The 52490-nt window shown below is 69.4% G+C and carries 52 protein-coding genes (1 of these 52 running past the window's edge); 6 read left to right on the forward strand and 46 right to left on the reverse strand.

Going from position 1 to position 52490, the window contains the following annotated elements:
* The 4 genes in view from nuoD to VFW66_01985 are tightly spaced (each overlapping or abutting the next) and all read right to left on the reverse strand, a layout consistent with a single transcriptional unit that may run on beyond the window.
* Positions 1-302, reverse strand: the start of a protein-coding gene (gene nuoD / locus VFW66_01970) for an NADH dehydrogenase (quinone) subunit D (GenBank protein HEX5385446.1). The gene continues 1018 nt to the left of window position 1, outside the view; the window shows 302 of its 1320 coding nt (coding positions 1-302); the start codon lies at positions 300-302; the stop codon falls past the left edge of the window.
* Entirely contained in the window at positions 299-931 is a 633-nt protein-coding gene (locus VFW66_01975; protein ID HEX5385447.1) for an NADH-quinone oxidoreductase subunit C, read from the reverse strand. The genes nuoD and VFW66_01975 overlap by 4 nt, the downstream gene beginning before the upstream one ends.
* Positions 928-1575: an NADH-quinone oxidoreductase subunit NuoB gene (nuoB, locus tag VFW66_01980; protein HEX5385448.1), complete on the reverse strand. Its 648-nt coding sequence runs from the start codon at positions 1573-1575 to the stop codon at positions 928-930. The genes VFW66_01975 and nuoB overlap by 4 nt, the downstream gene beginning before the upstream one ends.
* On the reverse strand, positions 1566-1946 hold the full coding sequence (locus tag VFW66_01985) for an NADH-quinone oxidoreductase subunit A (protein ID HEX5385449.1): 381 nt from the start codon (positions 1944-1946) through the stop codon (positions 1566-1568). The genes nuoB and VFW66_01985 overlap by 10 nt, the downstream gene beginning before the upstream one ends.
* A gap of 150 nt (positions 1947-2096) precedes the next feature.
* Between VFW66_01985 and dcd the strand changes: the two genes are divergently transcribed.
* The 5 genes from dcd (at position 2097) to VFW66_02010 (ending at position 8065) form a co-directional block, all read left to right on the forward strand.
* Positions 2097-2675: a dCTP deaminase gene (gene dcd, locus VFW66_01990; GenBank protein HEX5385450.1), complete on the forward strand. Its 579-nt coding sequence runs from the start codon at positions 2097-2099 to the stop codon at positions 2673-2675.
* A gap of 25 nt (positions 2676-2700) precedes the next feature.
* Positions 2701-4728, forward strand: coding sequence for a M1 family metallopeptidase (locus tag VFW66_01995; protein HEX5385451.1), 2028 nt, complete (start codon positions 2701-2703; stop codon positions 4726-4728).
* Positions 4729-4816: 88 nt separating this feature from the next.
* Positions 4817-7003 (forward strand): hypothetical protein, encoded by a 2187-nt coding sequence (locus tag VFW66_02000; protein HEX5385452.1) that lies wholly within the window; start codon positions 4817-4819, stop codon positions 7001-7003.
* Positions 7003-7533 (forward strand): hypothetical protein, encoded by a 531-nt coding sequence (locus VFW66_02005; protein ID HEX5385453.1) that lies wholly within the window; start codon positions 7003-7005, stop codon positions 7531-7533. Before VFW66_02000 ends, VFW66_02005 begins: the two co-directional genes overlap by 1 nt.
* Before the next feature lie 58 nt (positions 7534-7591).
* Positions 7592-8065: a hypothetical protein gene (locus VFW66_02010; protein HEX5385454.1), complete on the forward strand. Its 474-nt coding sequence runs from the start codon at positions 7592-7594 to the stop codon at positions 8063-8065.
* A 10-nt stretch (positions 8066-8075) separates the two neighbouring features.
* Here VFW66_02010 and VFW66_02015 read toward each other — a convergent pair whose 3' ends face one another.
* The 8 genes from VFW66_02015 to VFW66_02050 form a co-directional block, all read right to left on the reverse strand.
* On the reverse strand, positions 8076-8846 hold the full coding sequence (locus VFW66_02015) for a succinate dehydrogenase/fumarate reductase iron-sulfur subunit (protein ID HEX5385455.1): 771 nt from the start codon (positions 8844-8846) through the stop codon (positions 8076-8078).
* The gene (locus VFW66_02020; GenBank protein ID HEX5385456.1) at positions 8843-10756 is read right to left on the reverse strand and encodes a fumarate reductase/succinate dehydrogenase flavoprotein subunit; all 1914 of its coding nucleotides are present in this window, start codon (positions 10754-10756) and stop codon (positions 8843-8845) included. The genes VFW66_02015 and VFW66_02020 overlap by 4 nt, the downstream gene beginning before the upstream one ends.
* Positions 10757-10773: 17 nt before the next feature.
* Positions 10774-11484: a succinate dehydrogenase cytochrome b subunit gene (locus VFW66_02025; GenBank protein ID HEX5385457.1), complete on the reverse strand. Its 711-nt coding sequence runs from the start codon at positions 11482-11484 to the stop codon at positions 10774-10776.
* Positions 11481-12413: a malate dehydrogenase gene (gene mdh / locus VFW66_02030; GenBank protein ID HEX5385458.1), complete on the reverse strand. Its 933-nt coding sequence runs from the start codon at positions 12411-12413 to the stop codon at positions 11481-11483. The genes VFW66_02025 and mdh overlap by 4 nt, the downstream gene beginning before the upstream one ends.
* Before the next feature lie 96 nt (positions 12414-12509).
* On the reverse strand, positions 12510-13466 hold the full coding sequence (locus tag VFW66_02035; protein ID HEX5385459.1) for a formylglycine-generating enzyme family protein: 957 nt from the start codon (positions 13464-13466) through the stop codon (positions 12510-12512).
* Positions 13467-13476: 10 nt separating this feature from the next.
* Positions 13477-14475, reverse strand: coding sequence for a PQQ-binding-like beta-propeller repeat protein (locus tag VFW66_02040; GenBank protein HEX5385460.1), 999 nt, complete (start codon positions 14473-14475; stop codon positions 13477-13479).
* A 2-nt stretch (positions 14476-14477) separates the two neighbouring features.
* Positions 14478-15407, reverse strand: a complete 930-nt coding sequence (locus VFW66_02045) for a cysteine synthase family protein (protein HEX5385461.1) — start codon at positions 15405-15407, stop codon at positions 14478-14480.
* A gap of 34 nt (positions 15408-15441) precedes the next feature.
* Positions 15442-15927, reverse strand: coding sequence for a DinB family protein (locus VFW66_02050; protein ID HEX5385462.1), 486 nt, complete (start codon positions 15925-15927; stop codon positions 15442-15444).
* A gap of 128 nt (positions 15928-16055) precedes the next feature.
* Here VFW66_02050 and VFW66_02055 point away from each other — a divergent pair, with 128 nt between their 5' ends.
* On the forward strand, positions 16056-16703 hold the full coding sequence (locus VFW66_02055) for a hypothetical protein (protein HEX5385463.1): 648 nt from the start codon (positions 16056-16058) through the stop codon (positions 16701-16703).
* Positions 16704-16734: 31 nt separating this feature from the next.
* Here the strand turns inward: VFW66_02055 and VFW66_02060 are convergent, their stop codons facing one another.
* From VFW66_02060 to VFW66_02225, 34 genes are all read right to left on the reverse strand, one after another.
* Positions 16735-18195: an amidohydrolase family protein gene (locus VFW66_02060; protein HEX5385464.1), complete on the reverse strand. Its 1461-nt coding sequence runs from the start codon at positions 18193-18195 to the stop codon at positions 16735-16737.
* A gap of 74 nt (positions 18196-18269) precedes the next feature.
* The gene (locus VFW66_02065) at positions 18270-19514 is read right to left on the reverse strand and encodes an epoxide hydrolase (protein ID HEX5385465.1); all 1245 of its coding nucleotides are present in this window, start codon (positions 19512-19514) and stop codon (positions 18270-18272) included.
* Complete coding sequence (locus tag VFW66_02070; GenBank protein ID HEX5385466.1) at positions 19463-19846, reverse strand: nuclear transport factor 2 family protein; 384 nt, start codon at positions 19844-19846, stop codon at positions 19463-19465. The genes VFW66_02065 and VFW66_02070 overlap by 52 nt, the downstream gene beginning before the upstream one ends.
* 14 nt (positions 19847-19860) lie before the next feature.
* Positions 19861-20298 carry a PPC domain-containing DNA-binding protein gene (locus VFW66_02075; GenBank protein HEX5385467.1) on the reverse strand — a complete coding sequence of 146 codons (438 nt, stop codon included), beginning with the start codon at positions 20296-20298 and terminating at the stop codon, positions 19861-19863.
* Between the two features lie 15 nt (positions 20299-20313).
* Positions 20314-20679 carry a tautomerase family protein gene (locus tag VFW66_02080; GenBank protein HEX5385468.1) on the reverse strand — a complete coding sequence of 122 codons (366 nt, stop codon included), beginning with the start codon at positions 20677-20679 and terminating at the stop codon, positions 20314-20316.
* A gap of 38 nt (positions 20680-20717) precedes the next feature.
* Positions 20718-21197 (reverse strand): tRNA (cytidine(34)-2'-O)-methyltransferase, encoded by a 480-nt coding sequence (locus VFW66_02085; protein HEX5385469.1) that lies wholly within the window; start codon positions 21195-21197, stop codon positions 20718-20720.
* A gap of 9 nt (positions 21198-21206) precedes the next feature.
* The gene (moaA, locus tag VFW66_02090; protein ID HEX5385470.1) at positions 21207-22190 is read right to left on the reverse strand and encodes a GTP 3',8-cyclase MoaA; all 984 of its coding nucleotides are present in this window, start codon (positions 22188-22190) and stop codon (positions 21207-21209) included.
* A 31-nt stretch (positions 22191-22221) separates the two neighbouring features.
* The gene (locus VFW66_02095) at positions 22222-22641 is read right to left on the reverse strand and encodes a molybdenum cofactor biosynthesis protein MoaE (GenBank protein HEX5385471.1); all 420 of its coding nucleotides are present in this window, start codon (positions 22639-22641) and stop codon (positions 22222-22224) included.
* Between the two features lies 1 nt (position 22642).
* Positions 22643-22933: a MoaD/ThiS family protein gene (locus VFW66_02100; GenBank protein HEX5385472.1), complete on the reverse strand. Its 291-nt coding sequence runs from the start codon at positions 22931-22933 to the stop codon at positions 22643-22645.
* Between the two features lie 88 nt (positions 22934-23021).
* Positions 23022-23360, reverse strand: a complete 339-nt coding sequence (locus tag VFW66_02105; GenBank protein HEX5385473.1) for an HU family DNA-binding protein — start codon at positions 23358-23360, stop codon at positions 23022-23024.
* Positions 23361-23440: 80 nt separating this feature from the next.
* Positions 23441-24556: a glutamine-hydrolyzing carbamoyl-phosphate synthase small subunit gene (gene carA, locus VFW66_02110; protein HEX5385474.1), complete on the reverse strand. Its 1116-nt coding sequence runs from the start codon at positions 24554-24556 to the stop codon at positions 23441-23443.
* Positions 24557-24599: 43 nt separating this feature from the next.
* Entirely contained in the window at positions 24600-25157 is a 558-nt protein-coding gene (gene secG / locus VFW66_02115) for a preprotein translocase subunit SecG (GenBank protein ID HEX5385475.1), read from the reverse strand.
* A gap of 33 nt (positions 25158-25190) precedes the next feature.
* Positions 25191-25928 carry a triose-phosphate isomerase gene (tpiA, locus tag VFW66_02120; GenBank protein HEX5385476.1) on the reverse strand — a complete coding sequence of 246 codons (738 nt, stop codon included), beginning with the start codon at positions 25926-25928 and terminating at the stop codon, positions 25191-25193.
* Positions 25928-27118: a phosphoglycerate kinase gene (locus tag VFW66_02125; protein HEX5385477.1), complete on the reverse strand. Its 1191-nt coding sequence runs from the start codon at positions 27116-27118 to the stop codon at positions 25928-25930. The genes tpiA and VFW66_02125 overlap by 1 nt, the downstream gene beginning before the upstream one ends.
* On the reverse strand, positions 27115-28128 hold the full coding sequence (gene gap, locus VFW66_02130) for a type I glyceraldehyde-3-phosphate dehydrogenase (protein ID HEX5385478.1): 1014 nt from the start codon (positions 28126-28128) through the stop codon (positions 27115-27117). The genes VFW66_02125 and gap overlap by 4 nt, the downstream gene beginning before the upstream one ends.
* 24 nt (positions 28129-28152) lie before the next feature.
* Positions 28153-28872, reverse strand: a complete 720-nt coding sequence (locus VFW66_02135; GenBank protein HEX5385479.1) for a double zinc ribbon domain-containing protein — start codon at positions 28870-28872, stop codon at positions 28153-28155.
* Positions 28873-28882: 10 nt separating this feature from the next.
* On the reverse strand, positions 28883-29686 hold the full coding sequence (locus VFW66_02140) for a shikimate dehydrogenase (protein HEX5385480.1): 804 nt from the start codon (positions 29684-29686) through the stop codon (positions 28883-28885).
* A complete protein-coding gene (locus VFW66_02145; GenBank protein HEX5385481.1) occupies positions 29673-30146 on the reverse strand; it encodes a low molecular weight protein arginine phosphatase in 474 nt (157 codons plus the stop codon). Before VFW66_02145 ends, VFW66_02140 begins: the two co-directional genes overlap by 14 nt.
* A 50-nt stretch (positions 30147-30196) precedes the next feature.
* A complete protein-coding gene (locus VFW66_02150; GenBank protein HEX5385482.1) occupies positions 30197-30841 on the reverse strand; it encodes an L-threonylcarbamoyladenylate synthase in 645 nt (214 codons plus the stop codon).
* Positions 30838-31620, reverse strand: a complete 783-nt coding sequence (ispD, locus tag VFW66_02155; GenBank protein HEX5385483.1) for a 2-C-methyl-D-erythritol 4-phosphate cytidylyltransferase — start codon at positions 31618-31620, stop codon at positions 30838-30840. The genes VFW66_02150 and ispD overlap by 4 nt, the downstream gene beginning before the upstream one ends.
* Positions 31610-32977 carry a DNA repair protein RadA gene (radA, locus tag VFW66_02160; GenBank protein HEX5385484.1) on the reverse strand — a complete coding sequence of 456 codons (1368 nt, stop codon included), beginning with the start codon at positions 32975-32977 and terminating at the stop codon, positions 31610-31612. Before radA ends, ispD begins: the two co-directional genes overlap by 11 nt.
* 1 nt (position 32978) lies before the next feature.
* The gene (gene dnaB, locus VFW66_02165; protein ID HEX5385485.1) at positions 32979-34355 is read right to left on the reverse strand and encodes a replicative DNA helicase; all 1377 of its coding nucleotides are present in this window, start codon (positions 34353-34355) and stop codon (positions 32979-32981) included.
* Complete coding sequence (locus VFW66_02170; GenBank protein HEX5385486.1) at positions 34318-35124, reverse strand: uracil-DNA glycosylase; 807 nt, start codon at positions 35122-35124, stop codon at positions 34318-34320. Before VFW66_02170 ends, dnaB begins: the two co-directional genes overlap by 38 nt.
* The gene (coaBC, locus tag VFW66_02175; GenBank protein HEX5385487.1) at positions 35121-36371 is read right to left on the reverse strand and encodes a bifunctional phosphopantothenoylcysteine decarboxylase/phosphopantothenate--cysteine ligase CoaBC; all 1251 of its coding nucleotides are present in this window, start codon (positions 36369-36371) and stop codon (positions 35121-35123) included. Before coaBC ends, VFW66_02170 begins: the two co-directional genes overlap by 4 nt.
* Before the next feature lie 2 nt (positions 36372-36373).
* Positions 36374-36586 carry a hypothetical protein gene (locus VFW66_02180; protein ID HEX5385488.1) on the reverse strand — a complete coding sequence of 71 codons (213 nt, stop codon included), beginning with the start codon at positions 36584-36586 and terminating at the stop codon, positions 36374-36376.
* Between the two features lie 57 nt (positions 36587-36643).
* On the reverse strand, positions 36644-37288 hold the full coding sequence (gene gmk, locus VFW66_02185) for a guanylate kinase (GenBank protein HEX5385489.1): 645 nt from the start codon (positions 37286-37288) through the stop codon (positions 36644-36646).
* 13 nt (positions 37289-37301) lie between these two features.
* On the reverse strand, positions 37302-38180 hold the full coding sequence (locus tag VFW66_02190) for a YicC/YloC family endoribonuclease (GenBank protein HEX5385490.1): 879 nt from the start codon (positions 38178-38180) through the stop codon (positions 37302-37304).
* A 1249-nt stretch (positions 38181-39429) separates the two neighbouring features.
* Positions 39430-39627, reverse strand: coding sequence for a hypothetical protein (locus VFW66_02195; GenBank protein HEX5385491.1), 198 nt, complete (start codon positions 39625-39627; stop codon positions 39430-39432).
* Positions 39628-41718: 2091 nt separating this feature from the next.
* The gene (locus VFW66_02200) at positions 41719-43611 is read right to left on the reverse strand and encodes a TonB-dependent receptor (GenBank protein ID HEX5385492.1); all 1893 of its coding nucleotides are present in this window, start codon (positions 43609-43611) and stop codon (positions 41719-41721) included.
* A gap of 24 nt (positions 43612-43635) precedes the next feature.
* Entirely contained in the window at positions 43636-45129 is a 1494-nt protein-coding gene (locus tag VFW66_02205; GenBank protein ID HEX5385493.1) for a leucyl aminopeptidase, read from the reverse strand.
* Between the two features lie 88 nt (positions 45130-45217).
* Positions 45218-46378 carry a citrate/2-methylcitrate synthase gene (locus VFW66_02210; GenBank protein HEX5385494.1) on the reverse strand — a complete coding sequence of 387 codons (1161 nt, stop codon included), beginning with the start codon at positions 46376-46378 and terminating at the stop codon, positions 45218-45220.
* Between the two features lie 46 nt (positions 46379-46424).
* On the reverse strand, positions 46425-49613 hold the full coding sequence (locus VFW66_02215) for an efflux RND transporter permease subunit (protein HEX5385495.1): 3189 nt from the start codon (positions 49611-49613) through the stop codon (positions 46425-46427).
* Positions 49613-50755 (reverse strand): efflux RND transporter periplasmic adaptor subunit, encoded by a 1143-nt coding sequence (locus VFW66_02220; protein HEX5385496.1) that lies wholly within the window; start codon positions 50753-50755, stop codon positions 49613-49615. Before VFW66_02220 ends, VFW66_02215 begins: the two co-directional genes overlap by 1 nt.
* Positions 50752-52490 (reverse strand): TolC family protein (locus VFW66_02225; protein HEX5385497.1); only part of this gene is annotated, 1739 nt, incomplete at its 5' end. The genes VFW66_02225 and VFW66_02220, both read right to left, overlap by 4 nt.

The following is a 52490-nucleotide window of genomic DNA, read 5'->3' on the forward strand; positions in this document are numbered from 1 at the left end:
TGCCGGTACTCCCCGAGCTTCTCGAAGCCCGAGTGGAGATAGCCGATGTGCGGAATGACCCGCAGCACCGTCTCGCCCTCGAGCTCGATCACGAGCCGCAGCACGCCGTGGGTCGCCGGGTGCTGCGGCCCGATGTTCACCAGCATGTGCTCGGCGCCGAAGTTCTCGTCGAAGTGCCCCGGCGCGCGATGCTCGTTCGTCTTTCGGCCACCCACGCCCAGGGGGAGCTGCACGGTGCGGCCGTCGGCGTCGAGGCCGGGGGTGCTGAGCGCGTACTCGACGGTGCGGAGGCGGTTGCTCATCGCAGATACCCCCGCTCACCGCGTTGCAGGCGCTCGCGCATGTCGCGCGGCAGCTCGTGGAACGCCTCGGCGATCGACAGCTCCTCGAGCGAATAGTGGGCCTCGGGATTCGAGGCGAGCGCCTGTCGGGTCTGCTCGGCGCGGCTCATGTGGCCCCGCAGCGGAAAATCCTTCCGGAGCGGGTAGCCCTCAGCGTAGGTCTCCCACATGAGGATGCGGCGGAGATCGGGGTGGCCCGCAAAGACGACCCCGAACATGTCGTACACTTCGCGCTCCAGCCAATCCGCTCCGCGCCAGAGATCGTAGACCGAGCGGACCTCGAGCGGCGCGCGCTTGTCGAGCGCCACCTTCACTCGGAGGTCCGCGCGGCGCTCGAGCGCACGGAGCTGGTACACCACCTCGAGCGGGCGCTCGGGGTCGCGATAGTCCACGGCGGTCACGTCGGTGAGGTAGTCGAAGCGCTGGCCCGGCGTGTCGCGGAGCCACGCGAGAATGTCGTGCGCACGCTCGCGCGAGACGTACACGATCGTGTCGCCGCAGGAGACGAGCGCCCGCTCGACCGCATCGCCGAACGCCTCGTGCAGCGCGGGGACGCTCGGCTGGAGGGTGCCGGACGCGACCGCGCTCACCCGCCCGACCTCGTCTGCTGCACCGAGTTGCCGAATGGCTCCGACAGCTCGTCCACCCGCTCGGGCGGCAGGAAAAGTCCCGATGGACCCACCAGCCGCTCCTCGCGCAGCGTGTCGTCGGTGAAGCTCTCGCCTCTGATCTTCTTCTGCAGGAGCGTGATCCCGTAAATGAGCCCCTCGGGGCGCGGCGGACAGCCGGGCACGTACACGTCCACCGGGATGATGGTGTCGATCCCCTGCACCATCGCGTAATTATCGAAGATGCCTCCCGACGACGCGCAGGCGCCCATCGAGATCGACCACTTGGGCTGGGGCATCTGGTCCCAGACCCGGCGAATCACCGGCGCCAGCTTGAACGGCAGCCGCCCCGCGCAGATCAGCACGTCGGCCTGGCGGGGCGAGAAGCTCATCCGCTCCATTCCGAAGCGCGCGATGTCGAAGCGGGCCGCGGCCGTGGCCATGAACTCGATGGCGCAGCAGGCGGTGCCGAACGGCATCGGCCATAGGGAATTCGAGCGGGCCCAGTTGCTGAGAAAGTCGAGCGTCGTCGTCACGTAGTTGGGCGAGACGGCGGAGAGCTCGGCCTGGCCGTTCGGCGCGTGACCGCCTGGCGCCACGCCGCCCGGCGGGACGGTCAGTCCCACTGGAGTGCCCCCCGCTTCCAGATGTAGACGTAGCCCACCGCGAGGATCGCCATGAAGACGAGCATATCGACGATCACGATGCCCGGGTCGAGCCCGAACCCGCCGTGGCTCGCGCCGAAGAACGCCACGGCCCAGGGCACCAGGAAGATGACCTCGATGTCGAAGATGATGAACAGCATCGCGATGAGGTAGAACTTCACCGAAAAGCGCTCGCGCGCGTCGCCCAGCGGCGGCATGCCCGATTCGTAAGGAGCGATCTTCGTGGGAGTACGCCGGTAGGTGGAGAGGACGTGCGAGACCGCCAGCATCATGATCGCGTTGCCGACGACGAAGGCGATCAGGAGCAAAATCGGAATGTAGGGGAGCAGCATAGGCAGCTCGTGAAAGTTTTCACGTGACGGTAAAGGAAAAGGTAAGCGGGCCGCTGGTGCACTTCAACCCTGGGTGGGAGGGTGATAATATTGGCGGCACGCGGGGTTAGGCAGCGCCCTTACCGCCTCCTCTATACGCCGATCATCTCCATGTCCATCAAGTCCGATAAGTGGATCCGCCGGATGGCAGTTGAACACGGGATGATCGAGCCTTTCGTCCAAGGTCAGGTTCGCCAGTGTGACGAACAAGGCAGAAAAGTCATCTCTTACGGCGTCTCCTCCTACGGCTACGACATGCGGGTGGCGCCGGAGTTCAAGATCTTCACCAACGTCCTGTCCGCCGTCGTTGACCCCAAGGCGTTCGACTCGCGCAGCTTCGTCGAGTTCGAGGGCGACGTGTGCATCGTGCCGCCCAACAGCTTCGCCCTCGCCCGCTCGGTCGAATATTTCCGGATTCCGCGCAACGTGCTCACCATCTGCGTGGGCAAGTCCACCTACGCGCGCTGCGGCATCATCACCAACGTCACGCCGTTCGAGCCCGAGTGGGAGGGCTATGTCACCCTCGAGATCAGCAACACGACGCCGCTACCCGCGCGCGTCTACGCCAACGAGGGCATTTGCCAGGTGCTCTTCTTCGAGGCGGACGACGACGACATCTGCGAGCGCAGCTACCGCGACAAGCAGGGTAAGTACCAGGGACAGATCGGCGTCACGCTGCCCAAGCTCTGACCACCCCACTCACCGGCTGTGTGACATGATCCGCCTGCACCTCGCGCCGCTCCTCCTCGGCGCCGTTCTCCTGGCCGCCTCGGGGGCGCCGAGCGAAGCGCAGCAGCCGGCGCCCGGCATCCGCGCTCCCGTCGCCGACACCGGCATCTTCAGCCCTCTCGATCTCCCGGCCGGCAACGAGTTCCGCACCGCGTCGGGGCTTCCCGGCCCCCGATACTGGCAGCAACGCGCCGATTACACCATCCGCGCCACGCTCGATACGGCGGCCAAGCGCATCACCGGCAGCGAGCGCATCCGCTACACCAACAACTCGCCCGATACGCTCCGCTTCGTCTGGATGCAGCTCGACCAGAACCTCTTCCGCCCCGGCAGCACCGGCTCGCTCCTCTTTCCGCCCGACACTCGCTTCAGCGCCCGGAACTTCCCCGGCGGGTTCGATCTGACACGGGTGGCGCAGGTTTCCAGGGGCACGATCAAGGCGGCGCGGCGCGGCGCCGCCCGCCCGGCCGACTCCGCCGGCGCCGAGCTCTCCACCCGGGTGGACGGCACCATGATGTACATGGCGCTCGCGGCGCCGCTCCCGCCCAAGGGCGTCACCACCTTTGCGATCGACTACGCCTTCAACGTCCCCGAGCACGGGGCCGACCGGATGGGCCGGGACGGCAGCCTCTACGAGATTGCGCAGTGGTATCCGCGGATGGCCGTGTACGACGACGTGCACGGCTGGAACACCCTGCCCTACCTCGGCCAGGGCGAGTTCTACCTCGAGTACGGCGACTTCGACTACTGGGTGACGCTGCCCGCCGGCTACATCATGGCCGGCACCGGCACGCTGCAGAACGCGGCCCAGGTGCTGACGCCGGCCGAACGCCGGCGCCTGACGCTCGCCGCGGGGTCTGACACGACGCTGCACATCGTCACCGAAGACGAGATCAGATCCGGCGCTGCGCGGCCGACCCGGAGCGGCACCCAGACCTGGCACTTCCACGCGGGAAGCGTGCGCGACGTCGCGTGGGCCGCGTCACCCGAATATCTCTGGGACGCGTCCGGGTGGGACGGCATCGTGACGCAGGCGTACTATCGCCCCTCGGCGCGCGCCACCTGGTTCGAGGCGGCCCGGATGACGCGGTTCTCCATCCGGGAGTACAGCACCCGGTGGTTCCACTATCCCTACCCGCAGATGACCTCCGTCGAGGGACCGGTCACCGGCATGGAGTACCCGATGCTGGCAATGGACGAAGCGGGCGACACGCGCGAGGAGCTCTACTCGGTGGCCACCCACGAAATCGGCCACATGTGGTACCCGATGGTGGTGGGCTCCGACGAGCGGCGCTATGCGTGGATGGACGAGGGGTTCAACACGTTCATCAATACGTTTTCCGAAGAGGACTACTTCCAGCGGAACGACGCCGAGCGAAGGCGGGCGGAAACCGCACGGGTGCTGGAGCTCGACCAGGGCGCCACGCCGCAGCCCATCATGACGGCCGCCAACCGGTACCTCAACAACGACAATCTCGGCAGCCTCGCGTACATAAAGCCGTCGATCGTGCTCCTGGCGCTCCGGAACCAGGTGCTGGGCCCAACGCCGTTCGACGCGGCGTTCCGCGAGTACACCCGCCGGTGGGCGTTCAAGCATCCGCAGCCCGCCGATTTCTTCAATACAATAGAGAACGTGTCGGGCGAGAACCTCGCTTGGTTCTGGCGTAGTTGGTTCTATACCACCGACGCGCTGGACCAGGCGGTGACCAACGTGGTGCAACGCGCCGACTCGGACGGCGGCACCGTGGCGCGCATCACGCTCAGCAATAACGGCGCGGCGGTCATGCCGGTGGACTTGCAGCTCACGCTCGCCGACAGCAGCACCGAGCTCGTCAAGCTGCCGGTCGAGATCTGGTTCGAGGGGGATACATACCTCGCCACGGTAGAGACGCCAAAGCCGATCGTCGCCGCGCGCGTCAACGCCGACGGCCGCATGCCCGACGTGGCGCCGGCCAACGACGAATGGCATGCGCCCGTGGTCGCAGGTCCGACGCCCGCGCCGCCAGCCCGATAGTGTTTGACCCCCGCCATGCATCAGTCCGTTCGGATGGCTGGGGACCCGGCGGGCGCTTCCACAACCAACGCTCAACGGTGAGACAGCCATGGCTCTGCGCATCCCGCGGCACCTGATCTTCCTCGCGGTCGGCGTGATGCTCGCCTCGTGTGGCGGCAGCGATTCGGGGCCCACGGGACCGGCCACGGCCAGCATCTCGCTGGCGCCGGCGACCGTTGCATTCGGCGCCGTCCAGGGCGGTGCGGCGCCGGCCGCGCAGACGGTTGCGGTGACGAACGGCGGCACCGGGTCGCTCGAGGGGCTCTCGGTCGGTGCAATCACGTATAGTGCCGGTGCCTCGGGCTGGCTCGGGGCGAGCCTCAGCAGCGCGAGCGGCCCCGCCACCCTCACTCTCGCCGCCAAGCCTGCCGGTCTCGCGAGCGGCAGCTACACCGCCTCGGTCCCGCTCTCGTCATCCCGCGCCACCAATAGCCCGCAGAAGATTTCGGTCTCGCTGCTCGTGCTCCCCGACAACAAGGCGACCTCGCTCGCGGCGGGGCAGTCGGCCGTGTTCCTCGGCTCACCGGCCTTCAGCACGCAGCTCGCGGTGCCGGCCGGGTCGCGGTATCTGGTCGCCGTGGTAAACACCGATCCGTCGAGCTCCGCCACCGCCGACTTTACCCTCCAAGGCGCGCTTACCGGCGGCTCCGCCGGCACCACCACGCGCGTGACGGCGCTGGCGCGCGGTGCCGCGCCCGCTCCGAGCGCCGCGGCGCCGCGCGGTGCGGCACCCGGCTATGCGATGAGCGCGGGTGACGCGCGCGCGATCGCGTACCTGCGGCGCCTCGCGCCGGCCCACGACGCAATGCTCGCGCGCAATCGGCAGATCTACGCCCGCTGGGGCGGTGCGCGCGGCGCGAGGCGGGCAGCCGAGGCGCGGAGCGCGCGGCTGTCACCGGTCGCCGCGTCGATCGCGCAAACGGTCGGCACCGTGAACAAGGTCTACGTGGCAAAATCACTCAGTGAAGGGTGCGCGGATGTGGATTCGATCGGGGCCAGGACCGTGGCGGTGGGCCAGCACGTCATCGTGCTTGCCGACACCAACCGGACCACGTGGCCGGATACCGAACGCCCCGATTCGGCCTTTTACCAGACATTCGCCGACGAATATGACCAGATCACCTGGCCGCATCTCCTCACCTACATCGGCGATCCGCTGGCGGACGACGGCAATCTGTCGGGCGTCGGGAAGGTGACGGTGACGCTGACACCCGTCCTCAACAACTTGGGCGGCGGTGTCTTGGCGTTCGTGAGCTCGTGCGACTTCTTCCCCACAGAAGTGAGCGCCCAAGACACCAACTTCAGCAACTTCACCGAGATGTTCTACTCGCTGGTGCCGGCGTCCAACGGCCTGAGCGTCACGACCTGGGAAAAGGCGCTGCGGAGCACGGCGGCGCACGAGAGCAAGCACATCGTCTCGTTCGCCGACCGGATCATCAACAACAGCCCGGTGCTCGAGGAGATCTGGCTGGAGGAAGGCCTGGCCCAGATCTCATCGGAGATCTGGATGCGGAACTTCAATCAGGCGAAGTGGAAGGCTCACGCCAATTTCGACCAGACGGTCGTCTGCGAGCTCAACTTCGGCATCGGCGCCCCGTGCAACTCGCAGAATACCAATCCGCTCACGCTGATGATCGCGCATCTGCCGTTCACCTTCGAGTACCTGAACACCGAGAGCACCAAGCATACCGAAGGGCTGGGTGTGGACACGCCCTCGAACTACGGCGCCGGCTGGGCCTTTGCCCGCTGGGTCATCGACCAGTACGCGGGCGACGAGCCCACGCTGATCAAGGGACTCATCAACGAGCCATCGCTGAGCGGCCTGCCCAACCTGAGCAGCCACACCGGACAGCCTGCGCCGTTGCTGCTCATGTACTGGAATCTCGCGAGTGCCATCTTCGAAAAGCCTGCGTTCACCGCAGCGGATCCGCGGGTCACGATTCCGAGCTTCGATTTTGCCAATATCTACGAGACGGGGCAGACCGGTGTGACGTGCAATGGCCAGCCGTGCGGACTCTTCACCCAATCCGGTACGCCGACATTTCCGGTGCAGCCGATTGCCATCTCGCCCGGTGCGATCAGCCAGCAGGTGACCGGCGTTCCCGGCACGTCCGCCGCGTACTTCCTGCTCTCCGCGACTGCCGACGGGACCGAGGCGCTGCAGCTCGCGAGCGGCGCCGGTGACGCTATCTCGCCACAGAGTGCGTTCCGCGTCGGCATCCTGAGGGTAGAGTGATGCGCCCCGTTGCGGTGGTGGGCCGCGCGCTGGCCGCCGCGGCGTTCGGGCTGGGCGGGGCCATCCTGGTCGCGGCGGCCTGTCATCGCACCGGCGGCAATTCGCCCGGCGCGCAGCCCGATGCGGCGGCGGCCGACACCATCACCGGTCAGGTGCGGCTGGTCGGCGTCAGCGGCAAGCCGCGGGTGACGCTCGTGCCCGACAGCGGCGGCTCGGCCATGACACTGACCGGTGCGCCCGCGCTCGAGCGTGTGAACGGCCTCAGCGTGGCGGCGGTGGGCCGCGCGGTGCCCGGCGCGGAGCCGCGCAAGTTCCAGGTGCGTGAGTTCACCGTCGTCGCCGCCAACGGACTCGCCGCGACCGATGGCCGCCTGGCCGCCGGCGGCGACACGCTCTACCTCGTCACGGCGGACGGCACGCGCCACCCGCTGGTGAACCCCTCGCCCAACCTCTGGGCGCACGTCGGGAGCCGGGTTTGGGTGTCCGGGCCGATCAATCAGGAGCCCGTGGCCTACGGGATCATCGAATAGCCGGCGATGCGATCTGCCTCACAGCGCGCCGAGGGCCGCCGCAAGACCTTCGCCATCCATGGGCACCGATAACCCGCTGGCCAGCTATCTGAACGACCACCTGGCAGGCTCCGTGGCGGCCATCGAGCTGCTCGAGCACCTGACCAAGCATGCCGGGGGCCCGACGGAGCGGGACTTCTTTGCCGGTCTCCGCGCCGACATTGCGAGCGACCAGGAGGTGCTGAAGGAGATCCTGAACCGGGTGGGCGGCTCGGAGAGTGAGTTGCGGAAGGCCGGGGCCTGGATCTCCGAAAAGGCCAGCCGGTTGAAGCTGCGCCTCGAGGACGGCGCCGGACTCTCACGCCTCGAGGCGCTGGAGACGCTCGCGCTCGGGATCACCGGCAAGATGGGGCTCTGGCGGGTGCTCTCGATGCTGAGCGACCGGCGCCCCGAGCTTGTGGGCGTGGACTACGCCCGGCTCGAGCAGTTCGCGGAGCGGCAGCACGCCGACGTGGAGGCGCGGCGGCTCGAGGCGGCGCAGGCGGCGTTCTGACGCGCGGCGGCTACGATGCCGCGGTGCCGTTGACCGCCGGGCCGCGGAGCGTCGCCCGCAGGTAGTCGCCGTTCATCCGCGCGATCGCGGCGATACTGATCTCCTTGGGGCACGCCTCCTGGCACTCCCCGTAGAGGCTGCACCCGCCAAAGCCTTCCGCATCCATCTGCCGCACCATCGCCCGCGCCCGGCGGTTGCGCTCGGGCTGGCCCTGCGGCAGCAGGCCCAGGTGAGTGATCTTGGCTCCGGTAAACAGGGACGCCGACCCGTTGGGGCACGCGGCCACGCACGCGCCGCAGCCGATGCACTGCGCCACGTCCATCGCCGCCTCGACGTCGTCCTTGGGGATGGGGATCGCGTTGCCGTCCGGCGCGGCGCCCGTGCGCTCCGAGACGAACCCACCCGCGGCGATGATGCGGTCGAAGGCACTGCGGTTCACCACGAGATCTTTCACCACCGGGAACGCCCGCGCGCGCCACGGCTCGACATGAATCACCGCGCCGTCGGGAAAGCTCCGCATGTGAAGCTGGCAGGTCGCCGTTCCCTTCATCGGCCCATGCGCCACGCCGTTGATCATCATGCCGCAGGACCCGCAGATGCCCTCGCGGCAATCGTGGTCGAACGCCACCGGCATCTCGCCCCGCGCGATCAGATCCTCGTTCAGCGCGTCGAGCATTTCGAGGAACGACATGTCGGGGCTCACGTCCCGCATTGCGTACTCGACCATTTTGCCCGGCGCGTCGGGGCCCGCCTGACGCCAGATATGCAGCGTGAGGTTCACTTGTAGCTCCGCGTCGCCAGGTGCACGTACTCGAAGTCGAGCGGTTCCTTGAGGAGGCACGGCTCCTGCCCCTCGCCGCGCCAGCTCCACGCGGCCACGTAGGCAAAGTGCTCGTCGTCGCGCAGCGCCTCGCCGTCAGGGGTCTGGTATTCCTCGCGGAAATGCACGCCGCACGACTCGTCGCGGTGGAGCGCGTCGCGACACATGAGCTCGCCGAGCTCGAAGAAGTCGGCCACGCGCGCCGCTTTCTCCAGCCCCTGGTTGAGCTCGGCGCCGCTCCCCGGCACCGTCACGTTCTGCCAGAACTCCTCCCGGAGCGCGGGGATACTTGCGAGCGCGCGTGAAAGGCCTTCCGCGTCGCGGGCCATGCCGCAGTCGTCCCAGAGCAGCTTGCCCAACTCGCGATGGAACGCGTCTACCGTGCGGCGCCCCTTCACGCCCAGGAGCCGCGTCGTGCGCTGCTCCACTGCTTCCATGGCGCCGCGTGCCTCGGCGTGGCCGGCCGTCACCGGTGCGGGCCGGGCGCTCGCGATGTAGTTGCTCACGGTGGCGGGCACGATGAAGTACCCGTCGGCCAGCCCCTGCATGAGCGCGCTCGCGCCGAGCCGGTTGGCGCCGTGATCCGAGAAGTTCGCCTCGCCGATCACGAAGAGCCCCGGGATCGTGCTCATCAGGTTGTAGTCCACCCAGAGCCCGCCCATCGTGTAGTGGACCGCGGGGTAGATCCGCATCGGCACGACGTAGGGATTCTCGTCGGTGATCCGCTGGTACATCTCGAACAGGTTGCCATAGCGCTCGCGGATCGGCTGCTCGCCCAATCGCTTGATCGCGTCGGCGAAGTCGAGATAGACGCCGAGGCCGTAGGGGCCGACGCCGCGGCCCTCGTCGCACACCTGCTTGGCCGCGCGCGAGGCGATGTCGCGCGGCGCGAGGTTGCCGAAGCTCGGATAGCGGCGCTCGAGGTAGTAGTCGCGCTCATTCTCGGGGATCTGATCGGGCGTACGGGTGTCGCCCTGGCGCTTGGGCACCCAGACCCGCCCGTCGTTCCGGAGCGACTCGCTCATCAGCGTGAGCTTGGACTGGTAGTGCCCGCTCACCGGAATGCAGGTCGGGTGGATCTGGGTGTAGCACGGGTTGGCGAATGCGGCGCCCCGCTTGTGGGCCCGCCAGATGGCGGTGGCGTTGGACCCCTTGGCATTGGTGGAGAGATAGAACGCGTTGCCGTAGCCGCCGGTGCCGAGTACGACGGCGTCGCCCAGGTGCACGTCCAGCGCTCCGGTCACGAGGTCGCGGGTGACGATGCCGCGCGCTCGACCGTCGATGACCACGAGGTCGAGCATCTCGGTGCGGGGATACATCGTGATGCCGCCCGCCGCGATCTGCTTCTCCAGCGCCTGATACGCGCCGAGCAGCAGCTGCTGGCCGGTCTGGCCGCGGGCGTAGAAGGTGCGCGACACCTGCGCACCACCGAACGATCGATTGGCCAGCAGCCCACCGTACTCCCGTGCAAAGGGCACGCCCTGCGCCACGCATTGGTCGATGATGTTGACGCTGATCTGCGCCAGCCGGTACACGTTGGCCTCGCGCGAGCGGAAATCGCCGCCCTTCACGGTGTCGTAGAAGAGGCGGAAGATGCTGTCGCCGTCGTTCTGGTAGTTCTTGGCGGCGTTGATTCCGCCCTGTGCCGCGATGCTGTGCGCGCGCCGTGGCGAGTCCTGGAAGCAGAAGCACTTTACGCGGTACCCCAGCTCGCTCAGCGTCGCGGCGGCCGAGGCACCCGCGAGCCCGCTCCCGACCACGAGCACGGTGTGTTTCCGCTTGTTGGCGGGGTTCACCAGCTTCATCTCGAAGCGGTGCCTGTCCCACTTCTGCTCGATGGGGCCGGAGGGAATTGCGGAATCGAGTGTCATGGACGTAGCCGCCGCCGTCATCGCGGGCCGCCGATCCAGCCGAAGAACACCGCGATCGGAATGATCGTGAAGCCGAGCCAGATGAACACCGCCAGCACCACCGCCACGGGCCGGCGGAACGTATTCGGCTCGGCCGGCGCTGCACCGAGCGAGCGGCCGCTGCTCCACACGCCGTGGTACAGATGCAGGCCCAGCGCCGCGAGCGCGATGAGGTAGAACACCACGACCACCGGGTTGTGGAATCCGGTGAGCACGTTCCGGTAGGGGTCGCCCTCGATGAAGCCGGGGAGAATCGTGCCGGTGGTGAACTGGAGCAGGTGGATGATGATGAAGATGAGGATGAGCACGCCACCCCAGCGGATGGTGCGCGAGGCGAACGTCGAGACCTGCGGCTCGCGCTGCACGTAGCCCACCGGGCGCGCCGCCTGCCGCCGCCGCGCGAGCTGGTATGCGGCCACGATGTGGAGCACCAGCGCCGCCATCAGGATGAGCCGCGGAACCCACAGCGCGAGCCCGGTGCTGTGCAGGAACGCGCTGTAGGCGTTGATGCGCGTGGGCCCGGAGAAGACCAGCAGGTTCGCCAGCACGTGGGTGATGAGGTAGGCGACCCAGATGAGGCCGGTCACCGCCATCACCGCCTTCTTCCCCACCGAGCTCTGCCAGAAGGCGAGCACGGGGCCCACCGCACGCCGGGGGAGCGGGACGCCGGCCGAGCCGGTGGCGGTCACGCGGCCTCCAGGGTGGCCTGCGTGCTCCGCACCGCCTCGGCCGATTTGAACAGCGCGGCGCGCTCCGCTTCGGTGAGCGTCACCTCGATCACCTGCTCCAGTCCGCGCCGGCCCAACTTGCAGGGCACGCCGCAGAAGACGTCGCGGAGCCCGTACTCGCCTTGCAGCCACGCCGCGCATGGAAGGATGCGCCGCTTGTCGAGTGCGATTGCTTCCACCATCTGCACCGCTGCGGCGCTCGGCGCGTAGTACGCCGAGCCGGTCTTGAGGAACGCCACGATTTCGGCGCCGCCGTTTCGCGTGCGGTCGACGATGGCGTCGAGCTTGGTCTTGGGGAGGAGCTGGCTGACGGGAATCCCCGAGACCGTGGTGTAGGAGACGAGCGGCACCATTGTGTCGCCGTGGCCACCGAGGACCATCGCCTGGATGTCCTCCACCGACACGTCGAGCGCCTCGGCCAGAAACATCCGGTAGCGTGCCGTGTCGAGCACGCCGGCCATGCCGATGACGCGCTCGCGCGGAAAGCCGGTGGCGCGCATGGCCACGTAGCACATCACGTCGAGCGGGTTCGAGACGACGATGACGATGCTGCTCGGCGCCACCCGCTTGATCTGCTCGGCCACGGAACGCACGATGCCGGCGTTGGTCTTGACCAGGTCGTCGCGGCTCATGCCCGGTTTGCGGGCAATGCCGGCGGTCACGATGAAGAGCTCGGCGCCCGCGGCGGCGTCATAGGTCTGACCGCCGGCGACGCGGGTGTCGAACCCCTCGATCGGCGCCGATTGCCACTGATCCAGCGCCTTGCCCTGCGGCACGCCCTCGATCACATCGATCATGACGACGGTGCGCGCGAGGGATTTTTCGGCCACGCGTTGCGCCGCGGTGGCCCCGACATTACCTGCCCCGACCACCGCGATCTTTTCGAGCATGGACTTCGACGGTGAGAGATTCTGAGAGTATAACGGGCACCCGGGAGCGTCGCCACCGCGCAGCGGACGCGGCTGTGCGCCGTTTGGCGCCGCGCATCAGTCGAGGTCGCGCGCTACGCGGAAGGCGACGCCGGTGCTGCGGTAATCATGGAGCGACTGGCCCGGCGGCGGGCCGAAGTTGCGGAACGCGGAGCGGATCTCCGCCGGCGGGTCGTTCCAGTCTCCGCCACGGGCTGCACGCAGAGAGCACGCGCGCTCTCCGTTGAGCACGGCCAGCTCGCCCGTAAGCTCGAGGGTGGTGTCCGTCTCGTACGCGGAGCCGTCGGTCGGAAGTCCGGCGTACGACGGCGCGAAACAGTCCTGCACGTATTGCAGGACGTTGCCGTTCATGTCATAGAGGCCGAACGCATTCGGCGGGAAGGCGCCCGCGGGAGAGGTGTGCAGCCACCGGTCACGCCCCGCCGCCAGCGGCCGGAAGCCCGAATCGGCACCGTAGTTCGCGTGGGCATGGCTCGCCGTGTCGCCCCACGGATAGCGGGTCGTGCTTCCCGCGCGCGCCGCGTACTCCCACTCGGCCTCGCTCGGCAGGCGATAGCGATGGCCGGTGCGCGCGCTCAACCAGCGCACGTAGTCCTGGGCGTCGTCCCATGTAACGCAAACCACGGGGTGCCGATCGTCCTGCGCGAAGCCGGGATCGCGCCAGGAGCCCGCGGAGTCCACCTGCCCGTCCGGAACGCGTCCGGTCCAGGCGCAGCCCCTCGGCGTGGCGCGGTGCGTCGCCGCGACGAACGCCGCCCACTCTCCGTGGGTCACATCGAGCTTCCCCAGGGCAAAGCCGCGCACGCTCACGCGGTGCTGCGGACCTTCCCGGAAGAATGGATCGGGCGATTCACCTGGGGCCGCGCCCATCGTGAAGCTTCCGGCCGGAATCCTCACCATGCGCGGACACCAGCCGGCGCCGGCGCAGTCGTCGAACTCTTCTCCCGCCCGCCGGCTCGCGTGGGGCAAGCAGGCGCCCACCATCATGAGCCCGATGAGCCCGAGCCAGCGCACGCCCCGGGTACTACCGTGCGGGTGACGCGGCCGCATCGATCAGTCCAAGCCGCCCCACGCCGCTCTCCGCGAGCCAGATCCGGCCGCGGCGGAAGTCGACCGCGATGTTCCGCACGATGCACGGTGCGCTCGGGATCCGCAGCGTGTCCATCCGCTCGCGCACCGGATCGAACGCGACCATGAGATTGGTGGCGGCTTCGTCGTACCAGATGCGTCCGTCCGGCCCGACGGCAATTCCATACGGTCCCGCCTTGTCCGACGGCGACTTCCATTCCTGCACCCGGCCGCTCGCGGGGTCGAGCGCGCCGAGATAGCCTCGCGCAAAGTCGGTGTACCAGATCGTCCCGTAGCGGTCCACGGCGAGCCGGCGCGGGCGGGCGCCGGGATCGGGCAGCGGATACTCCTGCATCGTCCCGCTCGTCGGGTCCACCCGACCGAGCTTGTTGGTGCCGAGCATCGCGATCCAGATCGCGCCGTTGCTCGCATTGGTGATGCCGTACGGTACGGCGTTGGGCGTCGGTGTGCGGAAGACGTCCACGCGGCCGGTGGCCGGATCCAGCCGCCCGTAGGCGCTGTTGTCCGCATCGGTGAACCAGATCTTCCCCCCGTTGAAGAGCGGCGTGTGCGGGTTGCGCACGGCGGCGGGGAGTGGAAACTCGGTGATTCGGCCGGTGGCGGGATCGAGCCGGCCGAGCCGCCCGGCGCGCTGCGCGGTGTACCACACAGCGCCACCGGGCGCGACGATGATGCCGTGGGGCCCGGAGCGAGGCGTGGGCGTCGGATAGTCGGTGATCCTGCCCGTTGTCGGGTCGAGCCGGCCGATGTAGCTGTTGTGCTGGTCGGTGTACCACACGATGCCGTCCGGACCGACGGCGGGATCGTGGGGGAAATTGCCGGCGCGCGGGATGGCGTATTCGACGACGCGGAGGTCAGGCGGCGTGTGGCGAGCCGGCACCGCGGCAAAGAGGAGCGACAGGGCGGCGAATGCCGCAGCGGATGGGTTTGGCATCGTCACGCTCCAAAGGATTTCAGATACTTCATCCCGGTATCAACCATGACGGTGACGATCGTCGCATCGCCGCCGAGCCGCTCCGCCAGGCGGAGCGCGGCCACCACGTTGCCACCGGTGGACGTGCCGCAGAAGAGTCCCTCCTCGCGCGCAAGGCGGAATGCCATGGCTCTGGCGTCCGCCGTCGATACGCGCTCGATGGAATCCGCGATGCCCGGGTGCCAGAGAGGCACGACGTACCCTGCACCAACGCCGTCGATCTTGTGCGCGCCCGATGGGCCGCCGGACAGCACCGCGGACTCCGATGGCTCGACCGCAATAATGCAAATGCGACCGTTTCGGCGACGCAGCTCTTCTGCAGTCCCGCGCAGCGACGCCGCCGTACCGACGCTCTGTACGAAAGCCGTCAGCCTGCCTTCCATCTGCCCCCAGATTTCGTCCGCGAGCTTGACGTATGCGCCGATCTGGTCCTCGTTGCGCATCTGGTCGGTCCAGTAAGCGCCGGTCCGCGCCGCGATGGCGCCCGCCTCGGCGATCATGTCCTTCGTCAGCTTTTCCGTCATCCTGCCGCCGACGCTCGGTACGATGGTGAGCTCGGCGCCGAGCAGCCGCATGTGATCGAGCTTTTCTTTGGCGAACGCATCCGAGGTGACGATGTGGAGCGGATGGCGCTTCACGGCACAGACAAGGGCCAGCGAGACCCCGGTGCTGCCGCCGGTGTATTCGACCACGGCGCCGCCCGGCGGCAGCCGCCCATCGAGCTCCGGCGCCTCGATCATTGCCAGCGCCATCCGGTCCTTCATGCTGCCGGTGGGGTTTTCACTTTCGAGCTTGAGCAGGATGCGCGCGCCGTTGTCGGGAACGACGTGACGCAGCGGGAGCAAGGACGTATTGCCAATCGTATCGAGAATCGTCGGCGCGGAGTGCATCATCGGATACTCTGATCGAACGTGCGACGCGAACGGATCACGAGTGCGCGGGCCACGCGCCGAGCAGCCGGCGCACGACTATTAGCTCGCCCACATGATACGCCGCATGGTCGGCGGCGAGCAGCAGCTCGCGGAGGAACGTCTGCCCCGTGCCGTGCGGGATGCGCGCGCCCAGATCCAGCGACGGATCCCGCGACATCGCCTGAAGCGCCGAGCGATCGGCGCGAAACGACTGCACGCTCTCGTCCCAAGCGGCGGCCGAGGGCGGCGCGGCCGTGCGCGGCCAGTAATCGTCAGGCCACGTGAGCTGCTCGTAGCCGGCATGCCGGCAGAAGTCGAGGATGTCGTGCTGCGCGAGGCGAAGGTGCTCGAGCAGTTGCCACGGAGAGTATGGCAACCCGGCCGGCGCCTGGCCGCGCAGGGCCGCGGGCAGGTTGGCCACCGCGGCATCGAAATTCACATGGGCGTCCGACCAATCGAGGAGCGCGGCCACCTGCTCGCGCAGCGCGCTGTCTGCCGGCATTTACCCTCCCCATCGCGTTCGCGGCGGACGCGCCGCATGGCTTTGTCGTCGTAGGGACGATAGCGCCGGCCCGCGGTGTGGCTCGCCTCTTGCCACCTGGGCCCGAGTCCCCGACCAAGTGCAGGAATATGCCCAGGCACGGCCCCCGGAGGAGTGTTCGCGCGCGGCGCGCGCTGGCGCTTTGCGGCATCCTGGCTCTCCCGGCCTGCGGCGCCAAGTACGCCGAGGTACCACCGCGCCTCGCCCTCCAACCGTATGGGCGCGTCGCGATCGTTACCTTCACCTCCGAGCGCGACGACGACGGGCTGGGCACGCTCGCGACCCAGGGCTTTGCCGAAGCGCTCCTGCAGAGCCAGTCGGATGTCGAGCTGCTTGAGCTCTCGGCCACCGATTCGGCACTCCACAACCTGGCGCCCGATGCCGACCCCGCCGCGATGGCGCAGGCGCTGGGGCGGGAAAAGCACGTCCCGGCGGTATTTCTGGGCGAGCTCACGATGACGGGCGTGAAGCCGCGCGGCACGATCGCCCTCTCGGGTGGTGCGCGCGTCAAGGCCTCGGTGTCCGGCCTGCTCTCGGTCCGGTTGCTCTCCACCGAAACCGGCGGCACGATGTGGCGCTCGAGCGCCACGGCCCGCGGCACGGTGGGTACCCTGGCCATCGACGGCCATCTCCCGGTCGTGTCGGCGCGTGACCCCGACGAGGCCTACGGGCAGGTGGTGCGCAATCTCGTCTACGAGGTGACGCGCGACCTTCGCCCGACCTGGGTCAGGCAGTAGCACGCGGGCGGCCCACGCCGCCCGCGCGCAGTCACCAGATTCCCACCTTGCCGCGCACCGACTCGATCAGCTTGGGCGCGTCGTAGCCCACGCCATCCTTGAACACAAGCTCGACGTTCTCGATGTCGGCGATCGTCCGCGTGGGATCGCCCTTGATGACCACGACGTCGGCCTGCTTGCCCGGCGCCAGCGCGCCGATCCGGTCGTCCCGGCCGAGGAAGCGCGCGCCGTTCAACGTGGCGATGCGGATGGCGTCCGCCGCGCTGAAGCCGGCCTCCACCAGCAGCTCGATTTCCCGCTGATCGCCGAAGCCCGGGAGCACGCCGCCGTTGCCCGTGGGGTCGGGGCCGGCGAGGAGCAAGCCGCCGGCCTTGGCGAACGCCCGCTCGAAGTCCATCTCCTTCTTGAGCGTGGCCTCGGGCAGCGCATTCGCATTGCCGGCCGTGCTCACTGCCGCACGTTCGGTGAGATAGCTCGAGCGCGCTTCGGCCGACATCGCATCGAGCACGCGCTGCTCGAGCCGCGGCCGCCCCATCATGAACAGCTCGAACACCGGGAGCGTCGAGGTCACCGCAACATGGTGCGTGACGAGGCTCGCGATGAGCCGCTTCACCTCGGGACCGTCGATGGCGATACGGTCCCACGATTGGGCACGGGCGGCCCCCGACGGACATTCGTCAGCCTTCTTGTCCGGGACGAACTCGGTGTCAGTGAAGACCGGACCGTGCTCGAAATCATCGATACCGGCCGCGATGGCCTCGGGCCAGGTGACCGAGCAGAGGTGCCCGGTGAGCTTGTGCCCGAGCCGGTGCGCCTCGGCCACCGCCGCGGCCAGCTCCGCGCGGGTGATGTTCATATACGCCTTGAACGAGGTCATCCCCTCGCCGCTCCAGTACGAGACGAGGCGGCGCGCATCGTCCGGGCCGTCCAGCTCGTGCATCTGGGCGAACGCGGTCCCCTTGCCCTCCAGGTAGGGCGCCGTGACGTCGATGTGCGGGCCCGGCATTGCGCCGCTCTCGATGCGCTGCCGCACCTTGAGATCGGTGTACGGCTCGACGCTGCCAGTGGTGCGGAGCGTGGTGACACCCGCCGCGAGGTACAGGCGCGGCGCGGAGTACGGCAGCTCATCGACGTAGAACCCCGGCTCCGCAATCCGGCCGTCCGGCCCCCGCTGCGCCGAGATCGACGCGGAGTAGTACAGATGATCGTGCATGCCGACGAGGCCGGGGATGACGGTATAGCCGCTCTTGTCCAGCATCTTGGCACCCGCGGGCACCGTTGTGCTCGATGCGGGGCCGAGCGCCGCGATGCGCCCGTTCGCGATCACCAGCGTCTGATCGTCGCGTGCCGGGGCGCCGGTGCCGTCGATCACCCGCACGTGCGCCAGCGCCACCACCGCGTCGTCCACCGCGATGAACGGCGCCACACCGGGCGCGCGGGCCTGGGCGAGCGCGCCTGGCGACACGACCGGCAGCGCAATGAGGAGACCCACTATGCCGCCGCGCGCGATCGGATGAGAGGACATAACCTGCCTTTCGTGAAGGTTCCGCGGACGCCGCGGCCGGTCTACTCGCGCCGCTGGCAAAGCTCTCCGAAGAACGCCCCAATATCGCGGGCCAGCAGCTCCGGCTCCTCGCACGCCGCGAAGTGGCCGCCCCTCGGCATCTCAGTCCACCGGCGGACGGCGTACAAACGCTCAACCCACTCCCGGGGCGGTACACCTTCCGGGATCGTCATGTGGTTGAATACAGCGACCGCCGTCGGCACACCCACGTAGTCGTGCGGCCCCACGGGACCGAGGCGGCGGTCGTCGTAATAGGTTCGCATCGACGACGTAATCGTCTGGGTCGCCCAGTAGATCGTGAGCGTCGAAAGCAGGAAGTCGCGGCTGAAGCCGCGCTCGACATCGCCGGCGCAACCGCCCCACGACCGCCACTTCTCGATGAGCCAGGCCGCGAGGCCGGCCGGCGAATCGTTGAGCCCGTATCCGACGGTTCCGGGCTTCGTCGCCTGAATCTGCTTGTACCCGCCTTCGGCCCGCCACCACGTTTCCATGTATGCGTCGTAGGCGGCCTCGACCTCCGTGAGCGGGCGCGCGCCCGGCCCCGCGTACGGCGCCACATCGAGCGTGTACAGGTGGATGCCGATGACCGACCCCGGGTGGTCGCGGCCGAGGTATGCGCTCACCGCCGCGCCGAAGTCTCCGCCGACGGCGCCGTAGCGCTCGTAGCCCAGCCCGTGCATGAGCCGGTGCCAGAGCCCCGCGACGTACGGCATCGTCATGCCCTGGCGCGCTGGCCGATCTGAAAAGCCGTACCCAGGCAACGATGGGATCACCACGTCGAACGCGGGCGCATCGAGCCCGTGCGCGGCGGGATTGGTGAGCAACGGCACCAGGGGCAGGAGCTCGAGAAACGTACTTGGCCACCCGTGGGTCAGCACCAGGGGAACGGCGTCGCGTCCGGTGCCGCGCTCGTGGACGAAGTGGATGCCGAGACCGTCCAGCTCAGCGCGGTAATGGTGAAAGTCGTTCAACTCGCGCTCGCGTGCGCGCCAGTCGAACCCGTCGGCCCAGTACGCGAGCAGCTCGCGCAGATAGCCGAGCTCGGTGCCTTGCTCCCAGCCGATCCCGGGGAGCTGGTCGGGCCAGCGCGTGCGCCGGATTCGCGTGCGAAGATCGTCCAGCACGTCGTCCTCGACCCGGATCGCGTAGGGAGTGGGCCGAAGCTCAGGCAGCACGGGCGACCCCGCGGCGCCGGTCACGCCGCCGCCGGCGCGATCGGCGTACCCTGCGCCGAGGCCAGCCTGCACTCGCGGCCGTCCGACACGTAGATGTGCGTGTAGCGACTATGGGCGCCGAAGCTCTGCTCACCGAACCGTCCCCGCATGCGGGTCTGCCCGGTGACGACCGCTGCATCGCCGTAGACCCGCACGCGTGCATCCACCCGGTCAATCGTCTCGAACACGAGCTGCCCCGCGCCGACCAGGTCGAGCAGCACCGCGCCCGGAATCTCCGAGCCGGTCATCACGTCGATGAGAACGAAGTCGGATGTGAGCACGCGCTCTAGGGCGGCGCGGTCCCGCCCGAGCAGCGCGCCGAAAAACCGGTCCTCGGCGTCGCGGGCCGCGCGCTCGAGATCCATCGCAGGGCGCCGGGTCAGACCCGGATCAGCGCAATCCCCGCGGCGGGATCGAACACCCGCTGCAGGTGCGCCGGCTCCTCGGTCAGCATCACCTCGAGCGTCGGCCGCACGATGGCCCGCAGGAGATGCCCTCCGTGCGCTGTGCCGTCGGACTTGCCCACCACCAGGTGCGCATGCACCTTGGGCTGCCCGTCGGGCGCCAGGCTCACATCACCTACGAGCGACAGCACCTCGACCTGCTCCTGGACCGGGATCGGCCGGTACTGCTTGGACTGCCATTCGAAGTAGCCCAGCGTCACCTCGCGGCATGCGCCAATCGCGGTGAAGCGGCTCCCGGCCAGATGCTGCTCGCGGGCGAACGCGTGCAGCCCATCCAGCACCTCGTCGCCGGTCTCGAAGATCAGCGCGAACGTCCGCTGCCCGTCGGCCGTCGCCAGAAGCTTGTGCTGCATGCCGCCTCGCGCCTCCTACGGAACGAACTGCGCGACACCGTCGCGGAACGACCAGTCGATGTCGCGGTTCTCGACGATCGTGATGAGCACGTTGGCCGGATCGATGCCGGGATCGCGCGCCAGATTCTCCACCGCCTTCCGGTAGAACGCCTTCTTCGCCTCGGCCGGCCGCCCGCTCCGCATGATGAGGTACATCATTACCCGATCGGCGGTGCGCGTCTGGTGCTCGAGGCAATAGGGCTCGTGTTCCGTGATGATCTGGTAGCGGTCGTCGGCCGGAAAGCCCATCGTTTCGATTACGGCGGAGTTGACGCCGTCGCCAATGGCTTTGACATACGCGGGCGACTTGCCCTTGAGGATGGAGATGTTGACCAGCGGCATGCGGCACGCCTCACTCGATGTGAACCATCAACCCAGTCCTAGACGCCGAGCCCTGCTTCGGGCACGCCGACACCAAGCTGCCTGAGCCCTTCGTAGAGTACAATGCTCACCGCGTTGGCCAGGTTGAGGCTCCGCACGTCACCCGGCATCGGAATCCTGAAGCAGCGGTCGGGATGCTTGTCCAGAATGCGCTGCGGCAGGCCGTCGGTCTCGTTGCCGAAAACGAGGCAACTGTTGCTCCGGTAGGGCGCGTCCCGGTAGTCCCGCTCCGCGTTGGCGGAGAAGTACAGGCAGCGGTCGCGGCTGATCGCATCGCGGAAGGCGAACCAGTCGTGGTGTACCCAGAGGTCGGCCTTGTCCCAGTAGTCCAGCGCCGCGCGCTGCACCTCGCGGTGGTCGAGCTTGAAGCCGAGCGGCTCGATGAGATGAAGCGGCGTGTCGGTGGCCGCGCAGAGGCGGGCGATGTTGCCTGTGTTCGGCGGAATGCGAGGCTCGATGAGCACGACGTGCAAAGCCATGCGAGTCGGTCAACCTCCGCGGGTGTGCATCTCGCGCCGCGGGTCGGCGCGCAGTGTGTCGAGCTGATAGAGCGCGCCGCGGTCCGCGAGGCCGAGGCGCTCCTCGGCGCCGCGGTCGGTGCGGGCCTCCCAACGGCTCCGGATGAGCGCGCGCAGCTCGTCGTCGGTGGCGCCGAGACGGACCGGCTCGCGCAGGTCGATGCCGCCGGCAGCGTAGAGGCAGAGGTACCAAGTGCCGTCCGCCGTGAGGCGGCTCCGGTCGCAGGTGCGGCAGAAGGGCGCCGTCGTAGAAGCGATGATGCCGAAGGTGGCCCCGTCCGGCAGGGCGAAGCGCTCGGCGGGGGCCGCCGGGTCTCCGGGTTCGGGCAACGGCGCGATCGGGCCATACTGTCGTTCCAGGCGCTCGAGCATCTCCCGCCGCGATACCACCTGCGCCACGCTCCATCCGGTGGCGCCGCCCACGTCCATGTATTCGATGAACCGCGCCTCCGCCTCGTGCTCGCGGGCGAACTCGATCAGATCCGGTAACTCGTCGTCGTTGTATCCGCGGATCACGACGGTGTTGAGCTTGATGCGTTCAAAGCCCGCGGCGCGGGCGACGCGGATGCCCTCGAGAATGTCCGCATGCCGCGCGCTCCGCGCGAACTCCAGCATCCGCTCCGGCCGCAGCGTGTCGAGACTCACGGTGACGCGCCCGAGCCCCGCCGCGCGGAGCCGCGCCGCCTCGCGCGCGAGCAGCACGCCATTGGTGGTGAGCGCGAGATCGCGGACGGCCGAATTGCCGGCGAGCTGCCGGACCAGCGCGGGCAGATCGTGCCGCAGGAGCGGCTCGCCGCCGGTGAGGCGCACCTTGCTCACGCCGAGGTCGGTGAAGACGCGGACGAGCCGGGCGGTCTCCTCGAAGGTGAGAATCGAGGCCCGCGGGAGCCAGACGTAATGCTCCTCCGGCATGCAGTACCGGCAACGCATGTTGCAGCGGTCGGTGACCGACACGCGGAGGCTTCCGAGGGGGCGCGACAGGCGGTCAACCGGTTGCATGCCCTGCCCCCACCCACTCCTCGGTTCCGTCGCTGAAGTATTCCCGTTTCCAGATCGGCACCCGGGCCTTGACCTCCTCGATCACGTAGCGGCATGCGGCAAAGGCGGCATCGCGGTGCGCCGAGGCGGCGGCGATTGCCACCGACGCCTCACCGATTTCGAGCGGACCGATGCGATGCTCGAGCGCGACCGCGACGTCCCACCGCGCCCGCGCCTCGTCGACGATGCGCGCGCACTCCGCCTCGGCCATCGGGCCGTACGCCGAATAGTCGAGCCGCGCCACGCCGCGCCCCTCGTGATGGTTGCGCACGACGCCCAGGAAACATGCAACGCCGCCGCGCTCCGGCGACGTGACCAGGCTTACGAGTCGGCCCAGATCGAGCGGGCGCTCCACCAGGTAGCCCACGTTACCCACCTGCCACCGGGGGCAGGATGGCGACCTCGTCTCCTTCGGTGAGCGGCGCGTCGGGCCGGCTGTGCGCGAGGTTCACGGCGCAGAGCGGGCGCTGGGGCAGCCGGTCGCCGCCCGGCATGGCGCTGAGCGCGCGGAGCACCGACGCAACGTTGGCCGGCGCGGCGAGCGTGAGCTCGAGCGACTCCCGCCCCAGCGCCTCGGCATAACTCGCGAAGAGGAGCACCCGTACGGCGATCGTGGCGCCGATGGAGACTGGTTCGGACGCGGTACGCGACACACTCACTGGACGATACCCCCCGGGGCACGAGGCCTCAAAAACGTCGAGCCGCGCTCGGCGGCTCGAGATGATGCAATCGGTTCGCGAGCCGGGCTCAGGCGCCCTGCACCGGCTCCGCCGGTTCCACGTCGGGCGCATCCTCCTCGGCGACGAGCGCCCGCAACTCTTTGCTGGGCTTGAACACGGGCACCGGACGCGCGGCTACTTCAACCGGATCGCCGGTGCGCGGGTTCCGCGCCATGCGGGTCTTGCGACGGCGGATCTTGAAGGTGCCGAACCCCCGCACCTCGATGTTCTGTTGAGCCTTGAGCGCGTCTTTCACCGCCTCGAGAAAGGCGTCCACCACGCGCGCGCAGTCTTTCTTGGAGATCATCGGGCCCGCGGTGCGGGCGATCGACGCTGTCACCTGCTCGACGAGATCGGCCTTGGTCATCAATCCCCCAGGAGGGTCTGAGACGGCGGGCGCCAGAGGAGGCCCCTAGACGCCGATCTTAGGAGCTTACCTGTTGAGTGTCAAGGGGTTGGCAACTTGGCCGAGGTTCCGGACCGCACCAGGGCGAGGAACTCGGCGAAGTGCGGATAGGCGTCGTGCGGCCCCGGCGACGCCTCCGGGTGATACTGCACGGCAAAGAGCGGCAGCTCGCGATGCCGGATTCCCTCGATCGTGCCGTCGTTCAGGTTGAGGTGCGTCACCTCGAGCCCCGGCGCGCCGGGCACCCCGCCCTCGTCGCCCACCAGCGCGAACCCGTGATTCTGCGTCGTGATGAGCACCGTGCCCCGGGCCACATCTCTCACTGGATGATTCCCGCCGCGATGGCCGTACGGCATCTTGGCCGTCCGACCCCCGAATGCGAGGCCGATGAGCTGATGGCCGAGGCAGATGCCGAAGGTCGGAAGGCCGGCGGTGGTGAGCTCGCGGATCGGGGCGAAGGCGTATTCAACGGCGGCCGGATCGCCCGGACCGTTCGAGAGAAAGAGACCGTCGGGCGCGAGCGCGCGTACCGCCGCCGCGGGCGTCGTGGCGGGCACGACAGTTACTCGGCAGCCCACATCCACCAGCATGCGCACGATGTTGCGCTTCATTCCGAAGTCGTACGCCACCACGTGCGGCCCCGCGCCCTCGGTGTGTCGCTCGCGCACGGTGGCGCGCGATGCGAGGTCGAGCCCCTCCATCGAAGGCGACGTGAGTAGCTGCGCCGTAAGCTCGGGCGTCGGTGCGTGCCCCTCGGCCAGCACGCCGCGCATCGCGCCCCGCTCCCGCAGGTGCCGGGTGAGGCGTCGCGTATCGACCCCCTCGATGACTGGAACGCCGGCCGACGCGAGCCAAGCGTCGAGCGAGGCCGTGGCGCGCCAGTTGGACGGCTCTCGCGCCAGCTCGCGTACGACGACTCCGCTCACCTGCGGGTGTTCCGACTCCATGTCCTCGGTGTTGATCCCGTAATTGCCGATCATCGGCGCCGTCATGACGACGATCTGGCCCAGGTAGCTCGGGTCCGTGAACGTCTCCTGATAGCCGGTGAGACTTGTGGTAAAGACCACCTCACCGAACGAGGGGTCGAGCGGCCGCGGCACGCTGCCCGAAAACCACGCGCCGTCCTCCAGCAATACGAAGGCGGGGCGATCGGTCACCCGGTCACCCCGCTCGCGTTGCCCGGTCGAGCCATCCGCTTCGTCACGGCTTGGGCGCGGAGGGTTGCGCCGGCTTGGTGGACGGCTGCGCCGACTTGGGAGATGGTGCGGGCGGCCCCTGCTTGGGTGCGGCTGACGTCGGCGCGGCAGGGTTGGGTGCCGCGGCGGGCCCAGCGTTCGGGCTGGCCGCATTTGGGCTGGCCGCATTTGGGCTGGCCGCATTTGGGCTGGCCGCATTTGGGCTGGCCGCATCCGGCGATGCCGCGCCCGCTCCAGCTCCCGGCACCGACGGCGTCACGCCGGGCAGCGGCGCCGGCGCTACAGGCACTGCGCTCTGGAGCCGCTGCTGCAGCTCGCTATTCCCGACGGCCGGGTGCACGAACGAGAGCACCAGCGAGAGGAACAGGAAGATGCCGCCGCACCACCAGGTCATCTTGGTGAGGATGGTGACGGCCTGGCGTCCGCCGAGCACCCGGTTGTCCATGGTGCCCCCGGCGCCGCCCAGGGCCGCAAGTCCGCCGCCCTCGCCGGCCTGGAGAAGGACCACGACCGACAGGATCAGCGCATCGAGAATGAGCAGAACGAGCAGGAAGTAAAACATGGCGCGGAAGCGTAGTGGAAACGGTGGCGCAAATCAACCGGCGGAGATGATTTCCGCCCACCCCTCCGCTGCGAGGCTGGCGCCTCCCACCAATACCCCGTCGATGTCCGGCTCGGCCAGGAGCGCGCGCACGTTGGCGCCGCTTACGCTGCCGCCGTAGAGCACCCGGACGCCCGGCGGCCAGCCGCGCTCGGCGAGATACGCGCGAATGAACCGGTGCACCAGAGCCGCGTCTTCCGGTGTGGCGTTCCGGCCGGTGCCGATGGCCCAGACCGGCTCGTACGCGATCACGACCCGCGACGGATCGCTGGCGGGCACCGGCTCGAGCTGCCGCCTCACGGCATCCTCGGTACGGCCCGCCTCCCGCTGGGCAAGCGTCTCGCCGACGCAGAGCACCACCCCGATACCCGCCGCGAGGGCCGCCTTCACCTTGCGAGCGCTCTGCTCGGCCGTCTCGCCGAAGAGATGGCGCCGCTCCGAGTGCCCGACCAGTGTGAGCGTGGCTCCAGCTTCGATGGCGAGCGGGAGCGAGAGCTCACCGGTGAACGCCCCCTTGGGCTCCCAGTGCACGTTCTGCACGCCAACCCGAATGTCCGGGCGCGGCCGGAAGGCCTCGGCCAGTGCGGCGATCGAGACGTTCGGCGGAAAAAACCAGAGATTCCGGCCCTCGGCCGGTGCCACCAGCTCCATGAACCGGGTGGCGAACGTGCGCGCGGCGCCCGGACCGTGGTGCATCTTCCAATTGGCCGCAAAAATGAGCGGGCGCGCCATTACACCTCGTCCAACGCAGCCACACCCGGCAGCACCCGGCCCTCGAGAAACTCGAGCGACGCCCCGCCACCGGTCGACACGTGCGTCATGCGCGCGTCGAGTCCCGCCTCCGCCACCGCTGCGGCCGAATCGCCGCCGCCCACCACCGTCACCGTGCCGCGCTCGGTGGCGCGCGCCATCGCCGCGGCGATGGCGCGGGTGCCGTGATCGAACGGCGGCGTCTCGAACACGCCCATTGGCCCGTTCCATACGACGGTGCCGGCCTGCTCGATCCGGGCGCTGTAGTCCTGCTCGGTGAGCGGGTCGATGTCGTACATCGCCCAGCCGGGCGGGATTGCGTCTCTGGCCACGGTGCGCGTCTCGACGCCAGGCGCGAGCTCGCGCGCTACCACGGCGCCGCTGGGCAGCACCAGCTTGCGGCCGGCCTTCTCCATCAGTGCACGCGCCATGTCCACCCGATCCGCTTCGACCAGCGAGTTACCGGTCTCCAGCCCCATCGCCTTGAAGAAGGTGCAGGCCATGGCGCCGCCGATGAGGATCGCATCGACCTTGGGAAGCAGCGCCTCGATCAGATCGATTTTGCCGCTGATCTTGGCGCCGCCCAGCACGGCGACGAACGGCCGCCGAGGATGATTCAGCGCCTCGCCGAGGTACTTGAGCTCGCGCTCCATGAGAGAGCCGGAGACGGCGGGCTTGAGGAGATGCGCCACCGCCTCGGTGCTCGCGTGGGCCCGGTGCGCGGAGCCGAAGGCGTCGTTCACGTAGAAATCGCCGAGCGCGGCCAGTTTTCGAGCCAGCTCGGAGTCGTTCTGCTCTTCGCCCGGCAAAAACCGCGTGTTCTCGGCCAGCGCCACGCCGCCGCGCGGCATGCGTTTCGTCTCGGTCGCCGCCTCGGGCGAGAGCGGGTCGGCCAAAAAGGTGACCGGCGAGCCGAGCAGCTTTTCCAGCGCCCGCACCACGGGGCGAAGCGAGCACGCCGGATCGGGCGTGCCCTTGGGACGGCCCAGATGCGAGAGCAGCACCACCCGGGCGCCCTTGTCGCGGAGATACTTGATCGTGGGGAGCGCGGCGCGGATCCGGATGTCGTCGGCCACCGCGCCGCCCTTGAGCGGCACGTTGAAGTCGACTCGCACCAGCGCGCGGCGTCCCTCCAGCGCGGCCGGGTCGAGCGATTCGAGCGTGCGCTTCACTTCCGGCTTCCGACGTACCGCAGCACGTCCACGCAACGCGCCGAATAGCCCATTTCGTTGTCGTACCAGGACGTGACGTTCACCAGCGTGCCGTTCACCACGTTGGTGGAGAGCGCGTCGACGGTGCTCGAGTGCAGGTCGCCCGTGTAATCGACCGACACGAGCGGCTCGTCGCTCACCTCGAGGATGCCCTTGAGCGGGCCGGAGGCGGCGGCCTTGCGGAAGGCCTCGTTTACGGCGTCGCCGGTGGTGGCCTTCTCCACGACGCACGTGAGTGCGACGACCGACACGTCGGGCGTCGGCACCCGGAGCGCCACGCCATCGATCTTGCCCTTTACCTCGGGAATCACCAGGCTCGTGGCCTTGGCTGCGCCGGTCGTGGTCGGGATGATCGAGACCGCGGCGGCGCGGGCACGGCGCAGATCCTTGTGTGGCAGGTCCAGGATCTGCTGATCGTTGGTGTACGAGTGCACGGTGGTCATGAACCCGCTCACGAAGCCGAAATTGTCGAGAATGACCCGCACCACCGGCACGAGGCAGTTCGTCGTGCAACTCGCGTTGGAGATGACCTGGTGCTTGTGCGGGTCGTACTTCTGCTGGTTCACGCCGTAGCAGAGCGTGATGTCCTCGTGCTTGGCGGGGGCGGAGATGATGACGCGCCTGGCACCGGCCTCGAGATGCTTGGCCGCCTGGTCGCGCTCGGTGAAGCGGCCGGTGGACTCGAGCACCAGCTCCACGCCGAGCTCCTTCCAGGGGAGCTTGGCCGGGTCACGCTCGGAGAGCACCTTCACCAGTTTGCCGTCCACCCGGATGCCGTCGGCGGCAGGCTCGACCGTGCCGGGATAGCGGCCGTGCACCGAGTCGTACTTGAGCAGGTGCGCGAGCGTCCTGATGTCGGTGATGTCGTTCACCGCGACGAACTCGAGCTCCTTCACGCCCATGCGGGACGCCGCCCGAACCACGTTGCGCCCGATGCGGCCGAACCCGTTGATGCCGACGCGAACCGCCATGCCTTTTCTCCTTGCCGTGTCCGGTTAGCCCGCCCGTCCGAACGTTACCGCTTCGATCTGCGCCGCGCCCGCCGCGCTGAGCGCTTCGGCCGCGGACGCCAGCGTAGCGCCGGTGGTGAACACGTCGTCCACCAGCACGACGCACCGCCCGCGCACCGCGCGCGAGGCGCACGCCGCGAAGGCCCCGGCCACGTTGGCCCGGCGCTCGTCCGGCGTGAGCGCCGTCTGGGTGCCGGTGTTGCGCACGCGGCGGAGCACATCGGTGCGCACCGGCAGGCTCATCAGGCGGCCGAGGGTGGTCGCCAAGCGCTCGCTCTGATTGTAGCCCCGTTCCCGCTCGCGCCGAGGCGCAAGCGGAATCGGTATCAAGCATACCCGCCCCGTCAATGGCTCGAGCAGGCGCATGCTCGCGGCCATCGGCTCCGCAGCGCGCCACCAGCCGTGGTACTTGAGTCGGTGCACGAGCGCGCGGGCGCCGCCCTCCAATCGCACCGCGCTTCGCACTCGGCCGAGCGATGCGGGCCACTCGGCGCAGAGGCGGCACGGATCGGGGTCGCGCCGGGGCTCGCCGCAGCGCGGGCAGAGCGGATCGGGCAGCGGACGCCAGCGCGCGCGGCAGAGGCCGCAGACGAGCGCGTCGCCCTCGCGCTCGGGGACGGGTTCCTGGCAGAGGAGGCATTCGGCGGGAAGGAGCCAGCGCTCGACCTCGCGCGCCACACGGGCAATCTCCGCGAGCGCGGTCACGTGAGCGCCTTCAACGGAGTGCCGTATCCACCGCGGCCCGCATGATGTCGCGAGGCGCGGGCGTGGCGGGAAACCAGCAGGAAAACGCCGCCGCGCCCTGAGCAACCAGCACTCCTCGACCGTCCGCCGCGCGGAATCCGCGCGCGCGCAGCGCCCGCACCCACGCGGTCTCTCCCCGCGTGTACACGAGATCGAGCGCCACGCGCGCGTCCGGTGCCAGCTCGGGCGCGATGGGCGGCCGATCATCGGGGCGGAGGCCGAGCGGTGTGGCGTTGATCAGGACGCCGCAGCTCTCGGGCGGCACCACCGGCACGCCGCGCGCGACGGCCCACGCCTCGAACTCCCGCTGACTCGTGAGATCGCGCGAGAGCACCGCGACACCCGTGCCGCGCTCCCGCGCCGCACCGACCACCGCGCGCGCGGACCCGCCGGTGCCCGCGAGGAGCCACCCCGCGCGCGGCGGCTCCAGCGCGTCGAGTGCCTCGAGCACGCCGGCCACATCGGTGAGATCGCCGGCGGTGGTGTTGCCGTCGCCCCAGAAGGTGTTGCACGCCTCGAGCGCGCGGGCCCGCTCGCAGAGCCGCTCCACGGCGCGCGCGGCGACGCCCTTGTGCGGGACGGTGACATTGCCGCCCCCGCCCGCATGGGCCAAGGCGCGGATGAGATGGGGGACGTCCTCGGCGGTGCAGCGGAGCGGCACGTACGCGGCGTCGAGGCCCAAAGCCCGGAAGGCCGCCGTGTGCATGGCCGGCGAGAGCGAGTGGGCGACCGGATCGCCCAGGAGGGCGAAGCCGCGCGCGCTACCGCTGATCACCCGAGCGCTCCGCGGCCACGCGCGCGGCCACGCTGCCGATGAGCTGCTGGAGTTCCTCGAAGGTACGCCGGTAGTCGTGCAGGTCGCCGCCGAACGGGTCGCTGATCTCGGCGTCCGCGCCGGTGCGGCCGGCAAACTCGCCGAGCAGGTGCACCCGGTCGCCGCCGCCCAACTCGGCCGCGCGCGCCGCGTGCGACCGCCCCATCGCGAGCACCACGTCGGCGCCCTGCACGATTTCCTTCGTGAGGAGCCGCGCCCGATGGTCGGAGAGGTCCATGCCGTGCTCGAGCCCGATGAGATACGCGCCCTCCGATGCGGGCGCGCCGTCCCAGGCGCCGGTGCCGGCGGACGCCGCCGTCACCTGCCCGGCGAGGCCGCGCGCGTCGATGGCCTGGCGGAGCAGCGCCTCGGCCATGGGACTGCGGCAGGTGTTGCCGGTGCATATGAACAGCACGTTCATCGGATCACGTCGTGGTTCAGGTGGCTCGAAATGTAGTCGGCCCGCCGCCGCTACCAGCGTCGTACCATCGCCGCCAGCTCGTCGCGCGGAATCGCACCCTCGCGCACGAGGCGCGGGAGCGCGCCGGTGCAGTCGACCAGCGTGGACGGTGGCACGTTGCCGAGCACGCCGCCGTCGAGCACGAGGAGCTGGCCGTCGTCCACGGCGGCGTGAAAGCGCTCGACCAGCCGCTCGACGCCCGGCGCGGGCGGCTCGCCGGGATGGTTGGCCGAGGTCGACGTGAGCGGCTGATCGAGCGCTTCCACCAGCCGGGCGATGCCCGCGTGCGAGGTGTGGCGCACGGCGATTCCGCCCTCGGGGCCGCGGAGCGCGTCCGGCAGCCGGCCGCCCCCCGCGGGCAGCACGAGCGTGAGCGGCCCCGGCCAGAAGGCGCGTGCGAGTGCGACGGCGGCTGGGTTGAAGATGAGGCCCCACGCCTCCGCCATTGCGCGGCTCGCAACGAGCAGGAGGAACGGCTTTTCCGGTGCGCGGCCCTTGAGCAGGTTGAGCGCAACGATGCGGTCTGCGACCGGAAGGCAGCCGAGGCCATACACCGTCTCGGTGGGATAGGCGAGGAGGCCGCCGCTCAGGAGGTGCGCGCGTACGTCCGGTGTCGCGGCGCGCTGCTCGGCGTCGGTGCGAAAGGGAAGGATCACAGTTGCGCCGCCCACGATTCGGCCCACGCGAAGTCGGCGGGGGTCGTGATCTTGAGATTGGCCGGCGAGCCCGGCACGAGGCGCACCTCGGCGCCCAGGCGCTCGACCAGCGCGGCGTCGTCGGTGACGCCCACATGTGCGGCGCCCGACGTGGCGCCCCCGGTGGTCCTCCGCGCGACGGCGAGCTCGTCCGCGGCCCGCGCGTATGCGGCGACAATCAGCTCGCGCGGAAATCCCTGCGGGGTCTGCGCGCGCCAGAGCCGCTCGCGCGGCACCGTGCGCGCCACCCGGCCCGCGTCGCCGTCCGCCGCCTCTTTCAGCGTGTCGGCCACGGGCACCGCCGCCACCGCACCGATGCCGGTGCGCGCCGTGCGGATGACGGCATGGATCGTGTCCGCATCCACAAACGGACGTGCCGCGTCGTGCACCAGCACGACCCGGCAATCAGGGTTGAGCGCGGCAAGGCCGGCGCGCACCGAATCGGTTCGCTCGCATCCGCCGCCAACGAACGTGAGCATCGAGGCGGCTCGAGTGCCGCTGCCCGCGGCCGGACCGGCAAGCGCCGCCAGAAAATCCGGCGGGTCCGCCGCGTCGCCCGGGGGCAGTACGACCACGACCTGTGCCACCTCGCGGTGCGCCGCGAACGGCCTGACCGCGCGCACCACCATCGGCACACCACCGATCTCGCGATACTGCTTGGGCACCGCGCCCGGCTCGCCGCTGCCCAGGCGCCGCCCCTGCCCCGCCGCCACCACGATCGCGCCTACGTCACGCGGCAAGCGCCCGCACCAGTTGGTCGACGTGCTCCAATCCGACGTGCGCCACGCCCGGCACCTGGAGCGGCGCGCGTGCCGCGCCGAACACCCTGCGGAAGCCGAGTCGCGCCGCCTCGGCCACCCGACGCTCCACGGCGCCGGTGGGCCGGATCTCGCCGCCGAGGCCGACCTCGCCGAGAAAGATTCCGTCCGCGGGCGCGGGGCGATTGTAGAGGCTCGAGAGCAGCGCCGCCGCGACCGCGAGATCGGCGCCCGGCTCGTTGAGCCGCACGCCTGCCGTGACCTGCACGAAGACGTCGAGATCGGCAAAGCTCGTGTCCGCCCGCCGCTCCAGCACTGCGAGCAGCACCGCAAGCCGCTTGGGGTCGATGCCGGTCGCCACGCGTTGCGGCGTGCCGTATCCCGAATTGGCCGCGAGCGCCTGCACCTCCACCAGCACCGGCCGGGTGCCTTCCATGAGCGCGGTGATTGCACTTCCCGCGGTGCCATCGGCTCTCGCCGCGAGGAACACGGCAGACGGATTGGGCACCGCCACGAGCCCGCGCTCGGTCATGGAGAAGACGCCCAGCTCGTCCACCGAGCCGAACCGGTTCTTGGTCGCGCGTAGCAGGCGATAGTCCAGCGTCGATTCGCCTTCGAAGTAGAGCACCGTGTCGACGATGTGCTCCAGCGTCTTAGGCCCCGCGATGCCGCCGCCCTTGGTGACGTGCCCCACCACGACCACCGCTGTCCCCGTCTCCTTGGCGAACCGCATGAGCTGGCCGGAGCACTCGCGCACCTGGCCCACATTGCCCGGCGCGCTCTCGAGCAGGTCGGTGTATACCGTCTGGATCGAGTCGAGCACCACGACGTCCGCCTGAAGCGCCGCCGCCGAGGCCACGATCGCCTCGAGCCGGGTTTCGCCCAGTACGTGCACGGCGCCGGCGTCTTCTTCCAGGCGGTCGGCGCGCAAGCGGAGCTGGTCCGGGCTCTCCTCGCCGCTCGCGTAGAGCACCCGGCGTCCCTCGGTCTCGAGCCGCGCCGCGGCCTGCATCAGCAGCGTGCTCTTCCCGATGCCCGGCTCGCCGCCGATCAGCGTCATCGAGCCCGGCACGATGCCGCCACCCAGCACGAAGTCGAATTCCTGGATGCCGGTGCGCCAGCGCTCGAGCGGCTCGGCCGCGATGTCGCGCAGGCGGTCGGGCGGACGGGCGGTCAGGCGGTCTTTGCCGCCTCTCCGTCCGCCTGCCCGCCTGTCCGCCCGATCGCCCGGCTCTTCGCTCACGGCGTTCCAGGCCCCGCACGCCTCGCAGCGGCCCGCCCACTTCGGGTGTTCGTGCCCGCACTCAGCGCAGCGATATACCGACCGCACTCGCGCCATGCTATTCCGGCTCCTCTCGGCTCGTGAAGTTATCGAACCGGGTATACTCGCGATGAAAGAACAATTCGATGTCTCCGGTCGGGCCGTTCCGGTTCTTGGCCAGCATGACGTCGGCCCGGCCGCGCTTGGTTTCGTCGTCCCGGTCGTAGTACTCGGGCCGGTGGATGAAGATGACGAGATCGGCGTCCTGTTCGATGGCGCCTGAATCGCGCAGGTCGGAGAGGATCGGCTTGCGCTCGCCTCCGCGCTGCTCCGAGGCGCGCGAGAGCTGCGAGAGTGCGATGAGGGGTACCTGCAGCTCACGCGAGAGCGCTTTGAGCGACCGCGAGATATCCGAGATTTCCTGCACCCGGTTCTCCGCGTACTCTGGGCTCCGCATCAGCTGGAGATAGTCCACCACGATGAGCCCGATGTCGTGCTCCGCCTTGAGCCGCCGCGCCTTGGCGCGCATGGCCAGTAGCGTGATGGCCGGCGTGTCGTCGATCCAGATCTTGCACCCTTGCAAGACGCCCGCGGCCCGTGCCAGCATGGAGAAATCGCTGTCCCGAAGCGCCGCGCGCCGCACCCGCTGGCTGTCCACCCGCGCCTCGGCGGTGAGCATGCGCTGCACCAGCGACTCCTTGGACATTTCCAGCGAGAAGATGGCGACGCCGTGCGCGTTGAGCGCCGCGTTGGTGGCGACGTTCAGGCAGAACGCCGTCTTGCCCATCGAGGGCCGCGCCGCCACCACGATCAGCTCCGACGGCTGAAACCCCGACGTCATCTCGTCCAGTTTGTCGAACCCGCTCCCCACTCCGGTAATCGACTTGCCGCTCCGCTGGAGCGTTTCAATGCGCTCCATCGTGGGCCAGAGCATCTCCTTGATCCGGGTGAAGCCCTGGTCGAGCCGCTGTTCCGAGATGCTGAAGATGCGGGACTCGGCCTGGTCGAGCTGGTCGCCCGCCGCAACGCGCCCGTCGTACGCCTCGGTGATGATCTGGGTGGAGGTCTCGATCAGGCGACGGAGGATCGCCTTGTCGCGGAGGATCCGGGCGTGGAACTCGAGGTTGGCCGCGGTCGGCGCCGCATCGACCAACTCGGCCACGTAGGCGGGGCCGCCGGTGGCCTCCAGGTCGCCGCGGCGCTCCAGCTCGTCGCGCAGGGTGACGTGATCGATGGTGACGCGCCGCTCGACCAGCGCCCGGAGCGCGCGGAAGAGCCGGCGGTGCTCCTCGCGGTAGAACATGGTGTCGTCCACCATCTCCACCGCGCGGAGCGCCGCGTCCTGGTCGAGCAGCATCGCGCCGAGCACCGCCTGCTCGGCCTCGGGGCTCCAGGGCGCGGCGCGGCCGACGTAGGGATCAGCGGTCGAGTAGCTGGCGGGCGATACGGACGTCATCCCAGGTCGGCTTCTTCCAGTTCGGGTTGCGGAGCAGCGCCGCCGGATGGTAGGTGACCACAAGCGGGATGGTGCCGTACCGGTGCACCTTGCCGCGGAGCTCGCCGAGACTCTTGCGCACGCCGAGCAACGCTTCGCCCGCGGTGCCGCCCATCGCCAGAATCACCCCCGGCCGGATGAGCGAGAGCTGGCGGTGCAGGTACGGAATGCAGGCGGCAATCTCGTCGGGCAGCGGCTTCCGGTTCTGCGGCGGCCGGCATTTCACGACGTTGGTGATGTACACTTCTTCGCGACGAAGTTCAATAGCCTCGAGAATGCTGTTGAGCAGGTTGCCGGCGGCGCCCACGAACGGGCGGCCGGTGGCGTCCTCGGTGGCGCCGGGGCCTTCGCCCACGAGCACCATCCGCGCGTGCGGATCGCCTTCGCCGGGGACCGCATGCGTTCGGCTGGGACAGAGATCGCAGCAGTACGTATTCGAGATCCGCCGCGCCACTTCCTCCAGCGTGTCGAGGTTGTTGAGGTCGTTGCCGAGGAGCATCGGCTCCGGCGGCTCGACGGTAATGCCGGGGCCCGGGATCGGCGGCGCGCCTTTGCGCCAGTTGGACGCGCCGACCTTCGACTCTGCGGACTTCTTTGCGTCCCGTGTCGATGCGGGCCGCTGCTTCGGTCTTCCCATCTCGTCTTCCACTCCGGGCGGAGCGCCCAGGATCGCCTCCGCCCCACCCAACTCGATCTGCTGTTCCAGGTACCGGCGCCGGAGATCGCTCACCGATAAGTCCCGGTGGGCTCCGACTGCGCCGGCGTCCGCGCCTCGTTGGCAAAGCGCGCTTCGACCGCGTCGAGGATCGCCTCGGCCACCTCCCGCTTGGACTGCAGCGGGAGAATCCGCGATGCGCCGCCGCGGTCAAGCAGCGCGACGCGATTGGTGTCGTGCTCGAACCCGGCGCCCGGCTCGAGCGCGTCGTTCACCACGATGAGGTCGAGCGCCTTGCGTTCCAGCTTGGCCCGCCCCTTGGAGAGCGCGTCGCCCGTTTCGAGCGCAAAGCCGACCGTGACGCTCCCCGGCTTCCGCCGCCCCCGCGTGGCGCCGAGGATGTCGTCGGTCGGCTCCATCGGGATGGCGAGCGCACCGTCGCTCCGCGGCTGCTTGCTCGCGTGCGGCTGCGCGGGCCGGAAGTCGGCCGGAGCCGCCGCCATCACCAGCACGTCGGCCTCGGGCAGCGCGTCGGCCACCGCGGTCTCCAAATCTTTGGTGGTCTCCACCCGGCGCACTGTGATGCCCGTCGGTGCGGGCAGGGCCACCGGCCCCGAAATGAGCAGCACCTCGGCGCCGCGCTCCCAGGCTGCTTCGGCCACGCGGTATCCCATCTTGCCGCTCGAGCGGTTGGTCACGACCCGCACCGGATCGATGGACTCGCGCGTGGGTCCCGCCGTCACCACCACGCGCCGGCCGGCGAGCGGGCCGCCACCGCGGAGCAGCCGCGCCGCGTGCGCCAGGATCACCTCCGGCTCGCTCATCCTGCCGGGGCGCTCGGACGGTCCCTCTGCGAGGGCGCCGATTTCGGGGCCGACGGTCGCGAAACCGGACGACGTGAGCGTCGCGAGATTCTCGCGCGTACGCGGGTTGGCGTACATCTCGTCGTTCATCGCGGGAGCGAGCAGAGCGGGCGCGGCGCGGGCGAGGAGCAGCGTGGTGAGCACGTCGTCGGCGAGGCCCTGCGCCACGCGCGCGATGAGGTGCGCCGTGGCCGGTGCGACAATGACGATGTCGGCGCCATGGCCCAGCCGCACGTGGGCGAGCGGCGCCGCCGCCCCGGCACTACCCCAGAGCGAGGTGAGGACCGGCCGCCCGGTGAGCGCCTCGAACGCGAGCGGCCGCACGAACTCGGCGGCGCCCCTGGTGAGTACCACGTCCACCAGGGCCCCCGCCTCGACCAGCCGCCGGGCGAGCGTGCAGCTCTTGTAGCACGCGATTCCGCCCGACACGCCGAGCACGACGCGCCGGCCGGCCCACACGGTCAGGCCTCGGAGCGGCGGCGGCGGACCAGCTTGTAGTTGAGGTCGCCGTCGACCAGCGCGTCGAGCGAGGTGGTCGTGAGCTTCTCGCCGTCCGGTGCGGCGCGGTCGCGCGGCAGCTCGTTCAAAAACCGGGCGAACTTGGCGGCGACCAGCACGCCGAGGTACTTGTTGCCCGCCTGCCGGGCGACTTCCGCTGGGGTCGTGATCCGCATGCGTTCTCCTTTATTGCTCTCGTGTGTCTCGTATCGGGTGCGTGTCTCGTTCGTCGCTCACGATGTCTGGAACCGGGCCGCTTCGGCGAGCACCTGCTGGCGCAACTCCGCGACGAGCGCGGGCAATGCATCCTGCCGGCTCACGCGGCAGCGCTCGGCGTCCACGATGGCGGAGATCCGTGACACCGCCCGGTCGAGGTCGTCATTCACCACCGCATAGTCGTACTCGGCAACCGCGGCCAGCTCTTCCAGCGCGTGTTCCAAGCGGCGCCGGAGCGCGTCGCCGTCCTCCGTGTTGCGCGCCTCGAGTCTCCGCACCAGCTCGTCGCCCGAGGGCGGCAGAATGAAGACGAGCACGCTGTCGGGCACGGTCCGCCGGAGCTGCCGCGCACCCGCCAGCTCGATGTCGAGCACCGCGTGCCGGCTCGCGCGGAAGATGCGATCGACCTCGGCGCGGAGCGTGCCGTAACGATGGCCGCCGTACGTCGCGTGCTCGAGGAACTCGCCGCGCCGCGCGCGGGCCTCGAACTCCTCGGGCGCAAGAAAGTGGTAGTCCCGCCCGTGCTCCTCGCCCTCGCGCCGGGGCCGCGTCGTGGCCGAGACCGAGTACGCGAGATCCGGCCGCGCGGCGAGCAACGCGCGCGCGATGCTCGTCTTGCCGCCGCCCGAGGGCGACGAGAGCACCAGCAGGAAGGGCGTCACCCGGCGCGCGCGCTCACTCGAGATTCTCGAGCTGCTCGCGGAACTTCTCCAGCTCGCCCTTCATCGCGATGACCTGGTGCGCGATCTCGGGATCGTTCGCCTTGGACCCCATCGTGTTCACCTCGCGTCCGAGCTCCTGCGCCAGGAAGCCGAGCTGCTTGCCCACGGGCCGGTCGGCGGCGAGCGCCTCGCGCGCGGCGGCCACGTGTGCGGCGAAGCGCACCAGCTCCTCGGTGATGTCGAGCTTGTCGGCGAGGAACGCCAGCTCCTGCGCCAGGCGATTCTCGTCGATCCCGCGGCCATCGAGCAATTCCCGCACGGCGGCGCGGAGCCGGTCGCGCTCGCGGGGGAGCCGAGCGGGCGCGCGCGCGGCGATGATGCGCGCGGCGGCCTCCAGCAGATCGAGCCGGTGGTTGAGCTCGGCCGCGAGCACGGCGCCTTCGCGGCGCCGCATCGTCGTGCACTCTGAGGCCGCTTGCGCCACCACCGGCTCCACCTCGCTCCAGGCGACTTCGGCCGACTCGGCCCCGTCGGCCACGAACACGTCCGGCTGCCGCGCGATGAGCTCTAGCGACACATCGCCCGGCAGGCTCAGCGCGCCTTGTAGCTCGCGGAGCCGGTCGGCGGCGGCGCGGGCGCGCGCGAGGTCGAGGCGCAGCGTCGGTTCGCTCGACGCCGGCGGTTCGGTCCAGCGCGCTTGCAGCGCGATGTGACCGCGCTCGAAGTCCCGCCGCAGCCGCTCGCGGATCTCGCCCTCGAGCCCGGTCAGCCCGGACGGGAGCCTGGCGGCGAGATTGAAGTAGCGATGATTGACGGTCCGGATCTCGATCCGGAGCCTCCCGCCCGCCGCCGGCCCCTCGCCGGCGCCGAAGCCGGTCATGCTGGATGGCATGCGCGCCTCCGTCGCGGGAAAGCCGGGAAATCTAAGGTGGGGAGGGGGGTGGGCGTAAGAGTTGCAAGCAGTTCCAGACCTGATTCGCCTGAGGGATCGAGCCTGTCACAGGTGCGAGATGACAGCGCGCGACCCCATCCGCGCTTTGCCTTCACCAACTGCACGACGCCGCTGCCAGTGCCCAGCCCCGCGAGCTCCGCGGCAAGCACGGCATTCACGGAGCCAGGTTCTATCGCTGATCCGGGCAATACGGCGGTCTGTACACGAGCGAGACCAAGAGGCTCTCAAGGTGCTCGACGATGGCGACGACCACTCCTGGGGCGTGGCCGTCAACCGCGACGGCGCGTCACCCCATCGCTGGGCCACTTCGGCGTGAGCGCCCAAGTGCCTGCCGGCTGGTGGACCTCTCCCCCTCACGCGCTGTCACTTCCAGTCGCTATCACCGAACCGCGATCGGCCGGGTGGAACGGCTCCGCGGGTTGGCCGAGCGCCCGATTGCGGCTATGTCCCGGCGGGCTCGTATTGCGGTGCGAGTGAGTGGGGAATCTCGAGAGGCTGTAACAGGCCTACCGCGAGGAGCGCCGCTTGGTGCGGCCTCCTGAGGCCACAACCACCCGCGAGTGATGGGGGCCCTTTGGTCGCGCCCTACGGCCCAATGGGCGCGAGGGGATGGCTTTCACCCACGACGTTTGCCGCGACGGCCGCCTCTTCCGCTGCCTCACTGGATGGACGAGTATAGCCCGGTATTTCTGGTGACCGCGTTCGAGAGCGCACTCCTGAGCGCCCAAGTGGTCGCCATGCTTGAGTAGCGAGCCGAGGGGCGCGGGCTGCTCCGGACCCCCGTGGTCGATCAAAGGTCCGAATTCTTCACCCGGCCGCTGAATATTTGCGCTGATCGCCGGGGGATGGAGGTGGTCTCCGTTCGGCCGGGCAACGCGCTGGAAGGCGCCTCGGTCGAAAGCGCCTGCAGCCGCTTTCGCGACGAGTGCCTGAGCACCCACTGCCTCGATACCCGTGCGGATGCCCATCCGCAGATCGCGCGCTAGCGCCAAGGGCAACGAGGTCCGGCCCCATACCCGCTTGGGCGGGCGTACTCCGACGAGCTCGCAGTGACCTCGAAGGCGACTGATTCCATCAGCCGACTCTCGGCCGAACTCTGGCCCTGACTCCTCAAAGGAGAGAGGACCAGTGTGCGATCCGGTCGGTAAAGTGTGCGTTTCAGCTCGGGGTTGAAAAGCAGCAGCATGCCCTACTTCGGGCAGACGGAGCCGCAGTTCGAACCCCCCGGGTCGTCCGACACGCTGATGGTCTTGCTCACCGATCCGGTATCGCCTTCGACGTCTCTCGCAATCACCTTGAACACGTACGAACCGTCGAGCAGCGTTTTCGTGAAGCTCGCACCAGTATACGGGAGCAGAACATTGTTTTGGTACCACTGGTAGGTCACGGGCAATTTGACATTCGCAACAGCGCTCGAGATTGGAACCGACCCTGGGGGCACATTGCTCACCGTGGTAACGCTAACTCTGGCGCGGTAGTCAAACGTAAGATCCGAGCTTCCTCGCGTAACGCCACCGTACGCAAGTCCTATATCTAATGTCGCAACGTCCTTGCCCGTCGTTGAGTAAATATTGCTGCCCTGCCCCGCTACGTAATCAATTGAGGGCTGACTCCTGAGTGGCGAGCCTACGAAATTGTAGTATAGCGGGGTTCTCGCTCGCAGCGAGGTATTGCCGATATACACTCCGACGGTCACCGGGCTAGATGTCGTGATATTGGGCGCCATACCGTCGAGGACCCCTTCGAATCGCTGGGTGGCCGTGCGACCGGAACTGATGTAGAACGGGCACCGATCCGGCGACGTGACCTCGGCGCTGCTGATCACCTGCCCGAATACGTTGTCGTTTGCGACGACGACACACTTCGTCGTCGAGTCCAAATAAGGGCATGTGACACCGAGAAACACGCAAGCAAGCGCGCAAGTCGGTACGCGACGCATGTTAGTCTCCCTCCGCGAGCGTTACTCGGTCGAATCGAATTGGCATCTCACTCCGTCGATGGGCCACCGCTGCGACTGCGGTTGGCAGGGGAAGCTCCGATCCTGAGGCAGACTCCGGGTACTTCAAATACCAAACCGGGGTGCCTTCCGGCTGGCTATCGGCAGGAACACTGCTTGGCGCCTCGGCAATGCTGGTCGCGCTCCCGCGCGGTGACCCCGCGCCGATACCGATGTAGAGGCGATCTCGAGAGAGCCGGCGCCCGTCAGTATTGCGAACGATCTCGGCCTCGCCATCCAGCACAACCTCCCACCGCGCGCCCTGCGGGTACCCCTCGGACGGACTCGCAGCGAGGAGCCGCGGGACTGCAGTGATCATGCGCCGACTCTTGGCCGCACGCTCAACGGCACGCTCAGGCGAAATCCCAACGGGGCTATCCCAGCCACCCGGGACGCCCATTGCAAAGAATTCATTTCCATCTGACCCCGCCATATCCAAATCGCCGTTCACCACTTTCACGGCCGTTGCGAGCGCGGACACTGCGAGACTCACAGCGAGTCGGCCGTCCAGCTCGCAGAGCCCAATCAGCCACTGAGGACCGAGGTGCCGGTTGAGCGCTTCAGGCACCCCTTTCATTGCTTCGAATGGGCTCTCCGCATACAATGGGCGGCCGCATGAATGCAACTCATCGAACCGGATGGGCTCACCGTGCTCTCGTTCGAGCGTTGACCGGAGCATCGGTCCGTACCGCCTACCCCAAACTTCCGCGATACTCGAAGCACGGGTGCTGGAAAGTTCATTCGCACCGACAGGCGCGCCATTAAGCTTGAATAAGCCATCGGCACCTAGCGCTGCAGCAGCTGTACCAATCACGCTCCCGGCGACCTGCGGCGGAGGCGGAGACGGCTCGATTGATCGGTCGCCAGCGCCACATGCATAAAGTGCCGCACAGGCTGCAATCACGGCAGCGTTCCGAACGCGCTTGGGATCTCGGACGGCTCTGGACATGGTGTCCCCGAAAGGATTGTGGTTTAGCTACCGGGCCGCGTTGGACCGTGGAGCGTTCGAGCGGGTCTTGCTGCAGGGCAGCGCGGGCTGACGTCCTCCCGCTTCGGCTGCGGGCTCGAGTTTGTCCATCCATGATCGGGTCCGCAACCAGCGCCAGTTGAAGCACGCCGCGCCACTTGCCCAAGCCTAGTGTGAGCCAAGCCGCGGTGAAGACAAATTGCCACCGGACCATCAACCGACCGTCAACGCTGAGGCGAATCGCCGCATGTGCCGCTCGGCAAGCGCCGCCTAACCGCAGCCACTGCACCCAGTTGTGTCCCAGGACAATCTCACCTACGAGTTCACGCTGGTCGCGCAAACGACTCCGAACCTAGTCCGCCGGGCAGAGCGCGATGCTAGCGCCAAAAGTGACGGTTCCACCGCTGCCGGAGTGCTGGCGCATGCGTGGCGTTCTCAGAAGCAAGGGTTCGCAAAGCCTTTGCCTGCGCCAGACAGGGGCGTCGCGAGCCCATGATCAGACCTTCGCCCGAGCGTTAATTCGCGAACGTCCACCGAATCCCGATCTCACTAGGCCGCCCGACAATCGGCAGCCCCGGCACATACGGCGCCGCTTCGAGCGTGAGATTGCTCCGGTCCCAGTAGAACTGGAGCGAGCCGAACGCGATTTCCACCAGGCTCCGCAGGTACGTCGCGCGCGGCAGCAGCATCGGATTGCCGAAGGCGTCGTTTCCGATCACCCCGTTGTCCCAGTGCTCCACGCCGAGCCGGAGCTTGATGTCGAGTATCCGGCTCGGAAAAATCCGCGAGAGGTGGGTGCGGATCGTACCCGCGCCGTACACGTGCCGCGGCGGCACGCCCTCGGGCACGGCGCCGCGCGGGTTGCTGTACCAGCCCTCCACCGTGATCCACGAGAGCGGTGTGAGCCGGCCGCCGAGCGTGATCCACTCCGTCGCACTCGACGGCGCGATGGCGGGCACGACCGGAAACTGCTGATACGCGAGAGGAAGCCACGCCGACGTGCGCGAGTAGGTCGCCTCCACCGCGCCCCAGCTCCGCTCCCAGCCGACGCTTCCCTGCCAGTCGCGCACCGCCTGCGCCGCGTCGCTGAGCAGCGCGGGCGCCGCGACGATCGACCCCACCCGCGCGGAGCCGCTCGCATGAAAACCGTACGGCAGCTCGATTCCGGCCCGCGCGCCGAGCCAGTCGGACGAGCGGCCGCCGTCGTGCCGCTGATATCCCGCTTCGCCGGCGAGCGTGAAGCCGGCCCTCGGCTGCCACCCGCCGTTGGCGCGCAGGTCGAGCGACGTCCACCGCGTGCGATAGAACGCCGACGCGCCGAGCGATGCCGTGGGCCATCGATACGATCCCACGAGCCCCACCTGATGGACGCGTTGCGACGGCGTGAGACTGTCCCCCGCCGTGATGCGGCCCAGCAGCAGGTCCGCGCGCGCGCCGAGCCCGGTCGTGTCGTGGCGCCACATGCCGCGAAGCTGGACGTCGGTGCGGTTGCCGCGGGTGATGCCTCGGCTCAGCGTGTCGCCCGCGGCGTCGATCGTGGGATCGCGATCGGGCCGCGAGCGAAGCACCTGGTACAACACGCCCCAGTGCGGTGAAGGGAGATAGCTGCCCTGCGCAAAGAGCAGCGTGTTGGCGTACTTGCTCCGGACGCCCGCCACGGTGGGCACCGTTACGTTCTCGCCTTCGAGCGCGAAACCGGGTCCGCTCCGGGTGCGCTTCTCCAGCGACCCGCGATAACGCGCGAAGTCTCGGCTCCCCCGCGCAAAGCCGACGCGCGAGCGCGGCGCGAGCCGATCGTAGTTGGGCGTGTAGAGCCACACGCGCAGAAATCCGGGCCAGCGCTCGATCTCGACGCGGTCGAAGATGCCGAGCGAGAGGATCGACGGATCGACGCCGACGCTGTCGACTCCCGCCGGCACGTACGGCAGGCCGTCGAAGTAATACTCGACCGAGGTGGCCCCGCGGCCCTGGAAGTTGGGAAGCTCCGGCTGTCCGAGCCATCCGCCGCGCCAGAGATAGAGGCCGGGCACGCGCGCGAGCAGGTCGCCCACGGTCGCGGCGCCGCTCCAGTCGAGCGAGTCGCGGGTGAACACGATGCGGCTCCGGGCCGGCGCCGGCCCCTCGGGCCCGAGCCGCGCGGGGGCGAGCACCTTGACCTTGGTCCGCTCTTGCAGCGCGAGATACCGCTTCAGGGGGCTCGAGTCGGCCGCGGCTCGGCGCGCGCTGTCCTCGGCGGTGGGTGCGGGGCGGAGCGTGTCGCCGAGCGGCGTGATGAGCGAGTCGGGCGGTCGCTGAGGGCGGGTGGTGTCCACGACCTGGGCGGCGACCGTCGGCGGCCGCACCGCCGCTCCTCCGAACGCGCAGGCGAGCGACGCGGCGGCGAGCGCCAGCCGGCAGTTGCGGCGCACCGGCCGCCGCCTATGCCGTGCCGTTCACGCCCCGCCCTGGCGCGACAGCACGAATTCGCTGAAGAGCCGCACCCCCATTCCCGTCGGCCCCTTCACCCGGCTCGCGTCCTCCCGGTCCGAATACGCGGTGCCCGCGATGTCGAGGTGCGCCCAGGGAAATCCGTCGACGAACTCGCGCAGGAACCACCCGGCCGAGATGCTGCCGGCGGGCCGGCCGCCCGCGTTCTTCACGTCGGCGATGTCGGACTTCATGAGGTCGCGGTACTCGTCCCAGAGCGGCATCGGCCAGACCCGCTCGCCAGCGCGCTCGCCCGCGGCGCGCACCTCTTCGATCAGCGCGTCGTCGGTGCCCATGAGCCCGGCGGCGGTGTGGCCAAGCGCCACGACGATGGCACCGGTGAGCGTCGCGATGTCGATCACGGCGCTCGGCTCGTAGCGCCGCGCGTACGAGAGCGCGTCCGAAAGAATGAGCCGGCCCTCGGCATCGGTGTTGATCATCTCGATCGTCTTGCCGAGGTGGCTCGTGATCACGTCGCCCGGTTTCACGGCGGAGCCCGAGGGCATGTTCTCGGTGGATGGCACCAGCCCCACCACGTGCACCTTGGGCCGGAGCCGGCCGAGCACCTCGAAGGTGCCGAGCACGGCGGCCGCGCCCGACATATCGAACTTCATGTCTTCCATCCGTTCGGCCGGCTTGATCGAGATGCCACCGGTGTCGAACGTGACACCCTTGCCGATGAGCACGATCGGCGCGGCATCGGAGCCCTTGTACTCGAGCGCGATGAAGCGCGGGTCCTCGCCACCGCCCTGCGCCACCGCGAGCAGCGCGCCCATTTTCTCGCGCTGGATCGCGGCCTTGTCGAGCACGGTGACATCGAAGCCGTAGCGCTGCGCCAGCTCCTTAGCCTTGTCACCGAGAAAGCTCGGCGTGCACACGTTGCCCGGGAGCACCTGAAGACCGCGGGTGAACGTCTGCCCCGCACCGATCGCCGCGCCGACGCGGTGGCCCGCTTCGACCTCGCCCTGCTCAGCGGGTGCCAGAATGGTGAAGCGCTCGAGCTCGGGCTTCTTCTCCTCCGGCGGGCGCTTGAGGTCGGTGTAGATCCAGGCGCCCATCGCGAGTCCTTCTGCGGCGAACTGGCCGACATCGCGCCAGCTCAGCGCCCCACGGCCTTCCGGCGCCAGATAGAAGGCACCCGACGGCGCGCCGAGGGCACGCGCCCGCTTGGCCACCGCGGCCGCCGCGCGGCGCACGTCGGGGCGGGTGCCGCTCTCGACGTTGCCGAGCCCCACGAGCACTATGCGGCCCTGAGGGCCGGAGGGGTACACGACCGCGGTTTCGTCCCGCTTGCCCGTGAAATCCCCGGAAGCGTAAAGCCGGGAGAGCAAGCCGCCCGCCGCCTGGTCCGTGGCGGCGAGCGAGGCGGGGAGTGCGGTACCCTGCGGCACGGCGATACCGAGCAGCGGTGTCTGCACGGCAGCGGGGGCAGTGGCGGCAACGGAGGTTTCGAAGGACATGGGAATTCGTGTTCCGGCGTTGAGGTGATGGGGCGCTGGTGCATCCGGTGGCGCGGCGCGATCGTGGCGCGCGGGCCACCCGCGCCCCTCAGCGCCGCCGGCGCAACGAACGATACTCCGCGCGCACCGGGCCGACGTACGCAGCGCGCGGACGCAGCAGTCCTTCCTCCGCATACTGCTCCAGCACGTGCGCCAACCAGCCGGAGATGCGGGCGATCGCGAAAACCGGGGTGAACAGCTCGGGCGGCACCCCCGCGGCGCGATAGAGCGGCGCGAGGTAGAAGTCGACATTGGGCGCGCGGCCGGTGGCGGCCCGGGCGCGCTCGTCGGCCGCCTGCGCCAGCTCGAACCACCGCTGCTGGCCGGTGGCGGCGCAGGCGCGCTCCGCCGCGACCCGCATGGCACCGGTGCGCGGATCTTCGCCCCGGTACACCGGGTGCCCGAAGCCTGGAAACTTCTTGCCCGCGAGCGCCTGCACCCGCGCCGTCACGACCGCGTCGGCCCGGTCCGGCGTGCCGATCTCCTCGAGGAGTCGATACACCGCGAGTGCATGGCCGCCGTGTAGCGGTCCCGCTAGTGCAGCGAGCGCGGCGGTCATGCACCCGTGAAGATCAGCCTTGGTGGCGGCGGCAACCCGGGCCGCAAAGGTGCTCGGGTTGAGCTCATTATCGGCCCGAAGTATCAACGCAGCGTCAAATGATCCGGCCAGTTCGGGGTGCGGCTCGGTGCCGTGGAGCATGTAGAGGAAGTTGGCCGCGAGGCTCAAGCCCCGGCGCGGGGCTACCGAACGCTCGCCCCGGCGGCCGCGGCCGAGCGCCGCCACGAGCGTCGGGAGCTGCGCGACCAGGGCGATGGCGGCCGCGGGAACGCCGGTGATGTCGGACGCGCCCCCGGCCGGCTCGAGCCCGAGCGCGCTCACCGCCGTGCGCAGCACCGCCATCGGGTCCGCGGTGGCCGGGGCGCCGGCGACGAGCCGCGCCACCGGGCGCGGCAGCCGCTGCGCCGCCTTCACCGCGCGGGTGAAGGCCGTTAGCTCCGCCCGATCCGGCAGATGCCCGGCGAGGAGCAGGAACGCGGTTTCCTCGTACGTCGACTCGGCGGCGAGGGTACTCGCGTCGTAGCCGCGGTAGGCAAGCCGGTTGTCGTCGGCCGAGAGGAGGCAGATCGACGAGCGGGCCGCGACGACGCCGTCGAGCTGTGGCGCGGTCTCGGAAGTGGCTTCACGGCCGGTGGTAAGCATCGTGGACATCGCGGGACGGGAAGGTACACGGGGCGCGGACCGGCCGGCAACCGAGTCAATCCACTCCGCCGCCCGTCGGCGCCTCGGCCGGATGCGGCTGGGCGCGCGCCTTGTCCGCGCGCCCGAAAACCCGCCGCGCCAGCTTGATGAGCCACTCGCGGAGTCCGTCGAGGATCTCGTAGAACGTCGGGATCACCAGCAGCGTCAGCAGCGTGGACGTGATCACGCCGCCGATCACCGCGCGACCCAGCGGCGCGCGGAAGTCGGCCCCCTCGCCGTGGCCGATCGCCACCGGCACCATCCCGGCGATGAGCGCGAGCGTCGTCATGATGATCGGCCGGAGCCGGATCCGGCCCGCCTCGATCAGCGCCTCGCGTATGCCGAGCCCGCGCTCACGCGCCCACTTGGCGAAGTCGATCAGCAGGATCGCGTTCTTGGCCACGATGCCCATGAGCAGGATCACGCCGATCAGGCTCATGATGTTGAGCGTGGTCGCCGTGGCCCAGAGCGCCAGCACCACGCCGATGAGCGAGAGCGGGAGCGAGATGAGGATCGCCACGGGGTCGAGGAACGAGCCGAACTGCACCACCAGGATCAGGTACATGAGCAGGATCGCGACGCCGAGCGCGGTGAAAATCCGGGTGAACACCTCGGCCTGGTCACGCGCCTCTCCGCCCTGCGAGATCGCGTATCCCGGCGGCAGGTGGAGCTGCTGCAAGCGCTGGTTGATGGACGTCGTCACGTCGGTGAGCGCCCTGCCCTGCACGTTGGCCTGGATGATGATCACCTTCTGTCGGTCGAGGTGGTCAATCTGGGCTGGCCCCACGCCCTGCTGGATGGTGGCGAGCTGGTCGAGCGGCACCAGGATGGGTGCCGCGTTCGGCGCGCCGGCCGCCGGATTCACCAGGATCGGTAGCTGGGCGAGGTCACCGGTGTGCTCGCGCGCGTTGGGCGCAAACCGCACGGTCACGTCGCGCGTTTCGCCGGTCGGATCCACCCAGTCGCCCGCATCGATTCCCGCGAAGGCCGGCCGGAGCGCCTGCGCCACCTGGCTCACGGTGACGCCGAGCGACCCCGAGAGGCCGCGCTTGAGCTCGACCTCCAGCTCAGGCTTCTGTCCCCGGGTCGAGAGACCGACGTCGACGGCGCCCGGTACTTTTTCAACCAGTGCACGCGCCCGGTCCGCCAACTGCGCCAGCACCCGCGCATCGGGGCCGGTGAGCTGCACCTGGATCTGCTTGTACGCGCCGCCGAAGCCGCTGGTGAAGACTGACACGCGGGCCCCGCCCACCCGCGCGGTCTCCCGCCGGAATGTGACGCCCAACTGCTCCTGGCTCACGTCGCGCTCCGATTTCGGCTTGAGCCGCACGTACACCAGCGCCTGGTCCACCGACGGCGACTTGCCCGGCACCGATGTGCCCACCGTCGTGTAGGTGTAGAGCACCTCGGGATGCCGGCGCGCGATCGCCGCCACCTGCTCCGCCTTCTCGCGGGTGAACTCGAGGTTGGCGCCGGGCGTCGCCTCGACGATCATGTTCACCTCGCTCCGATCGCTCACCGGTACGAAGCCGGCACCGACGACGCCGGTCACCACCATCGCGATCGCCAGCAGGAACGTGCCGACCGCAATGGCCACCATCGCGAGCCGGTGGTCGAGCGCCCACGCGATCACGCCCCGGTAGCGGTCCGCCATCCGGTCGAACCAGCGGTTGAACCGGTCCAGGACGCGCGCGATCGGGTTCCGCCGCTGGTGGCCCTCGACCTCCGGGTCGGGCCAGTAGGCGGAAAGCATGGGGTCGAGCGAGAACGAGACGAAGAGCGACACCAGCACCGAGCACGCGATGGTGAGCGCGAACGGCTTGAACCACTGCCCCGCCACGCCATACATGAACGCCACCGGCACGAACACCGCGACGATCGAGAACGTCGTGGCCGCTACCGCGAGCCCGATCTCATCGGTGCCCTCGTGCGACGCGGTGACGTGGTCCTTCCCCATCTCGATGTGGCGGACGATGTTCTCCCGCACCACGATGGCGTCGTCGATCAGGATGCCGATCGCGAGTGTCAGCCCAAGTAACGACATCGTATTGAGCGTGAAGCCGAAGGCCCACACAGCGACGAATGAAGCGAGCACGCTCACCGGGAGCGCGAGACCGGTGATCACCGTCGAGCGCCAGGAGTTGAGGAAGAGGAACACCACCAGCACCGTGAGCAGGGCGCCTTCGATGAGCGCCTCCTGCACGTTCCTCACCGCACGGCTCACCCGCACACCCGCGTCCTGCACCACTTCGAGCCGCACGCCGGCGGGGAGCCGCTGCTGCAAGTCGTCGATGCGCTGGTGCAGTTGACTCGTGACCTGCGTCGTGCTGTACCCCTTTGACTTGAGCACCTCGATCCCCACTGCCGCCGTGCCGTTGAAGAGCGCCGCGGTGCGCTGCTCCTCCGTGCCGGCAAAGACATCGGCCACCTGCCCGAGGCGGATGATCTGGCCGCCTCGGTCAGCGACGACGAGCGCGGCGAAGTCCTGCGCATCATCCAGCCTGCCCTTGAGCCGGATGGCCCGCTCCTGCAGCTCGGTGTTGAGCCGGCCCACCGGTGCCGCGAGGTTCTGCTGCTCGATCGCCTGCACCACCTCCGCCACGCCCACGCGAGATGCCTGCAAGTCCGACGGCCGGAGCTGCACCGTCATCTCCCGCGCCACTCCGCCCACCACGTTGACCTGCGCCACGCCGGTGACGCTCTGCAATTCGCGCGTGATGGTCGGATCGGCCAGCGTGGTGAGCGCCGGCACCGGCACCGTCGCCGAAGTGAGCGCGAGCGAGAGCACGGGCGCCTGCGATGGATCGAACCGGGTGAGGATCGGCTCCTTCATTTCCGTCGGCAGGTCCGCCCGCTTGGTCGAGATGGCGTCGCGGATGTCCTGGGTGGCCTGCTGGATGTCCTTCTCGTAGTCGAAGAAGACGATGAACTGGGCGAGCCCGTCCGTGGCGCTCGCCTGCGTCTTCTCCCAGTCGATGCCGCTGATCGAGGAGAACGACTCCTCGATCGGGTCGATTACTTCGCGCTCGACCGTCTCGGGCGAAGCCCCCGGATACGGAATCGTCACCCCGACCACCGGCTGCTGGATGTCGGGAAACTCGTCGGTCTGCAGGTTGAGCAACGCGGCAATCCCGAACGCCACCAGCGCCAGCATCGAGGTGATGGTGACGATCGGGCGCCTGATCGCGAAATCGGAGATGAACATCAGCGGCTGTCCGCCTTGGCGTCCGCGGTCTCCAGCCGCTGCACCCGGACCTCAGAGCCCGGGGTCACGCCGGCCGTCTCGAGAATGACTGTGTCGCCCGCCGCGACGCCGCCGCGCAGCTCGAGCTTGTCCGTGGCCGGATCGCGCGGACCGAGCTGCACCTGCACCTGCTCGGCCCGTCCCTGCTGCAGGCGGAGCACCGTCGGCGCAATCCCCTGCTGGTCCACGGCCGCAGCCGGCGCCAGCAACCCGCGCCGCACCTCGGTGCCGACCCGCCCCTCCGCGAAGAGCCCCGCCACGAGACGGCGGTCGGTGTTGGGGATCGTGATGTACACCCGAACCTGGCGCGTCGCAGGATCGGCCGCGGGATTGATGCGGTCGATCCGCCCGCGGAATGTCTGGCCCGGATAACCGGTGATGGTGAACTCGACCGGCGCGCCGCGGGTGAGCTCCCGGAGCTGCTCGGCCGGCACGGTGCCCTCAAGCTGAAGGCTGCTCGGGTCCACGATGGTGTAGATCGGGTCACCCGCCTGGAGCACGTCACCGGCGCTCGCCTGCCGGGCGCTCACGACGCCGCTGATCGGCGCCCGCACCTGGGTGTACGCGAGCGTCCTCTCGGCGGTGGCGAGCCGCGCCCGCGCATCCGCCACGGCAGCCTCGGCATTCGCTTCGGCCGACTGCGCCGCTTCGAGATCGCGCTCCGCGATGGCACCCGCCTTCTCGAGTGTGGCGCTCCGTTCCGCGTTCCTGCGCGCGTCGGCGAGCGTCTGCTCGGCGCTTCGGAGTTGCGCCCTGGCGGAGAGATACGCGTCCTGCACCCCGCGCTGGTCGATTCGCGCGAGCAGCGCGCCCTTGGTGACCCGCTGCCCTTCCTCGTAGTTCGTCTCCAGCACCGTGCCCGCGATCTCCGCCCGCACCTGCGCCTGCTGCACCGGCTCCAGCGTGCCCGACACGGCGGGCCCGGTGCTGATCTCGGTCGAGTCGAGCACGACGATGTTCTCGGGCCCGATCACGGTGACCGGCGGCGCAGCCGCTTCCGCGCTCCCGGCCCGCGCGCCGCTGCACCCGGAGAGGCCGAGCGCCGTGCCGATCGCGAGCGCAGCGGTGAAGGCGGGGGACGTGCGTCTCGACCAGCATCTCATGGCGATGCGACTCCTGCCTGGATCGCCGGGCGGGTTCCAGCCGGCGCGGACGGGTTGGGCGTCGGTGCGGGTGCGGGACCGATCTCGAGCGGTTGGGCCGATTGGGTCGCCTGGGCGGCCGCGCCCGCCGCCGTGCTCGGCACGTTCGCGAGCGGCAGGTAGGGCAAGAGCGCCACGCGAGTCCGCGCCACCTTGAGGTCGCGCGCCGCGCGTGCCCGGTTGGCCTCCGCCTGCTGCAGCTGGATGCGGGAGTCGGACAGCTCGGTTTGCGTCGAGATTCCCTCCCGATAGCGGATTTCGGCGATCTGATACGCGCGACTCGCCTGCTCGCCCGTGCCTTCGCTCGCCTCCCACGCCGCGAGCGCCGCGGCGAGCTGCGTCTCGGCGGTGCGGGAGTCGAGCCGCGCAAGCTGGCGGGTTTGATGCAGCCGCTGCTCGGCGGACGCGAGACCGGCGCGCGCCGAGTGGACATCGCCACCGATGCGGCCGCCGACGAAGATCGGCACCGAGAGCGACACGGCAACCGACCAGTCGGTGAGGAAGTCGCCGGTACTCGGGATGCCCGACGCCGGATAGGCGATCTCCGAAAAGTTCGACGTGAGCGAAATCGCGGGCCAGCGCTGCCCCGTCGAAGCCTTGAGCAGCCCGCGTTGCGCCGCGACCGCTTCGTCCGCCTGCCGCACCGGCGCGCGGGCCTCGGCGCTCGTGTCGGCATTCGGGGCGGCGGCCGTGAACGATGCGACCTGCGCCGGGAGCCCGCTCGTGGCCGCGGAATCGCCAAGTGTCGTCGTGAGCGCGACCGTTTGCTCGAGCGGGACGTTGAGCAACTGCTTGAGCCGGAGATAGGCAAGCTCCCGGTCCGCGTGCCGCTGGATCACGACCGGCCGCTGGTTGTCGCGGGTCACGCGCGCCTGCAGCAGCTCGAACTCCGACTGATTGCCGACCTGCTTTGCGAGCTGCGCCTGCGAGAGCGTCGTGTCGGCCTGCTCCAACGTCGCCTCGGCGATCTGCACCAGCCGATCGCTCAGCACCGCGTCGTAGTATGCCTGGGTCACATCGAGCATGAGCTGCGCTTCGGTCGAGGCGACGCCGATCCGTGCGCCGCGCAGTTGCGCGCTCGCCGCCTCCGATTGCCCGATCGTGCGGAGGTTGAAGACCTGCTGAGAGAATGCGAGCCCGACACTGTACTGGTTCGGCCTTCCGAACGGCAGGTTCTGGAACCCGGCAAACGGATTCACGCTCGAGGCGCAGACCACGGCCTGCTCCAGTGAATCGAGCCGCGCCGTCACCGGCAGCGACGGGTTCGGCGTGAACACCGGGCAGCTCACCGGCGCCGGCGGCCCCGGTGTACTCGTCGTCGTATCCGCACCCTCGAGCGAGCGGAATTGACTGCGCAGCGTGCGGGTGTAGTTGACGCTGGCCGCGAGCTGCGGAAAGTAGAGGCTGCGCGCCGACTGCCGGGCCCCCTCGGCGCGCTCAGCCTCGGCGCGCGCAATGCCGATGTCCTCGCTCGACGCGCCGGCCAGGCGAAGCGCTTCGTCGAGCGAGAGTTGCCGCGCACCGGTGGCCGTGTCCCCCGCGGCGACCGTGGTATCGCCGGCGTGATTCTGCGCGGGCGTCTGCGCCGCCGCGCGCGCGGCCATCGGGCCCACACCCGCGGCGAGCGCGAGCGCGCACGCAAGCTTCCGAAACCCCATGATGCCGGCCAAGGTGCCACCGCGCCCCGCGCCCAGGA

The organism is Gemmatimonadales bacterium (assembly GCA_036279355.1).
Classification (GTDB): domain Bacteria; phylum Gemmatimonadota; class Gemmatimonadetes; order Gemmatimonadales; family GWC2-71-9; genus DASQPE01.

Bases quoted from the DNA above. Each gene is read 5' to 3' on its own strand.
- VFW66_01985 (HEX5385449.1), bottom strand. From the start codon at position 1,946: ATGCTGCTCCCCTACATTCCGATTTTGCTCCTGATCGCCTTCGTCGTC.
- dcd (HEX5385450.1), top strand. From the start codon at position 2,097: ATGTCCATCAAGTCCGATAAGTGGATCCGCCGGATGGCAGTTGAACAC.
- VFW66_01995 (HEX5385451.1), top strand. From the start codon at position 2,701: ATGATCCGCCTGCACCTCGCGCCGCTCCTCCTCGGCGCCGTTCTCCTG.
- VFW66_02000 (HEX5385452.1), top strand. From the start codon at position 4,817: ATGGCTCTGCGCATCCCGCGGCACCTGATCTTCCTCGCGGTCGGCGTG.
- VFW66_02005 (HEX5385453.1), top strand. From the start codon at position 7,003: ATGCGCCCCGTTGCGGTGGTGGGCCGCGCGCTGGCCGCCGCGGCGTTC.
- VFW66_02010 (HEX5385454.1), top strand. From the start codon at position 7,592: ATGGGCACCGATAACCCGCTGGCCAGCTATCTGAACGACCACCTGGCA.
- VFW66_02020 (HEX5385456.1), bottom strand. From the start codon at position 10,756: ATGACACTCGATTCCGCAATTCCCTCCGGCCCCATCGAGCAGAAGTGG.
- mdh (HEX5385458.1), bottom strand. From the start codon at position 12,413: ATGCTCGAAAAGATCGCGGTGGTCGGGGCAGGTAATGTCGGGGCCACC.
- VFW66_02040 (HEX5385460.1), bottom strand. From the start codon at position 14,475: ATGCCAAACCCATCCGCTGCGGCATTCGCCGCCCTGTCGCTCCTCTTT.
- VFW66_02045 (HEX5385461.1), bottom strand. From the start codon at position 15,407: ATGATGCACTCCGCGCCGACGATTCTCGATACGATTGGCAATACGTCC.
- VFW66_02050 (HEX5385462.1), bottom strand. From the start codon at position 15,927: ATGCCGGCAGACAGCGCGCTGCGCGAGCAGGTGGCCGCGCTCCTCGAT.
- VFW66_02055 (HEX5385463.1), top strand. From the start codon at position 16,056: ATGCCCAGGCACGGCCCCCGGAGGAGTGTTCGCGCGCGGCGCGCGCTG.
- VFW66_02070 (HEX5385466.1), bottom strand. From the start codon at position 19,846: ATGGATCTCGAGCGCGCGGCCCGCGACGCCGAGGACCGGTTTTTCGGC.
- VFW66_02075 (HEX5385467.1), bottom strand. From the start codon at position 20,298: ATGCAGCACAAGCTTCTGGCGACGGCCGACGGGCAGCGGACGTTCGCG.
- VFW66_02080 (HEX5385468.1), bottom strand. From the start codon at position 20,679: ATGCCGCTGGTCAACATCTCCATCCTCAAGGGCAAGTCGCCCGCGTAT.
- VFW66_02085 (HEX5385469.1), bottom strand. From the start codon at position 21,197: ATGGCTTTGCACGTCGTGCTCATCGAGCCTCGCATTCCGCCGAACACA.
- VFW66_02105 (HEX5385473.1), bottom strand. From the start codon at position 23,360: ATGACCAAGGCCGATCTCGTCGAGCAGGTGACAGCGTCGATCGCCCGC.
- secG (HEX5385475.1), bottom strand. From the start codon at position 25,157: ATGTTTTACTTCCTGCTCGTTCTGCTCATTCTCGATGCGCTGATCCTG.
- tpiA (HEX5385476.1), bottom strand. From the start codon at position 25,928: ATGGCGCGCCCGCTCATTTTTGCGGCCAATTGGAAGATGCACCACGGT.
- gap (HEX5385478.1), bottom strand. From the start codon at position 28,128: ATGGCGGTTCGCGTCGGCATCAACGGGTTCGGCCGCATCGGGCGCAAC.
- VFW66_02145 (HEX5385481.1), bottom strand. From the start codon at position 30,146: ATGAACGTGCTGTTCATATGCACCGGCAACACCTGCCGCAGTCCCATG.
- radA (HEX5385484.1), bottom strand. From the start codon at position 32,977: ATGGCGCGAGTGCGGTCGGTATATCGCTGCGCTGAGTGCGGGCACGAA.
- dnaB (HEX5385485.1), bottom strand. From the start codon at position 34,355: ATGACGTCCGTATCGCCCGCCAGCTACTCGACCGCTGATCCCTACGTC.
- VFW66_02180 (HEX5385488.1), bottom strand. From the start codon at position 36,586: ATGCGGATCACGACCCCAGCGGAAGTCGCCCGGCAGGCGGGCAACAAG.
- VFW66_02190 (HEX5385490.1), bottom strand. From the start codon at position 38,180: ATGCCATCCAGCATGACCGGCTTCGGCGCCGGCGAGGGGCCGGCGGCG.
- VFW66_02205 (HEX5385493.1), bottom strand. From the start codon at position 45,129: ATGTCCTTCGAAACCTCCGTTGCCGCCACTGCCCCCGCTGCCGTGCAG.
- VFW66_02210 (HEX5385494.1), bottom strand. From the start codon at position 46,378: ATGTCCACGATGCTTACCACCGGCCGTGAAGCCACTTCCGAGACCGCG.
- VFW66_02215 (HEX5385495.1), bottom strand. From the start codon at position 49,613: ATGTTCATCTCCGATTTCGCGATCAGGCGCCCGATCGTCACCATCACC.
- VFW66_02220 (HEX5385496.1), bottom strand. From the start codon at position 50,755: ATGAGATGCTGGTCGAGACGCACGTCCCCCGCCTTCACCGCTGCGCTC.